The 55,245-nt window shown below is 63.5% G+C and carries 58 protein-coding genes and 1 tRNA gene (2 of these 59 running past the window's edge); 19 read left to right on the top strand and 40 right to left on the bottom strand.

The annotated features are described in order from the left end of the window. The 5 genes from C8N43_RS19490 to ftsW all read right to left on the bottom strand — a co-directional run. Positions 1-716: the beginning of a hypothetical protein gene (locus C8N43_RS19490; RefSeq protein WP_146174226.1), read on the bottom strand. The gene continues 991 nt to the left of window position 1, outside the view; the window shows 716 of its 1,707 coding nt (coding positions 1-716); the start codon lies at positions 714-716; its stop codon lies off the left edge, out of view. Between the two features lie 48 nt (positions 717-764). After that, positions 765-1,034 (bottom strand): DUF2484 family protein, encoded by a 270-nt coding sequence (locus tag C8N43_RS14135; RefSeq protein ID WP_107847259.1) that lies wholly within the window; start codon positions 1,032-1,034, stop codon positions 765-767. A 79-nt stretch (positions 1,035-1,113) separates the two neighbouring features. Beyond that, the gene (gene murC / locus C8N43_RS14140) at positions 1,114-2,538 is read right to left on the bottom strand and encodes a UDP-N-acetylmuramate--L-alanine ligase (RefSeq protein ID WP_107846423.1); all 1,425 of its coding nucleotides are present in this window, start codon (positions 2,536-2,538) and stop codon (positions 1,114-1,116) included. Beyond that, positions 2,535-3,581 carry a UDP-N-acetylglucosamine--N-acetylmuramyl-(pentapeptide) pyrophosphoryl-undecaprenol N-acetylglucosamine transferase gene (locus tag C8N43_RS14145; protein ID WP_245913086.1) on the bottom strand — a complete coding sequence of 349 codons (1,047 nt, stop codon included), beginning with the start codon at positions 3,579-3,581 and terminating at the stop codon, positions 2,535-2,537. Before C8N43_RS14145 ends, murC begins: the two co-directional genes overlap by 4 nt. A gap of 52 nt (positions 3,582-3,633) precedes the next feature. Beyond that, positions 3,634-4,800 carry a putative lipid II flippase FtsW gene (gene ftsW / locus C8N43_RS14150; protein ID WP_107846425.1) on the bottom strand — a complete coding sequence of 389 codons (1,167 nt, stop codon included), beginning with the start codon at positions 4,798-4,800 and terminating at the stop codon, positions 3,634-3,636. A gap of 134 nt (positions 4,801-4,934) precedes the next feature. On the opposite strand from ftsW, the gene C8N43_RS14155 reads away from it, so the two are divergent. Continuing rightward, complete coding sequence (locus tag C8N43_RS14155; protein WP_146174227.1) at positions 4,935-5,525, top strand: DUF6151 family protein; 591 nt, start codon at positions 4,935-4,937, stop codon at positions 5,523-5,525. A 30-nt stretch (positions 5,526-5,555) separates the two neighbouring features. Here C8N43_RS14155 and C8N43_RS14160 read toward each other — a convergent pair whose 3' ends face one another. The 15 genes from C8N43_RS14160 to C8N43_RS14230 form a co-directional block, all read right to left on the bottom strand. Further along, positions 5,556-6,131 carry a hypothetical protein gene (locus tag C8N43_RS14160; protein WP_107846427.1) on the bottom strand — a complete coding sequence of 192 codons (576 nt, stop codon included), beginning with the start codon at positions 6,129-6,131 and terminating at the stop codon, positions 5,556-5,558. A 5-nt stretch (positions 6,132-6,136) separates the two neighbouring features. Beyond that, a complete protein-coding gene (gene murD / locus C8N43_RS14165; RefSeq protein ID WP_107846428.1) occupies positions 6,137-7,531 on the bottom strand; it encodes a UDP-N-acetylmuramoyl-L-alanine--D-glutamate ligase in 1,395 nt (464 codons plus the stop codon). After that, complete coding sequence (locus C8N43_RS14170) at positions 7,528-7,863, bottom strand: hypothetical protein (protein ID WP_107846429.1); 336 nt, start codon at positions 7,861-7,863, stop codon at positions 7,528-7,530. The genes murD and C8N43_RS14170 overlap by 4 nt, the downstream gene beginning before the upstream one ends. Before the next feature lie 148 nt (positions 7,864-8,011). After that, positions 8,012-9,385, bottom strand: coding sequence for a tetratricopeptide repeat protein (locus tag C8N43_RS14175; RefSeq protein ID WP_158269989.1), 1,374 nt, complete (start codon positions 9,383-9,385; stop codon positions 8,012-8,014). A gap of 80 nt (positions 9,386-9,465) precedes the next feature. Continuing rightward, a complete protein-coding gene (locus C8N43_RS14180) occupies positions 9,466-10,122 on the bottom strand; it encodes an SDR family NAD(P)-dependent oxidoreductase (protein WP_107846431.1) in 657 nt (218 codons plus the stop codon). After that, positions 10,119-11,309 carry an aminotransferase-like domain-containing protein gene (locus C8N43_RS14185; protein ID WP_107846432.1) on the bottom strand — a complete coding sequence of 397 codons (1,191 nt, stop codon included), beginning with the start codon at positions 11,307-11,309 and terminating at the stop codon, positions 10,119-10,121. The genes C8N43_RS14180 and C8N43_RS14185 overlap by 4 nt, the downstream gene beginning before the upstream one ends. A gap of 1 nt (position 11,310) precedes the next feature. Then, on the bottom strand, positions 11,311-12,396 hold the full coding sequence (mraY, locus tag C8N43_RS14190) for a phospho-N-acetylmuramoyl-pentapeptide-transferase (RefSeq protein ID WP_107846433.1): 1,086 nt from the start codon (positions 12,394-12,396) through the stop codon (positions 11,311-11,313). Between the two features lie 21 nt (positions 12,397-12,417). Beyond that, complete coding sequence (locus tag C8N43_RS14195) at positions 12,418-13,821, bottom strand: UDP-N-acetylmuramoyl-tripeptide--D-alanyl-D-alanine ligase (RefSeq protein ID WP_107846434.1); 1,404 nt, start codon at positions 13,819-13,821, stop codon at positions 12,418-12,420. Continuing rightward, a complete protein-coding gene (locus tag C8N43_RS14200; RefSeq protein ID WP_107846435.1) occupies positions 13,818-15,299 on the bottom strand; it encodes a UDP-N-acetylmuramoyl-L-alanyl-D-glutamate--2,6-diaminopimelate ligase in 1,482 nt (493 codons plus the stop codon). Before C8N43_RS14200 ends, C8N43_RS14195 begins: the two co-directional genes overlap by 4 nt. A 30-nt stretch (positions 15,300-15,329) precedes the next feature. Next, complete coding sequence (locus C8N43_RS14205; protein WP_107846436.1) at positions 15,330-17,117, bottom strand: peptidoglycan D,D-transpeptidase FtsI family protein; 1,788 nt, start codon at positions 17,115-17,117, stop codon at positions 15,330-15,332. Beyond that, on the bottom strand, positions 17,114-17,488 hold the full coding sequence (gene ftsL / locus C8N43_RS14210) for a cell division protein FtsL (RefSeq protein WP_107846437.1): 375 nt from the start codon (positions 17,486-17,488) through the stop codon (positions 17,114-17,116). The genes C8N43_RS14205 and ftsL overlap by 4 nt, the downstream gene beginning before the upstream one ends. Beyond that, entirely contained in the window at positions 17,488-18,474 is a 987-nt protein-coding gene (rsmH, locus tag C8N43_RS14215) for a 16S rRNA (cytosine(1402)-N(4))-methyltransferase RsmH (protein ID WP_107846438.1), read from the bottom strand. Before rsmH ends, ftsL begins: the two co-directional genes overlap by 1 nt. Before the next feature lie 3 nt (positions 18,475-18,477). After that, positions 18,478-18,990 carry a division/cell wall cluster transcriptional repressor MraZ gene (mraZ, locus tag C8N43_RS14220; RefSeq protein WP_107846439.1) on the bottom strand — a complete coding sequence of 171 codons (513 nt, stop codon included), beginning with the start codon at positions 18,988-18,990 and terminating at the stop codon, positions 18,478-18,480. Between the two features lie 598 nt (positions 18,991-19,588). After that, on the bottom strand, positions 19,589-20,029 hold the full coding sequence (locus C8N43_RS14225) for a glyoxalase superfamily protein (protein WP_107846440.1): 441 nt from the start codon (positions 20,027-20,029) through the stop codon (positions 19,589-19,591). A gap of 194 nt (positions 20,030-20,223) precedes the next feature. Next, positions 20,224-21,300: an Mrp/NBP35 family ATP-binding protein gene (locus C8N43_RS14230; RefSeq protein ID WP_107846441.1), complete on the bottom strand. Its 1,077-nt coding sequence runs from the start codon at positions 21,298-21,300 to the stop codon at positions 20,224-20,226. A 338-nt stretch (positions 21,301-21,638) separates the two neighbouring features. On the opposite strand from C8N43_RS14230, the gene C8N43_RS14235 reads away from it, so the two are divergent. Continuing rightward, positions 21,639-21,851, top strand: a complete 213-nt coding sequence (locus C8N43_RS14235; RefSeq protein ID WP_107846442.1) for a DUF1127 domain-containing protein — start codon at positions 21,639-21,641, stop codon at positions 21,849-21,851. Positions 21,852-22,074: 223 nt separating this feature from the next. Here C8N43_RS14235 and C8N43_RS14240 read toward each other — a convergent pair whose 3' ends face one another. Next, complete coding sequence (locus tag C8N43_RS14240) at positions 22,075-22,527, bottom strand: Lrp/AsnC family transcriptional regulator (protein WP_107846443.1); 453 nt, start codon at positions 22,525-22,527, stop codon at positions 22,075-22,077. A 72-nt stretch (positions 22,528-22,599) separates the two neighbouring features. Here C8N43_RS14240 and C8N43_RS14245 point away from each other — a divergent pair, with 72 nt between their 5' ends. The 3 genes from C8N43_RS14245 to C8N43_RS14255 all read left to right on the top strand — a co-directional run bounded on the left by C8N43_RS14245 (position 22,600) and on the right by C8N43_RS14255 (position 24,671). Continuing rightward, a complete protein-coding gene (locus tag C8N43_RS14245) occupies positions 22,600-23,193 on the top strand; it encodes a LysE family translocator (RefSeq protein ID WP_107846444.1) in 594 nt (197 codons plus the stop codon). After that, positions 23,193-23,981 carry a HalD/BesD family halogenase gene (locus C8N43_RS14250; protein WP_107846445.1) on the top strand — a complete coding sequence of 263 codons (789 nt, stop codon included), beginning with the start codon at positions 23,193-23,195 and terminating at the stop codon, positions 23,979-23,981. The genes C8N43_RS14245 and C8N43_RS14250 overlap by 1 nt, the downstream gene beginning before the upstream one ends. A 114-nt stretch (positions 23,982-24,095) precedes the next feature. Then, a complete protein-coding gene (locus C8N43_RS14255; protein WP_146174228.1) occupies positions 24,096-24,671 on the top strand; it encodes a hypothetical protein in 576 nt (191 codons plus the stop codon). A 47-nt stretch (positions 24,672-24,718) separates the two neighbouring features. Here C8N43_RS14255 and C8N43_RS14260 read toward each other — a convergent pair whose 3' ends face one another. The 9 genes from C8N43_RS14260 to C8N43_RS14300 all read right to left on the bottom strand — a co-directional run bounded on the left by C8N43_RS14260 (position 24,719) and on the right by C8N43_RS14300 (position 35,499). Beyond that, entirely contained in the window at positions 24,719-27,124 is a 2,406-nt protein-coding gene (locus tag C8N43_RS14260; RefSeq protein WP_107846447.1) for an ATP-dependent helicase, read from the bottom strand. Between the two features lie 74 nt (positions 27,125-27,198). After that, entirely contained in the window at positions 27,199-27,885 is a 687-nt protein-coding gene (locus C8N43_RS14265) for an HAD family hydrolase (protein WP_107846448.1), read from the bottom strand. Between the two features lie 58 nt (positions 27,886-27,943). Next, the gene (gene betA, locus C8N43_RS14270) at positions 27,944-29,602 is read right to left on the bottom strand and encodes a choline dehydrogenase (RefSeq protein WP_107846449.1); all 1,659 of its coding nucleotides are present in this window, start codon (positions 29,600-29,602) and stop codon (positions 27,944-27,946) included. Positions 29,603-29,667: 65 nt separating this feature from the next. Then, positions 29,668-31,128: a betaine-aldehyde dehydrogenase gene (betB, locus tag C8N43_RS14275; protein ID WP_107846450.1), complete on the bottom strand. Its 1,461-nt coding sequence runs from the start codon at positions 31,126-31,128 to the stop codon at positions 29,668-29,670. An 11-nt stretch (positions 31,129-31,139) separates the two neighbouring features. Then, positions 31,140-31,775: a glutathione S-transferase family protein gene (locus C8N43_RS14280; protein WP_245913034.1), complete on the bottom strand. Its 636-nt coding sequence runs from the start codon at positions 31,773-31,775 to the stop codon at positions 31,140-31,142. Positions 31,776-31,782: 7 nt separating this feature from the next. Continuing rightward, positions 31,783-33,288, bottom strand: coding sequence for a choline-sulfatase (gene betC / locus C8N43_RS14285; protein WP_107846452.1), 1,506 nt, complete (start codon positions 33,286-33,288; stop codon positions 31,783-31,785). 3 nt (positions 33,289-33,291) lie between these two features. Beyond that, complete coding sequence (betI, locus tag C8N43_RS14290) at positions 33,292-33,858, bottom strand: choline-binding transcriptional repressor BetI (RefSeq protein WP_107846453.1); 567 nt, start codon at positions 33,856-33,858, stop codon at positions 33,292-33,294. Positions 33,859-33,970: 112 nt separating this feature from the next. Further along, positions 33,971-34,858, bottom strand: coding sequence for a DMT family transporter (locus tag C8N43_RS14295; protein WP_107846454.1), 888 nt, complete (start codon positions 34,856-34,858; stop codon positions 33,971-33,973). Between the two features lie 38 nt (positions 34,859-34,896). Further along, on the bottom strand, positions 34,897-35,499 hold the full coding sequence (locus tag C8N43_RS14300) for a LysE/ArgO family amino acid transporter (protein WP_107846455.1): 603 nt from the start codon (positions 35,497-35,499) through the stop codon (positions 34,897-34,899). Positions 35,500-35,590: 91 nt separating this feature from the next. Between C8N43_RS14300 and C8N43_RS14305 the strand changes: the two genes are divergently transcribed. Then, complete coding sequence (locus tag C8N43_RS14305) at positions 35,591-36,460, top strand: LysR family transcriptional regulator ArgP (protein WP_107846456.1); 870 nt, start codon at positions 35,591-35,593, stop codon at positions 36,458-36,460. Positions 36,461-36,520: 60 nt separating this feature from the next. Here the strand turns inward: C8N43_RS14305 and C8N43_RS14310 are convergent, their stop codons facing one another. Then, positions 36,521-37,261, bottom strand: a complete 741-nt coding sequence (locus C8N43_RS14310) for a YebC/PmpR family DNA-binding transcriptional regulator (RefSeq protein ID WP_107846457.1) — start codon at positions 37,259-37,261, stop codon at positions 36,521-36,523. Between the two features lie 185 nt (positions 37,262-37,446). Between C8N43_RS14310 and C8N43_RS14315 the strand changes: the two genes are divergently transcribed. Next, complete coding sequence (locus tag C8N43_RS14315; RefSeq protein WP_146174229.1) at positions 37,447-38,244, top strand: lysozyme family protein; 798 nt, start codon at positions 37,447-37,449, stop codon at positions 38,242-38,244. Between the two features lie 39 nt (positions 38,245-38,283). Then, positions 38,284-40,065 carry an SLC13 family permease gene (locus tag C8N43_RS14320; protein WP_107846459.1) on the top strand — a complete coding sequence of 594 codons (1,782 nt, stop codon included), beginning with the start codon at positions 38,284-38,286 and terminating at the stop codon, positions 40,063-40,065. On the opposite strand, the gene C8N43_RS14325 is transcribed toward C8N43_RS14320, so the two are convergent. The 5 genes from C8N43_RS14325 to C8N43_RS14345 all read right to left on the bottom strand — a co-directional run bounded on the left by C8N43_RS14325 (position 40,062) and on the right by C8N43_RS14345 (position 44,688). Then, the gene (locus tag C8N43_RS14325) at positions 40,062-40,511 is read right to left on the bottom strand and encodes a hypothetical protein (protein WP_146174230.1); all 450 of its coding nucleotides are present in this window, start codon (positions 40,509-40,511) and stop codon (positions 40,062-40,064) included. The two genes, C8N43_RS14320 and C8N43_RS14325, sit on opposite strands and share 4 nt — an antisense overlap. 84 nt (positions 40,512-40,595) lie before the next feature. After that, positions 40,596-42,383: an SLC13 family permease gene (locus C8N43_RS14330; RefSeq protein ID WP_107846461.1), complete on the bottom strand. Its 1,788-nt coding sequence runs from the start codon at positions 42,381-42,383 to the stop codon at positions 40,596-40,598. After that, on the bottom strand, positions 42,383-43,291 hold the full coding sequence (locus C8N43_RS14335; protein ID WP_245913036.1) for a DMT family transporter: 909 nt from the start codon (positions 43,289-43,291) through the stop codon (positions 42,383-42,385). The genes C8N43_RS14330 and C8N43_RS14335 overlap by 1 nt, the downstream gene beginning before the upstream one ends. After that, complete coding sequence (locus tag C8N43_RS14340) at positions 43,288-44,103, bottom strand: TIGR00282 family metallophosphoesterase (protein ID WP_107846462.1); 816 nt, start codon at positions 44,101-44,103, stop codon at positions 43,288-43,290. Before C8N43_RS14340 ends, C8N43_RS14335 begins: the two co-directional genes overlap by 4 nt. Before the next feature lie 27 nt (positions 44,104-44,130). After that, positions 44,131-44,688: a 5-formyltetrahydrofolate cyclo-ligase gene (locus C8N43_RS14345; RefSeq protein ID WP_107846463.1), complete on the bottom strand. Its 558-nt coding sequence runs from the start codon at positions 44,686-44,688 to the stop codon at positions 44,131-44,133. Between the two features lie 64 nt (positions 44,689-44,752). On the opposite strand from C8N43_RS14345, the gene C8N43_RS14350 reads away from it, so the two are divergent. The 6 genes from C8N43_RS14350 to C8N43_RS14375 all read left to right on the top strand — a co-directional run bounded on the left by C8N43_RS14350 (position 44,753) and on the right by C8N43_RS14375 (position 48,099). Next, a complete protein-coding gene (locus C8N43_RS14350) occupies positions 44,753-45,376 on the top strand; it encodes a VOC family protein (RefSeq protein WP_342748728.1) in 624 nt (207 codons plus the stop codon). Next, positions 45,373-45,858 (top strand): GNAT family N-acetyltransferase, encoded by a 486-nt coding sequence (locus C8N43_RS14355; RefSeq protein WP_107846464.1) that lies wholly within the window; start codon positions 45,373-45,375, stop codon positions 45,856-45,858. The genes C8N43_RS14350 and C8N43_RS14355 overlap by 4 nt, the downstream gene beginning before the upstream one ends. Before the next feature lie 32 nt (positions 45,859-45,890). Next, positions 45,891-46,577, top strand: a complete 687-nt coding sequence (locus tag C8N43_RS14360; RefSeq protein ID WP_107846465.1) for a molecular chaperone DjiA — start codon at positions 45,891-45,893, stop codon at positions 46,575-46,577. Between the two features lie 8 nt (positions 46,578-46,585). Further along, positions 46,586-47,602 (top strand): endonuclease/exonuclease/phosphatase family protein, encoded by a 1,017-nt coding sequence (locus tag C8N43_RS14365; protein WP_107846466.1) that lies wholly within the window; start codon positions 46,586-46,588, stop codon positions 47,600-47,602. Between the two features lie 32 nt (positions 47,603-47,634). Then, complete coding sequence (locus C8N43_RS14370; RefSeq protein WP_107846467.1) at positions 47,635-47,946, top strand: hypothetical protein; 312 nt, start codon at positions 47,635-47,637, stop codon at positions 47,944-47,946. A 78-nt stretch (positions 47,947-48,024) separates the two neighbouring features. Beyond that, positions 48,025-48,099 (top strand) — tRNA-Gly (locus C8N43_RS14375). Positions 48,100-48,162: 63 nt separating this feature from the next. Here the strand turns inward: C8N43_RS14375 and C8N43_RS19905 are convergent. Next, positions 48,163-50,409: a Hint domain-containing protein gene (locus C8N43_RS19905; protein ID WP_107846468.1), complete on the bottom strand. Its 2,247-nt coding sequence runs from the start codon at positions 50,407-50,409 to the stop codon at positions 48,163-48,165. 271 nt (positions 50,410-50,680) lie between these two features. Between C8N43_RS19905 and hisB the strand changes: the two genes are divergently transcribed. Continuing rightward, a complete protein-coding gene (hisB, locus tag C8N43_RS14385) occupies positions 50,681-51,268 on the top strand; it encodes an imidazoleglycerol-phosphate dehydratase HisB (protein WP_107846469.1) in 588 nt (195 codons plus the stop codon). Between the two features lie 2 nt (positions 51,269-51,270). Then, the gene (gene hisH, locus C8N43_RS14390; RefSeq protein ID WP_107846470.1) at positions 51,271-51,921 is read left to right on the top strand and encodes an imidazole glycerol phosphate synthase subunit HisH; all 651 of its coding nucleotides are present in this window, start codon (positions 51,271-51,273) and stop codon (positions 51,919-51,921) included. A 3-nt stretch (positions 51,922-51,924) separates the two neighbouring features. On the opposite strand, the gene C8N43_RS19640 is transcribed toward hisH, so the two are convergent. Then, positions 51,925-52,080 carry a hypothetical protein gene (locus C8N43_RS19640; protein WP_158269990.1) on the bottom strand — a complete coding sequence of 52 codons (156 nt, stop codon included), beginning with the start codon at positions 52,078-52,080 and terminating at the stop codon, positions 51,925-51,927. A 136-nt stretch (positions 52,081-52,216) separates the two neighbouring features. Next, positions 52,217-52,603: a DUF2147 domain-containing protein gene (locus C8N43_RS14400; protein WP_107846472.1), complete on the bottom strand. Its 387-nt coding sequence runs from the start codon at positions 52,601-52,603 to the stop codon at positions 52,217-52,219. 120 nt (positions 52,604-52,723) lie between these two features. Here C8N43_RS14400 and hisA point away from each other — a divergent pair, with 120 nt between their 5' ends. Both hisA and C8N43_RS14410 read left to right on the top strand, forming a co-directional pair. Next, positions 52,724-53,446, top strand: a complete 723-nt coding sequence (gene hisA / locus C8N43_RS14405) for a 1-(5-phosphoribosyl)-5-[(5-phosphoribosylamino)methylideneamino]imidazole-4-carboxamide isomerase (protein ID WP_107846473.1) — start codon at positions 52,724-52,726, stop codon at positions 53,444-53,446. A gap of 70 nt (positions 53,447-53,516) precedes the next feature. Continuing rightward, positions 53,517-53,993 carry a DUF2867 domain-containing protein gene (locus C8N43_RS14410; protein WP_107846474.1) on the top strand — a complete coding sequence of 159 codons (477 nt, stop codon included), beginning with the start codon at positions 53,517-53,519 and terminating at the stop codon, positions 53,991-53,993. On the opposite strand, the gene C8N43_RS14415 is transcribed toward C8N43_RS14410, so the two are convergent. Then, positions 53,990-54,430: a DUF302 domain-containing protein gene (locus tag C8N43_RS14415; protein ID WP_107846475.1), complete on the bottom strand. Its 441-nt coding sequence runs from the start codon at positions 54,428-54,430 to the stop codon at positions 53,990-53,992. The genes C8N43_RS14410 and C8N43_RS14415 overlap by 4 nt on opposite strands. 125 nt (positions 54,431-54,555) lie before the next feature. Here C8N43_RS14415 and hisF point away from each other — a divergent pair, with 125 nt between their 5' ends. Further along, positions 54,556-55,245, top strand: the 5' portion of a protein-coding gene (gene hisF, locus C8N43_RS14420) for an imidazole glycerol phosphate synthase subunit HisF (protein WP_107846476.1). The gene runs 75 nt beyond the window's last position; 690 of the gene's 765 nt are visible here — the first part of the coding sequence; it begins with the start codon at positions 54,556-54,558; its stop codon lies off the right edge, out of view.

The following is a 55,245-nucleotide window of genomic DNA, read 5'->3' on the forward strand; positions in this document are numbered from 1 at the left end:
TACCAGTCAATCCAGAAAGACCAGTCAATTTTTTTTTCTTGAGAACTGTTAGTTCTAATCTTGCCATCACGCAAAAGTTTGTCCTTGAACTCAGTCCAGATCGTCTTCAGTGGATTGGACCCCGCTGGCCAGAGTGGAACTTTGGAGATTCTAGTGTCTTCTTGCAGCGCGCTACATTCGATGCGAACTGCCTCATAAAAATGTTGAACGGCGGCAATATCCTGCGCGTGTTCTCTTAACTTACCAGCATCAGAGTTCGGCTGGTCTTCTTTCGAAGAAAATACGGTACTGTGGAAAAAAAGAGCATCAGTGGCACTTTTGACTGCGTCAGCAGCTGCACGGACAGCCTCGGGAGGATCCTTGGCCGAAAGTACATCTGCGTTCGAGCGGGCTGTGAAGGCGGCATAGGCCGCCGCTTGAAATTCGAAAGATGCATAAATCCTATTAGTAGCTGAGCGAATTGCGCTCAAGTTGACCCGCCGACCAGTATGCCTCTTCAGACTGGAGCTCAAAGCAATCCGTAGCAGGTGCAGTTGGATGGCGTCGTTTTGCCGAGGGTTGGATTCGGAAAGAGCAAAAAAGTGTTCCCAAGCTATCGGTAAAACTCGCATCGCTGCTCGATGAGAAAGCAGATGCGATGCGTCAATTTGGTCAGATTGTTCGAGCAACCAAGCCTTCACGCTACGGCGACTAACGATATCAGAGATTTCCACCATCCGCGCCACCATGGCGTGATGGGGGCGGTGCGGCAAGGGGCGATGGCGCTACTCCGCGGGGGGTGCGGATTTGCGGCTCATCAGGCGGGCGAGGTAGCGGCCGGTGTAGCGGATGGGCCAGCGGAGCATGGAGGCGCCTGCGGCCAGACAGATCAGACCGACCCAAGGGCCGTTCTCATAGGTCACCCAGCCCAAGAGCGGCACGCCCAGCGCGATCAGCACGTAGGCGCGGCGCCAGTGGTTGTCGCGCGACGGGATCATCGCCAGCAGATTGGCGACAATCAGCCACAGAAACGCGGCGATCAGCGAAAAACTCATCCCAACACCGCCAAAACTCTCGAAAAAGACAAACTCCATAAAAGATAAGATAGCCCGCCTGCGGCTGGGAGAAAGTCAGTCATTCCACACCTTCCGCAGCGGGCGCAGGGGCCAGACGCTCGGGCAGCGCGTTGGCCCATGCGCTGATCGTGCCCGCGCCGAGGCAGACGACCATGTCGCCCTCGGCGGCCTGCTCGCGCACGAGGCGCAGCAGATCGTCCTCGCCCGTGACCGCGCGGGCGTGGCGGTGGCCGTGGCGCACGAGGCCTGCGACGAGATCATCGCGCGAAGCGCCCTCGATCGGGTCCTCACCCGCGGCGAAAATGTCAGTGATGCCCACCACGTCGGCGTCGTTGAAGCAGGAACAGAAATCATCAAACAGCGAGTGCAGCCGCGAGTAGCGGTGGGGCTGGTGGATCGCGATCACCCGGCCCTCGGTCGCCTGACGGGCGGCCTTGAGCACGGCGGCAATCTCCACCGGGTGATGGCCGTAATCGTCGATGATCGTGACACCGCCGACCTCGCCCACCTTGGTGAAGCGGCGGTTGACGCCACCGAACGCCGCCAGCGCCTCGCGGATCTGGTCGGGGCTCATGCCGAGATGGCGTGCGACCGCCACGGCAGACAGCGCGTTGGAGACGTTGTGATCGCCGGGCATGGGAAGCGTGCAGCCCTCGACCACGATGCCATCGTTTTGCAGCGCGATGTCAAAATGCGCGACGCCCGCCTTGTAGTGCAGATTAACCGCGCGCACGTCGGCCTGCGCGTTGAAGCCGAAGGTCACGACGCGGCGGTCGGTGATCTTGCCCACGAGGCTTTGCACCTCGGGGTGATCGGTGCAGCACACGGCGAGGCCGTAGAAGGGGATGTTGGAGACGAAATCGAGGAAACCCTGCCGCAGCGTGTCGAAATCGCCCCAATGCTCCATATGCTCGGGGTCGATATTGGTGACGATGCCGATAGTGGCGGGCAGGCGGTTGAAGGTGCCGTCGCTCTCGTCGGCCTCGACCACCATCCACTCGCCCTGCCCCACGCGCGCGTTGGAGCCGTAGGCGTGGATGATGCCGCCATTGATCACCGTCGGGTCGATGCCGCCGTGATCCAGAAGTGCCGCGACCATCGTCGTGGTGGTGGTCTTGCCGTGGGTGCCCGCGACGGCGATGTTGGACTTGAGGCGCATCAACTCGGCCAACATCTCGGCGCGGCGCACGACCGGCAGTCCGGTGAGGCGGGCGTGGTCCAGCTCTGGGTTGCCGGGCTTAATCGCAGAGCTGATCACCACCACGTCGGCATCCTCGAGGTTCTCGGCCCGCTGGCCTTCAAAAATGGTCGCGCCCATCTTGGCCAGACGATCGGTGATCTTGGAGGCCTTCAGGTCGGAGCCCTGCACCGTGTAGCCGAGGTTGAGCAGCACCTCGGCGATGCCGGACATGCCGATGCCGCCGATACCGACGAAATGGATCGCGCCCAGCTCGATGGGCAGTTTTGTGTCTTTTGCGTTCATGGGCTCTTACTTGCGAGAGTTTCAACGATCTCCACCAGCCGTTCCGTCGCGTCAGGGCGCGAAACCGCAAGCGCGGCCTGCGTCATGTGCAACGCACCGGCGGGGTTTGTGAGAATGGTCTCGATGCTGTCGGCCATCGTCTGGGGTGTGAGCTGGCTTTCGGGCATCATGATCGCCGCGCCTGCATCGACCAGCCCGCGCGCATTGGCGGTCTGGTGATCGCCGGTGGCCGCCGCGTAGGGCACAAGGATCGCGGGGCGTCCGATCACGGAGATATCGGCCACGGAGGACGCCCCGGAGCGCGAGATGACCAGCTGCGCCTCGGCAAAGCGGGCGGGCACGTCCTGGAAGAATGGCGCAACTTCGGCGTCGATCCCGGCCTGCGCATAGGTTGCCGCGGCGGTCTGGGCATCTTCGTCGCGCGCCTGATGGGAGACACGCAGGTTCTGCTTGATCGGCTCTGGCAGCATGGCGATGGCGCTTGGCACGACCTCGCTGAGGATACGCGCGCCCTGACTACCGCCGATCACCACGATCGACATCGGATAGTCACCGGGCACGATATAGGGCGCAGCCTCACGCTCAAGCACGGCATTGCGCACCGGGTTGCCGGTGAACGTGCCCTCGACGCCGTCGGGCAGGTCCGTGGGCCACGTGCCGCAGGCGACAGTATTCACGCGGGAGGCAAAGACCTTGTTGACCTTGCCGAGCACCCCGTTTTGCTCGTGGATCGCGCGAGGGAGCCGCATCAGCCAAGCGGCGGTGATCGCGGGGAAACTGGGATAGCCACCAAAGCCCACCACGACCGCGGGTCGGTCCCGCCGGAACCCAAGCATCGCAGAGGCCACGCCCGCGGCCAGTTTGAACGGGGCCTTGAGCTTGCCCGCCAGACCACCGCGCGCGAAGGTCGCGGACTTGATCTGCTCGATCTCGACCGAGTGGGGGAAGCCGCCCGTGTAGCGCGCGCCGCGCGCATCGGTCGAGAGCTTCACGCGCCAGCCCATCGCCAGCATCGCCTCGGCCAGAGCCTGAGCCGGGAACATATGCCCGCCCGTGCCGCCCGCGGCGATCACAAGGAGAGGCACGCCCGACACGCTAGCCCCGCCGCCGCACGAGGATGTCGCGCATCTCGCCCTGCGGCCGCTCGCGGGTGAAGGCCAGAAGCATGCCAAGCGCGATGCCTCCCGCGATCAGCGATGAGCCGCCGTTGGACACAAAGGGCAGCGTCATGCCCTTGGCAGGCAGCAGACGTACGGCCACGCCCATGTTGATGATGGCCTGCATGGCAAACATCGCCACGAGCCCGGTGCCAGCTAGACGGATGAACGGGTCGCGCTCCTTCATCAGGCGGTAGAGGCAGCGCACGGAGAAGATTGCGTAAAGCGCAATGATGGCCAGCACCATCACTAGCCCGTATTCCTCCGCCGCGACGGCGATGATGAAATCGGTATGCGCATCGGGCAGCGACCACTTCACCGACCCCTCGCCCACGCCCACACCGAAGAAGCCGCCCTCGCGGATGGCGTTGGTGGCGTAGCCCAGCTGTGTCGTGGGATCGACCTCCGTCGAGAGGAACCCGTCGATGCGGCGGGCGAAATGCTCGGACAGGGAATAGGCAGTGACGCCCGCAAAGGTCACCGCCCCCGCCATGACGATCAGCAGGATCATCGGCGCGCCGGCGACGAAATAGACCACGCCCCAGCCGAACAGGACCAGACAGGCCTGCCCAAAATCGGGCTGCATGGCGAGAAAGCCCACGACCACAAGCGTGATGATCAGCGAGTAAAGCTTGCCCGGCGGGCCGTTGATTTCCTGGCTCGCGGCGATCAGCCACGCGGCGGTGACGATGAAGACAGGCTTGAGGAATTCCGAGGGCTGCAGCGAAGCGAAGCCCAGCGAATACCAGCGCGTCGCGCCCTTGCCGAAATCGGTCCCGAAGACCGGCAGCAGCATCAGCGCGATGAGCGTGGCGATGAAAAACAGCGTGGCAAGGCGGCGCACCAGATGGGTCGACATCATCGACACGATGATCATCGTGCCCAAGGCGACGGTGCCGAAGAAGGCCTGCCGGGAGACATAGTGGAACGGGTCCAGACCGTTCTTCTCGGCCAAGGGCGGCGATGCGGCGAGGCCCAAGAGCAGCCCGATGCCGAACAACGCAAACACGCACGTCATCGACCACCGGTCGAGCGTGCGCCACCACTTGGGAAGGATCGGCTCGCCCGGACGCGCCAGAGCGGTGCCGTACACCATCTCAGTCATGAGAATTACCGCCTATACTGCCTCTACGCCCGATTGTTCGGGTCTATACGCGAAGTGTAGCGGCAAAATGCGCTTCGATCCACCCTTGAGTTGACCTAACATGCGGCAGAAATCAGCCGAAATGGAACGCGATGATGAGCGACGCGATATCTCTGACCTGTCAATGCGGCAGCTTCAAAGCACGGCTGCGCGGGGCGGATGCGAAGAACGGCAACCACGGGGTGTGCTACTGCGTGGACTGCCAGGCCTTCGCGCGGCATCTGGTCCAGCTGGACCGGGTCGCGGACGCGGCGGGTGGGACGGAGATTTACCAGACCCAGCCGCACCGGTTCGAGATCACCGAAGGGGCCGCGCATCTGGCAGTCCTGCGGCTCAGCCCGAAGGGTTTGAACCGGTGGTACGCCGCCTGCTGCAACACGCCGATTTGCAACACGCCCCGCTCGCCGAAGGTGGCCTTTGCCGGAGTTGTGGCCGCCAATATCACCGCGCCTGACGGGGCTTTGGGACCGATCCGCTTCCGCTACAAACGCGAGAGCGCGTTGCACCCGGTGAGCGAACCGGCAGGCAACATGGTGGGGTTCGTGGTGAAGACCTTGAGCGCCATACTTGGGGAGCGGCTGAGCGGAAGGTGGCGGGACACGCCGTTCTTCGATGACGGCGGCAACCCGGTGGTCGAGCCGCGGGTGATCAGCCGTGAGGAGAAGGCCGCCGCGTATACACGGTGAGCTTGCCGATCACACGGCGATCATCTCAACCTAGACGCCCGGCCCCATCGCAATGATCCGGGCCGTCAGGCTTTCCAGGCCGTCCGCGCATGACGCAAGATCCAAGGATTGCGCAAACGTGTCAGACATCACGTGCGCCAGTAGATCGTTCACATCAGCGATGACGCTTCCCGCATCAGGGCTCCACGCGAACAGCCCAAGGGGCGGGCTCGGGCCTTTCAGGATCGTCAGCCACTCGCCGTCGAAGCCCACATGCAGCGTCTTTGTATCGGCCGCCTGCGCCAAAGCGTCGATCAGCGCGGACAGCGTCGTGGCGAACACAGTCGGCAACTCTGTCACCACACCACGGGATCGATTTTCGCCGCTATGACCGATGATTTCGAGCGCAGCGAGGCAGAATACCGATCGCTTTTGATCCTCCAACAGCTGCAAGATCCGGCGCGTCGTTCTGGCCTCGTGGATCAGTTGAAAGACCGGCGCGTCTGCGCGGGCTGCGCCATTGGGCTCCAGCACATCCCAATGAGCGCGGAAATCAAGGTAGTTGCCGGGGTCGTCGTCCAATGCGAAGCGGTCGGGTTGCGGGCGGGGCTTCTGGCGGTGGGCCATAGGGTCTAGAGCCGCTCCACGCAGGCGATGAAATCCTCGCCGCGCCGCTCGAAGCTGTCATATTGATCGAAGCTCGCGGCTGCCGGGGCCAAAAGCACCGTGTCGCCCGGCTCCGCATCTTCTGCGGCGCGGGCAACGGCGGTGACCATGTCGCTGCAGACCTCGTGGGGCAGATCGCCAAGCTTCATCGCGAAGGATGGTGCTTCCCGCCCGATCACATAGGCCTTCGTCACCCCGCCCAGATGCGGCAGCAGCGCTTCGAGCCCGCCATCCTTCTCCAGTCCGCCGCAGATCCAGCGGATATTGCGGAAGGCCTGCAGCGCCTTCGCGGCGCTGTCGACATTGGTGGCCTTGCTGTCATTGACGTATTTAACACCGTCCTTCTCGGCCACCAGTTGCGAGCGGTGGGGCAGACCCGCGAAGCTATGAAACGCGGCCTCGATCACGCGCGGGGCCAGACCGATGGTGCGGCAGGCAGCATAGGCGGCACAGGCGTTTTGGTGGTTATGCGCACCGGGCAGGCCCGCGACGCCCCGCAGGTCGATGGAGGCAACCTGCTTGCCCTTGCGCATCTCGGCCAGAAAGCCCTTCTTGGCGAAGACCGACCAGCCGGGTCCGGACAGCTTGCGCCCCGACGAGACCTGGATCACCCGGTCATCGCCGTTCCCGCCGGACAGCTGGTTGGCGAGGTAGCGCCCCTCGTCCTCGTCCACACCGATCACGCAGCGGTCGGGGCCGCCTTCTGCAAAAAGCCTGCGCTTGGCGGCAAAATAGCCGCCCATTCCGTCATGGCGGTCGAGATGGTCGGGCGTCAGGTTGGTGAACACGGCGACATCCGGGGTCAGGGCGCGGGCGAGATCGGTCTGGTAGCTCGACAGCTCCAGCACGACGACCTCGCCGTCGATGGCGGGGTCGAGATCCAGCACGCCGCGGCCGATATTGCCCGCAAGCTGCGTCGGGCGTTCGGCATGGGTCAGGATGTGGTGGATCAGAGCGGAGGTCGTGGATTTCCCGTTCGAGCCGGTCACCGCGATGACCTTTGGCATCCGCTCGAAATTGTCCCAAGCGGGGGTCGCGAAGGAGCGGAAGAATAGCGAGATGTCGTTGTCCACCGGCACGCCCGCGTCCCAAGCCGCGCGGACGACCTTGTTGGGCGCGGGGTAGAGATGCGGAATACCGGGGGAGACGATCAGGCAGGCGGCGCCATCCAGCGCGCCGGGCTTGGCAAGCTCTTTGAGCGCGAAGCCCTCCAACGTCGCCGCATCGCGGGCGGCCTCGTTATCGTCCCAGGCAATGACCTCTGCCCCGCCTTCGCGCAGCGCCCGGGCGGCGGACAGGCCGGAGCGGCCAAGACCCAAGACAGCGACGGTCGCGCCCGCGTAGCCGCGCACGGGGATCATGGGGCGGCCCCCTCGTGCATTCCGGTGGAATAGTGCGAACTGGAAAAGCTCAACTCGACCGCCAACGCGCAGGGCTGGCTGACGTGGGATTTGACCTCTGCCTCAATGGCCCGCAGCAAGTCGCCCATGAAGGCGTCGTCGCGGTGCGGCTTGTCGAGCATGGCGACCCGCAGGGTGACATGGCTGTGGTGAAACTCGCGGCTTGGATAGGCGCGGCCTTTGCAGGCCCCCGCCCCGCTGTCGCGCGCGGCGATCACCTGTTCGACGGCGGACAGGATATCGGGCGCATCAATCGTCAAGTCGGCGGAATAGAGCAGATCGGCCTGCGGCATCAGAAAACCGCCCGCGTGTCATACGGCAATTGCACCCAACCCATCGTCTCGTCCCCCGGCACTTTCTTTCTGCCTTGGTTAAAGGGTTTTGGCGCAGGCCTGAACCGAAAAATGCGGCCGTCCGGCGCGGGTGCTTGCGGGGTCGGGGCTACTCGCCTTCCTCTTCCATGAACTCGTCGTGGTCCTCGCGTATCAGGACGGTCGTTGAGTGGTCCGGGCCAAGGGTTTGGGTGGCGAGGGCCAGGGCGCGCTTGTGCAGATCGCGGGCCTTGTCGATCTCGCCGCGTTCCCACAGGACGTAGGCCATGGTGCCCATGCTTTCGGCCATATCCGGGTGGCCGTCCTCTAGGGCCACGCTGCGCACTGCGTAGGCTTCCTCGTAGAGTTGCTTGGCCTCGTCGAACCTTTCCAATTCGTAGAGTAAATCGGCGAGGCTTTGCACAGTGACGGCGTAGTTGGCGCTCTCATCGCCGATGGTTGCCCGATCAATCTCAAGCACCTTGCGGTAGAGCTCTTCGGCTTTCTCCAGATCGCCAAGATCATGCCACGCCTCCGCAAGGTTGCTGATTGTCGTGGCATATTCCGGATTCATTTCGCCGAACGTGTTGGCCGTGAGATCGGCGGCCTTCTGGAACATGTCGCGGGACGCCGCGAACTGGTCCGCATTATTCAGGCTGAGCCCGTATTCATTATAGGCCTTCGAGAGGTCGGCGGGGCCTGCGGACGCTTCGGCCACTTCAACCAATTGAGCACCGAAGCGAAGCGACGCGTCAAGATCGTCGATGCGCCAGGCCATTTCGCGGGCTTTTACGAGGTTTTCATAGGTCGGGTCCAGCTCTGCGGCGCGTGCATAGAGCGCCGCGGCGTCCGCCCAGCGGAACTCCTGCTCTGCGATCTTCGCCCGGGCGAAGGAGGCCCGCGCCGCGGTCCTGGCGTCACCTGCATCCGCCGCCTGCGAGAGCACCTGATCGGCCACGCCGCGGTCGCCTTCGGTGACGGCGCTTTGGGCCGCTGCCAGCTCCGTCTCGCCAACCTGGCCCTTGAAAGTCTCCAGCGTCGCCCGCAAGGCCGCAAGCTCCGCCAGCGTTTCCTTGTAAGCTGTGTCGATGTCGTCCTTCTGCGCGGAGACCGCCTGAAGCTGGCTTTCCAACAGGGTGCGCTCTGCCTCGCTGGCTTGGGTCAGATCCGCGCGCAGTTGCGCCTCGCGCTTGTCGAGCTGATCAAAGAACGCCTGCTCCGAAAAGCCGATCGTGACGGTGGAGTTTGCGCCGGTCAGCACTTGCGTGCCGGAGCCGGTCTGCACCGCACTGCCATTGTCGGCCGTGATGTTCATGCTTGGTGCGGGCGCGGACACGGCGGCGGGTGGCGGGGCTGAGGGGGTCTGTTGCTTTTGCCAGCCGAACCATCCGGCCACGGTCGCCCCGGACACCACGAGCAAGGGCACCACCACTTTCAAAAACCCAACGAGCGCATTGGCGCCTTTGACGTTGGACTCGTCTTTCCACCAAGCCAATTTGAACACTGAAATGTCTCCAATAATGGAGAAAGCATGCCACAGTTCAGAGATTCGGTCTAATGCATCCCGCCGCGCGTGCGGTAAGATCACCATTCGATCGGTTGCTTGTCGCGAAAGAAACCACCCGTCGGGCCGTCCTGCGGCAGGGTTGCGAGCCAGATTGCCGTTTTGGCGGCCTGTTCGGGCTCTCGGGTCGCGAAGGGGCCGCCCATGCGGGTGCGCACCCAGCCGGGGCACATGGCGTTGATCTTGATCGTATCGGGCAGCTCCTGGCTTGCGCGCAGGGTCAGCGCGTTCAGGGCCGCCTTCGCCACCGCGTAGCCCCCGCCCCCGCCGAGCCCTTCGGAAAAGCTGCCCCACTCGGACGAGACATTGACGATGCGACCGTAGCCATTGGCGCGCATGCCCTCCAGCGTGTTTCGGATCAGCTCGTAGGGGCCGTTCACCATCACCTGCATCGAGCGCGCGAAATTGGGGCCGTCATCGAAGAGCGCCACATCTTCGAGGATGCCCGCGTTGTTCACCAGCACATCAAGCTGGCCGACCCAAGCCTTCGCCTCATTGATCGAGGTGTGGTCGTCGAGATCGAGCCGCTTGAAATGAACCCCCAACTCGGCGGCCGCCGCGCGGCCCTGATCGGGGTCGCGCGCGCCGATGATCACATGCATGCCGGCATCGCGCAGTCCCGCTGCGATGGCCTTGCCGATACCGCGATTGCCGCCGGTGACGAGTGCTTGTTTCATCTCAGATCTACCTCCTGACAGGCCACGGCGAGACGCCGGATGCCCTCGGCCAGCTGCGGCTCGGAATTGAGCGTGAAGTTGATGCGGATCGCGCGGCGATCTTCGCCCAGCGGATCGAACACCGAGCTGGGCGAGACGCAGGTCTTGGCCCTGAGCGCCGCCTGCAGCAGATCATCGGTGTTGAAGTCGGGGTTGCGGGCGACCGCCCAGACGAACATGCCGCCCACGGGCTTTTCCCAATCGAACCACGGGGTCAGATGCGTCTCCATCGCGGCGCAAAGCGCGTCGCGACGGGCGGCGTAGAGCGTCAGAATGTCGGGCAGCACCCGTGCGTCGAGCCCTGTCTCAAAGGTGCGCAACGTCAGCACTTGCGACAGGCCCGACGTGCTCATGTCGGAGCCTTGCTTCGCGAGCGTCAGCTTCGCTATCATCTCGGGCGCGGCGATCACCCAGCCGATCCGCAGGCCCGGGGCAAGCTCTTTCGACAAAGACCCAAGGTAGATCACCGGGCCGTCGTAGGGCGCGCCATCGCCAGCCAGCTCGATCATCCGCGGCAGCGGTGTCTCGTCATAGTAGAGAGCGCCATAGGGGTCGTCCTCCACCAACCATGTGCCGGTGCTCTGCGCCGCCTCGACCAATGCGGCGCGCACGTTTGTCGGGACGAGCTTGCCGGTCGGGTTGGAGAAATTCGGCACCGTGTAGCCGAACTGGCAGCCCCGCAGGGCGACAGCCGGGTCGAAGTCATTGGCGTCGGGGCGCATGGGCCGGTAGGTCGGACGGCGCGGCCGCCATGCGTCTAGCGCGCCCAGATAGGTCGGCGTCTGCGTCGCAATCGCGCCGCCCTCGTTGAGCAGCACCTTGCCGATCAGTTCCAGCCCCTGAATGCCGCCCGAGGTGATCAGCACGTTCTCGCGTGTGAGCTTGAGTTTGTCGGTCTCGTAGCGCGTCGCCAGCGCGTCGCGCAGCGCCCCGTACCCCTCGATCGGCGCGTAGTTCAGCGCGTCCTGCGGCGTCTCGGTCAGTGCCGCGTGGGCAAGATCGGCGAGCGCCCTGGCGGGGTATAGCTGCGGGTCGGGCAACCCGCCCGCCAGATTGATCAGGCCCGGGATCTGCCCCGCCGCGAGAAACATGCGCGTGACATCGTTGGTGTCATCGAGCCAGTCTGCGAACGCGGGGCGCTTGGCCATCCTACCGGATCTTCAGCGTGGCGAGGCCAATCATCGCGAGGATCAGAGAGATGATCCAGAAGCGGATCACGATCTGCGGCTCGGCCCAGCCCTTCTTCTCGAAATGATGGTGGATCGGGGCCATCAGGAAGACCCGCTTGCCGGTGCGTTTGAAGTAGAGCACCTGAATGATGACGCTCAGCGTCTCGACCACGAAGAGCCCGCCGATAATGCCCAGAACCAGCTCGTGCTTGGAGACGACGGCGATGGCACCAAGTGCACCGCCCAAGGCCAGCGAGCCGGTGTCCCCCATGAACACGGCCGCAGGCGGCGCGTTGTACCACAGAAAGCCCAAACCGCCGCCGATGATGCCGGCTACGAAGATCAACAGCTCGCCCGTGCCGGGCACGTAGTGCACACCCAGATATTCGGTAAAGTCGACGCGGCCCACGGCGTAGGCGATGACGCCAAGGCTGCCCGCCGCGATCATCACCGGCATGATCGCCAGCCCGTCCAAGCCATCGGTCAGGTTGACCGAGTTGGCCGCGCCCACGATCACGAACATTGCAAACGGGATGAACATGAAGCCGAGGTTGATCAAAGTGTCCTTGAAGACCGGCAGCGCCAGCTGGTTTACCAGCTCCGGCGGGTGCATCAGCGTGGTGGCGTAGCCCGCGACACCCGCAAGGATGAAGCCCATGATCAGCCGGGATTTGGCGGAGATGCCGCCATGGGAATTCGACGTCACCTTGGCATAATCATCCACGAAGCCGATGGCCCCATAAGCCATGGTGACCAGCAACACGATCCACACGAACCCGTTGTCCAGCCGCGCCCAGAGGAGCGTCGACAGGATCAACGCGCCCAGGATCAGCACGCCGCCCATGGTGGGGGTGCCCTGTTTGGTCAGCAGATGGCTCTCGGGGCCGTCATCGCGGATCGGCTGGCCGTTGCGCTGCTTGCGCTTGAGCAGGTTGATCAGCGGGCGGCCAAACATGAAGCCGAAGATCAGCGCCGTGAAGAAGGCCCCGCCCGCGCGAAAAGTGATGTAGCGAAACAGATTGAAGAAATCGCCGCCATCTGAAAACGCGGTGAGCCAATACAACATGTAGCGGTGCCCTTCCTGTGATTACTCTACCGATTGGCCCAATTTTGTGATCGCGTCAACGATGAGCGCCATTTTCATCGACAATGAGCCCTTGGCCATCACCACATCGCCCGCGCGCACCAGCGCGAGCGGACTTTCCGCCAGCTCGGCGCTTGTTTCGGCCCACAGGCCGTGCTTGCTCTCGGGCAAGGCGTCGTAGAGGTGCTTCATCAGCGGCCCGACGCAATGGACCTGGTCGATTGCCTCCATCGCCCGGTGCTTGGCGAAGCCTGCATGCAAAGCGGCGCCGGTCTCTCCAAGCTCTTTCATATCCCCAAGGATCGCCACCCTGCGGCCTGCCGCAGCGGGCGGCGATGAGGCGGCAAGCACGTCCAGCGCCGCCCCGACAGAGGCCGGGTTGGCATTGTAGGCATCATCGAACAGATCAATCCCCGCGTCGGGCATCTGCCGGTCCAACGCGATGAACCGCCGCTGGCCACGCCCCGCGGGCGGTCTCCATTGGCCAAGCGCCAGCACACATTCCGCCAGATCGGCCTCGACCCGATCGCACACGGCCAAGGCCCCCAGGGCATTCATCGCAAAATGCCTGCCCGGCGCGTTGACCTTGAACAAAAAGGTCGACCCTTGATGTTCGGCACGACAAATGGTGCCGCCTTCGGTTTCGGTGACTTCGACGAAGCGCCATTGCGCCTTGTCGGAATGTCCATACATTACGCACCCGAAGGGCGCGCGCTCCAGAAGCCTGTCGGAGACGTCGAGATCGGCATTCACGACCGCGGCGCCCCCGCTTTCCATCAGCCCGTAGAAGATATCTGCCTTCTCTTCGGCGATGTCGGCCACGCTGTTGAACGCCTCCAGATGGGCGGCGGCCACGATCGTGATCATGGCAACGTCCAGATCGGCCATCTGCGCCAAAGGCTTGATCTCGCCGGGGTGGTTCATGCCGATCTCGATCACGGCGTAGTCGCTGTCTGCGGGCATCCGCGCGAGCGTCAGCGGGACGCCCCAGTGGTTGTTGTAGCTTTTCTCGGCCGCGTGGACGCGGCCTTGGCTGGCCAGCATATGTCGCAACATCTCTTTCGTAGAGGTCTTGCCGACCGAGCCGGTGATCCCGATGACTTGCGCCTTCGTGCGCGCTCGCGCGGCGCGGCCAAGGGCCTCGAGCCCTGTCAGCACATCCGGAACGACCAGCAGCGGCGCATCAGCTGCGATGCCGTCGGGGATGCGGGAGACCAGTGCGCAGGCCGCGCCTTTCTCCAGCGCCTGCGCCACGAAATCGTGCCCGTCGCGCACGTCTTTTAGGGCCACAAACATGTCACCCGGCGCGAGGGTTCGCGTGTCGATGGACACTCCGTTGGCGGTCCAATCGACAGCGCTGGTGCCGCCGGTGGCCGCAATCGCGTCGGCAGAAGTCCAAAGGCTCATAGTATCCCCTCCAACGCGGCGACGGCCACGCTGGCCTGTTCCACGTCGTCAAAGGGCAGCACGTCGTCGCCGACGATCTGCCCGGTCTCATGCCCCTTGCCCGCGATCAGCAGCGTGTCGCCGGGGCCAAGGGCGTCGACGCCGCGCAGGATCGCCTCGGCCCGGTCGCCCACCTCCGTTGCGTCCGGCACCGCCGCCATGATCGCGGCGCGGATCGCGGCGGGCTCTTCAGAGCGGGGGTTGTCGTCGGTCACGAAAACTACATCCGCATGGTCGCGCGCGGCGGCGCCCATCAGGGGGCGTTTACCTGTATCCCGGTCACCGCCTGCGCCGAAGACGACGATCAGGCGGCCCATCACATGGGGGCGCATCGCCTTCAAAGCCGTCGCCAAGGCGTCCGGCGTGTGGGCGTAATCGACGAACACGGCCGCGCCGTTGCTGCGCGTTGCGGCCTTTTGCATCCGGCCCCGCACGGTGGAGAGCATCGGCAGGGTCTGAAACACCTCCGCAGGCTTCGCGCCCGCGCCGATCACCAGACCCGCTGCCACCAGCATGTTGGAGGCCTGGAAACCCCCAATCAAATCAAGCCGCGCCTGATGCACATCGCCGCCGAAAGCGAAGCGCAAGTCCTGACCCGTGGCGTCAAAGCGCTGGCCCAGAAGTTGCAGATCGCAATTGTCGGAGCTGCCCACCCGCATCAACCGGTGCCCGCGCTCATTGGCAATTGCGGCCATATCAGCGCCGCGTGGGTCGTCCATGTTGATCACGGCGACGCCATCTTGGGCTAGAACGCGGCGGAACAGCCCGGCCTTGGCATTGAAATATTCAGTGAAGCTTGCGTGGTAGTCGAGGTGGTCTTGCGTGAAGTTCGTAAACCCCGCGGCCACCAGATGCACCCCGTCGAGGCGGCGCTGTTCGAGCCCATGGCTCGACGCTTCCATCGCCGCGTGGGTGACGCCCTTGCCCGCCATATCCGCCAGCAGCTTGTGCAGCGTGATCGGCTCCGGCGTGGTGTGGCTCATGGCGGCGGTGTAGACGCCTTCGACCCCAGCGGTGCCGAAATTGACGGCCTCCAGCCCCAGTTCCAGCCAGATCTGGCGCACGAAGCTCGCCACGGAGGTCTTGCCGTTCGTGCCCGTCACCGCGACCATGGTCGAGGGCTGCGCGCCAAACCACAGGGCGGAGGCATAGGCCAGCGCCTGCCGCGGGTCCTCGGTGATTACAAGGGCGGCATTCGAGGCGGCGAGTTCCTCTTCGGCGATCCGCGCGCCGTCGAGATCGGTCAGGATCGCGCCCGCCTCCATCCGCAAGGCGTATTTAATGAACTCCGCGCCGTGAAATTTCGAGCCCGGCAAAGCCGCGAACAAATGGCCCGGTTTCACATCGCGGCTATCGACCGAAAGGCCGGTCACCGTGGCCTCCGCCCCGCCCTGGGCCGTGAGCCCCAGATCGTTCAAGCTTGCGCTTTGCCGTGCCATGACTGCTCCCGGGGTCCCGCCCCAGATGGCTTACCGGGACGCCGTGTTGACGACTTCGCTTAATTCACCCGGATCAAGCTTTGGCCGCAAGCCCAAAAGGGGCGCTGTGCGGCGGATCATCTCTGCCGCCACCGGCACTGCGGTCCAGCCTGCTGTGCGGCGCGGCTTGTCGCCGGAATTTTCCGATGGCTCGTCCAGCGTGACGATCAGCACATATTTCGGATCCGACATCGGGAAGGCCGAGGCAAAAGTCGCGATCACCTTGTCCTTGTAGTAGCCCCCGCCCCGGCGCTTGGGCTTGTCGGCGGTGCCGGTCTTGCCGCCCACCTCGTAGCCTTTGACGCGGGCAAACGACGCGGTGCCGCGCTCGACCACTTCGCGCAGCATCACCCGCGCCTGATCGGAGGTCCGCTTGGAGATCACCCGCGGGCCGGACTCCGTGCGGTGCTGCTTGACGAGGGTCGGCGTGACCTTGGTGCCGCCATTCACCATCGTGGCATAGGCTGCGGCGAGATGCAGAGGAGAGGCCGCCATGCCGTGGCCGTAGCTGACCGTCATGGTGTGAATATCGCGCCACTTTTTTGGCAGAAGCGGCTTGGCGCCCGGGGCCTCGACCAGCTCGACAGGCGTCGGATGGAAGAAGCCAAGCTGTTCGAGGAACTGTTTCTGCCTCTTCGCGCCGATATCCAGCGCCATGCGCGCGGTGCCGATGTTGGAGGATTTGACGATGATATCGGTGACGCTGAGCTGCGGGCCGTAATTGTGGAAGTCGCGGATGCGGTGCCGGCCCTTTTGCATCGGGCCCTTGGTGTTGATCATGGTGGACGGGTTCACCAGTCCGATTTCGAGCGCCTGTGCGGCGGCGAAGATCTTGAAGGTCGAGCCCAGCTCGTAGACGCCTTGGACCGCGCGGTTAAACAGCGGGCTGTCACTCGGGTCGCCTTCCAGCAATCCGGGCGGGCGCGTGTTCGGGTCGAAATCCGGTAGGGAAATCATCGAGATGATCTCGCCCGTGTGCACATCCATCAGCACCGAGGTAGCGCCCTTGGCGTTCATCAGCTTCATGCCGCCATAGAGCACTTCGCGCGAGGCCGCCTGGATCGTCATGTCAATCGACAGGCGCAGCGGTGCGCCTTCCATCGCCGGGTCGCGCAGGTAGTCGTCGAAGGCCTTCTCGACACCCGCGGTGCCGATCACTTCTGCGGAATGCACGCCTTCGCGGCCAAAGCTGGCCCCGCCCAGAATGTGCGCGGCAAGCTTGCCGTTGGGATAAAGCCGCATCTCGCGCGGGCCGAAGAGCAAACCGGGCTCGCCGATGTCATGGACGGCCTGCATCTGCTCGGGGCTGAGCTTTTTCTTCACCCAGAGGAATTTGCGCTTTCCGGTGAAATCCTTCTCCAGCTTTTCGAGCTTGAGGTCGGGAAAAATCTTGACCAGCTCTGCCGCGGCCTTTTTCGGCTCGATCATCAGATGCGGTTGGGCATAGAGCGAATTAGTGATCAGGTTTGTGGCGAGCACTCGATCATTGCGATCCACGATATCGGCGCGCTGCGCGACGATGGAGTTGCCGGAGACCGACGCACGCGGCTCCACCGCCTCCGACGAGGCCAGCACGGTCATACGCGCGCCGACCAGCGAGAAGCCGATGACGAACATCACGCCCACGAACAGCAGGCGGCTTTCGGCGCGCACACGGGCCTTGTCGCGCATCTCTTCGTGGCGCAGGCGGATGTTCTCTCGCTCGATGCGGTCGGGGTTTTCGCCCTTCTGGCGGGCCTGCAGGATGCGCGCCAGTGGGCGCAGCGGGGTGCGAATCATGGGTAGTCTTCTCCGTCAGCAGCAAGGTAGTTGCCGCGCACGTCGGTGGCGCCTTGGATCTCGTTGAGGTCCAACTCCGCCTCGGGGGACGGGAAGGCCACCTGTTCGACCTCGCCGAACTGGTCGGGTGTGATCGGCAGAAGCTCGAGATCGGGGAAGTTCAGATCGGCCAGATCGCGCAGCCGCTCGGGGCGATTCAGGTAGGCCCATTCAGCGGCCAGCACCGAGAGCGTCTCCCGCGAGGAGCCGATTTCGCGCTGCAGCCCGGTGGCCTCGCGCAGGGCTTCCTGTGTTTCGTAATTCTCGTAATACGCCCAATAGCCAAGCCCCATCACCGCAAGGGCTGACACCGTATAAAGAAGTCCACGCATCAAAAAAGCTCCTGTCCTGTGAGTTTTGGCAGGCCGAGGCCTGACCGTCCTTGATCGCGTGCGGGCGCATCCGTGCGCCGCGCGACCCTGAGTTTTGCCGAGCGCGACCGCGGGTTGCGCGCCAGCTCGTCCTTGTCCGCCGTCACCGCCTTGCGGGTGATCAGCGTGAATGTCGCGGCATCCGTTTCCGTCTCGGGCGCATATCGCGAGCCGCCGCCGGTCTTGCCCGCGCGGCCTTGCAAAAACTTCTTCACGATCCGGTCTTCGAGCGAATGGAACGTCACCACGGCCAGTTCACCGCCGGGCTTCAATGCGCGCTCCGCGGCCTCCAAGCCGCTGATAAGCTGTCCAAATTCGTCGTTCACCGCGATGCGGATTGCCTGAAAGCTGCGGGTCGCGGGGTGCGATCCGCCGGGCTTGCCCTTGGGCAGCACCGTCTCGATCACTTCGACCAATTCTGCGGTGGTTTCGATTGGACGCGCGGCGATGATTGCCTTGGCGATGCGGCGCGATGCGCGCTCTTCGCCGTATTGGAACAGGATGTCGGCCAGCAGCGCCTCGGACGCCGAGTTCACCAAATCAGCCGCAGACGGGCCATCTTGGCCCATGCGCATGTCAAGTGGGCCGTCCTGCATGAAAGAAAAGCCGCGTCCTGCCTGATCAAGCTGCATGGACGAGACGCCCAGATCCAAAACGACGCCATCCACGGGCGCGCCGGCCAATGCGTCGAGCTCGGAAAACGTGCCGCGCTTCAGGGTCAGGCCGAGGAAGTCGCCCGCCCAACCGGCGGCCATCTCGAACACGGCCGGGTCGCGGTCAATCGCGATCACCTCTGCCCCGCGCTCGAGGAAAGCGCGCGTGTAGCCGCCCGCGCCAAAGGTGCCATCGACCCAAACACCGGTGGGAGATACATGATCAAGAATGGCGTCAATCAGGACCGGCAGGTGCGGCGCATCAGAAAGGCTATCCTGCGCGGCTGGGGGCATCGGCTACTCCGAGGCGGATGGCACGTCGGCCATCTCCAGCAATTCGAGCGGGTCGAAATCATCGCCCTGCGCGTCCAGCCAGTCTTCGATATCGGCGTTGCGCGCCTCGAACGCGTCGGGCGCCCAGATCTGGAACGTGTCACCCATGGCGACAAATAGCGCCTCGCCGGTGATGCCGACCTTCTCGCGCAGCTTTGCGGGAAGCACCAGGCGGCCGGTGTCATCGGTCTGCGTGGGCAAGGACTGCGCATTGAACAGATGTTCCAGCGCGCGGCGCGGCTTTGATCCGCGCGGCAGGCGCGCGATGCGCTCGTCGACCTCGTTGATGGCCTGTTGCGTGTACGCTTCGAGGTAATTTTGGGATTTGCCACCGTATACGATGACGACGTTGGGGCTCAGGCCCTCGGCCCAGGCAGGGTCAGAGGCTTCCAGAACACGGCGAAACAGGGCCGGGATAGACACCCTGCCCTTGCTGTCCACCTTGTGGACGCTTTCGCCTCTGAACCGTTGTGCCACGTGACGCGCCACCCTTTACCAATTTCCGACCCCTGGAATGGGAAACGGCGGGTTGATCTGCTGCCACTGATCAACCCGCCGCCCTCGTCCCACTTCGGGGATAGTGTCGGACCCGCGCCACCTGGGGGGATGTCTGCTCGCGCAGGGTCCAACGTCGTTCGATAAAGTGAGTGCCTGTATGAAACCTTTTCGGTCGCCTGTGGGGTTCTTGTGTGCCCCTTGTTTTTAGTTGCTCGCTTTATCGTGAGAACTTTGTGCCATGGGACATTATGGTAATCAATGGGTTTTTATGGGAACTGACGGTATCACAAGGGTGAAGCCTCGTGAGCAGATGTAGATTTTAGCCAAATTTTAGCCGACCTAGCGGAAACTCGCCGACTACACACAACATATAGTGGCTGAACTTTTTTCGATTTTTTCCCATATTTTCCCATAAATCTTGGCAAATGGGGTGAAACCCCATGGTCGTCCCATGAATTCCCACCCAAATCACCGCCTTTTGAGCCGGTTTTGATTCGTTGCGCAAGTTATCCACAGGGCTACGAGTCAAAAGGCCGCGCTGGTGAAAACGCGGCCTTCGTCTGGAAGATGGGAGGGTCTACGCCTCAAGCACCAGATGGGGCACCCCGTCAGAGCGCCGCCCGACGCTGAGCCCGACCGCGCTCATCGTGGCATTGATGCGCTGACGCCAGTTCGACATGCCCTCGAACGGGATCACATCGACGGCCTCGTCCAGATGCAGGCTGATCTGGTAGCGGCCATCGCCGCGCACGGACATCGCCACGATCCGCCCGGCACAGGGCTGGTCCAGATAGCGGCCGCGCACGAAGTCCCCGACCGCCCAGGGCGGGCGGTGGTTCGACAGGGCCGAGGCTTTGGCCCGCAGCGTATTCCAGTCCCGCAGCCCGTATTGCTGGGCCATAAGCTCTAGCGACTGGGAATGGGACATGGGTGTGTTCAGAACGGCCAATTGGCTGCGCAGCCGTTTGGCCTGCGCTTTCAGCTCTTCGACCGAAGGCAAAGGGTTCGTAAGTGTCATCAGGGATCACCTCTATATATACAGGGTGACGCAAACAGGTTTGACGGGGCCCGCGTTACCATCCCCTTACGCGTCATCATGGACATAAAGGTCTGATCGGTCTGAGAGCAGATGTTCACCAAAGGCGCGCGGCCTTGCGGACGGCAGGCCATCTGCAGCCTTGGGCGGGGCTTACGCCCCTGCCCGGCCTGTCGTCAAGCCATTCCGCCGTCGACCAGCCGCTTGGCAAGCACGCCGTAAGCCTCCGCCACCGGCCCGTCGCCCGCCGCAATCGGCGTGCCGTTGTCGCCTGCGAGCCGCACATCGATGTCGAGCGGGATCTCACCCAGAAACGGCAGGCCAAGGCGCTGCGCCTCATCCCGCACGCCGCCATGGCCGAAGATATGCGCCTCTTTCCCGCAATCGGGGCAGATATACATGGACATATTCTCGACCAGCCCCAGTACCGGGGTCTTGAGCGTATTGAACATGTCCAACGCCTTCTTGGCGTCCAGGAGGGCGACGTCCTGCGGGGTGGAGACGACGATGGCGCCGGTCAGCTCTGACTTGGTGCAGAGAGTCAGCTGCACATCCCCTGTGCCCGGGGGCAGATCCACGATCAGCACATCCAGCTCGCCCCATTCCACCTGCCCCAGCATCTGCTGCAATGCACCCATCAACATCGGACCACGCCAGACGACGGCCTTTTCGGGGTCCATCATCAGGCCGATGGACATCATCGTCACGCCATGGGCATGCAGCGGTATGATCGTCTTGCCATCGGGGCTGGCGGGCCGCTTGTTGACCCCCATCATGCGCGGCTGCGACGGGCCATAGATATCGGCGTCCAGCAGGCCCACCTTGCGCCCCTGCTTGGCCAGCGCCACGGCCAGATTTGACGACAGGGTCGATTTGCCCACGCCCCCCTTGCCAGACGCCACAGCAAGGATGCGCGCCACCCCCGACGGTTTGGTCGGGCCTGCTTGCGGTTCCGGGTGGCGGCCAACTTTCATGCCGCCCCCCTTGCCTAGGCTCGGCGGCGCCTTGTCGGAATGGGCGGTCAGCAGGACGGAGGCGCTGTCGACCCCTTCCATCCGCTCGACGATCTGTTGTGCGGCGGCGCGGAGCGGCTCGAGATGCTTGGCGATCTCGGGCGCGGCCTCGATCACGAAGCGGACCGTGCCGCCGTCGATCGCGAGCGCGCGGATCATGTCCTTTGCGACCACATCCTCGCCATCGGGCAGTGTCAGGACACGCAGGGCGTCGAGGATGGCGTCACGGGTCACGGTCATTCTTGGATGTCCTATATTATAGAGAGGCGTGCTCTGCCTAAGTGGCGTGGCCGCGCGCCGAGGGCAACCCCGCCCCCACAAATGACGCAGACGTTCATAAACCGCACAAGGCTTGGGCAGGCCGCCACTCGCTTCAGCAGAGCCGAAGAGCCTCACAAAACCGTTACAATTCAGGTTAACGTTAAGTAAGGAAATCAACAACTTAAGCCATGCAATTGCTGCATGGCAGCATTGACGAGACTGAGTCTTGTTGCAGCGCAGCAAACACTTAATTCTTGGGTCAAGCAACGGGGCACGGTGGATCGCCACCCCGCCCCATAACCGGAAAGGCATGTAATATGGCTTACAACTCGAATGTCCGCACCGCCCCCTCCATCCTGGAGCGGCTGGTGTCCTACAAAGACGACCTCGCAACCCGCTACGCCCAGTACCGCGTCTACAAGACCACCCTGGACGAGCTGCGCACCCTGTCCAACCGCGAGCTGGCCGACCTCGGTCTGTCCCGCGCCAACCTGAAATCGATCGCCTACGAGGCGGCCTACAAGAACTAAGTTCGCGCCTCCGGCTTTCCTCCTCCCTTAAGCCGGAACGTGCTTTGGTGGCGGCTCCTTCCTCCTCCCTTAGGGGCCGCCACTGACCAGATCGGAGTTACTTCACCTCCTCCCGAGGTAGCTCCGTACATGCGGGCCCACCGTCCTCCCCGGTTCGGGTTCGCCACATTAAGAGCGGTGATGCCACCTCCTCCCCGCATCACCGCTTTTTTTGTGCCTCGTCTCAGGCGCGCTCGTCCTTGGGAGATCCCATCACCACATAGGATGTGATCGCATTGACGCCGGTGAGCGCGCCGAGGACATCCGTGTGAAAGATTTTGTAGGTCGCGAGGTCCGCACATTCGACCCGCAGAAGGTACTCAATCGTGCCGGTGATGTTGTGACACTCGCGCACCTCCGGGCTGCGCGAGATCGACCGCTCGAACGCCTCCTGGCGCTGCTTGGAATGATCCGACAGCCCTACGGCCACATAAGCCACGAAGCCCGCGCCAAGTTGGCTGCGGTCAAGGACGGCGCGGTAGCCCTTGATGATCCCGCGGCGCTCCAGCTCCTGCACGCGCCGCAGGCAGGCCGAGGGCGACAGGCCGACCCGTTCGGCAAGCTCCAGATTCGAGATGCGCCCGTCGCTGGACAGCTCGCGCAATATCTTTTCGTTGATTTGATCAAGATCGCTCATAAGTTGCAAACTTACTCGCATTCGCCGCCAAAACGCAATCCCATGGCGCGGGATCGCGCCTAATTTCGCTCCATGACTTTTGAGATTTTCACCGCCCTCGCCGCCTTCGCCTTTGTCTCGTCCATCACGCCGGGGCCGAACAACCTGATGCTGATGGCCTCGGGCGCCAATTTCGGCTTCCGCCGCACTATTCCGCATATGCTGGGGATCGCGCTTGGCTTCGTGCTGATGGTGTTTCTTGTTGGCATCGGCCTGGTGCAGGTCTTCGACCGTTACCCCGTCAGCCACACAATCCTGAAACTGGCGTCCGCGGTTTACATGACGTGGCTTGCGTGGAAAATCGCCAACGCCGCGCCGCCCAAACAGGGTGAGGCGGGCGGCACGCCGATGACATTCCTGCAGGCCGCCGCGTTCCAATGGGTCAATCCCAAGGCATGGGCGATGGCGCTGACGGCCATAACGCTCTACGCGCCGGACCGCTCGCTGGCCGCCGTGGCCTTGGTTGCGATGATCTTCGGCGCGATCAACGGCCCGTCCGTGTCCACCTGGACGGTTCTCGGCCAGCAGATGCGGCGCGTCTTGACCAACCCGACCCGTCTGCGCATCTTCAACATCTCGATGGCGCTACTGTTGATGGCGTCGCTCTATCCGCTTCTGGAGATTTGATGGACACCTATCTCGACCTTGAAACGTTCCCGCTGGACCGCCCGGATAGCGCGGCCTATGCGGCACTTGTCGAGCGCTGCAAGGCCGAGATGGCACGCGACGGCATGTTCAATTTGGATGGTTTCCTGCGCCCTGAACACGCGGCGGCAGAGGCACGCGCGCACACGCCAAAGATGGACCGCGAAAGCTTCAACCACGCGCGCGAGCACAACGTCTACTTCAAGAAATCCGTGCCGGGTTTGCCGGATGACCACCCGGCATTGCGGCTGTTCCAGACCTCCAACAACACGCTGTGCAATGACCAGCTCACAGGATCGGTCGTCGAAAAGATTTATAACTGGGCGCCGCTGCAGCGATTCCTCGCAGAAGTGATGGGCAAGCCTGCGCTCTACCCGATGGACGACCCCCTCGCCGCCTTCAACGTGATGCGCTACGCCGATGGACAGGCCCTGAACTGGCATTTCGACCGCTCTGAGTTCACCGTGACCTTGTTGCTGCAGGCGCCCGAGCGCGGCGGCATGTTCGAATACCGCACTGACCTGCGCAGCGCGGAGGACCCGAATTACGATGGTGTTGCGCGATTGCTGGCGGGCGATGACCCAGAGATGCGGCAGATGTCGGTCGTCCCCGGCACACTCAATGTCTTTCGGGGCGTGAACACGCCCCATAGGGTTACCCCGGTCGAAGGCGACACGCCGCGCATGATCGCCGTGCTGACCTATTACGAGCAGCCGGGCGCGAAGTTCACTGAGTCGGAACAGTTGGGCTTCTACGGTCGGACAGCCTGAACCCCGGCGTCGAAAACTCGTTCAACCGCCGTGCATTAGGCCAAGAGCCCAATTCAATTGAAGTAGGCGCATTTTTGTGCTAATCAAACATGGTTAATGTGTGGGGATTTAAGAGTGCGTACGACTTACAAGGGCTTCCTGGCAGCCTTAATGGCCATGTGCTTCTCATCGATCGCGGGTGCAACGACCGTTGGCATCGATGAGTGTTCAACAACCAAACCGAACGGTGACCCTTCTGCGACGTTCACGTTGACGACGTCGACGAAAGCCGAGTGTTTCACTGGGTTGAACGATGCGAATGGCCTCGATGCCAATTCCTTCGTCTTGGGCATGAAGGGTTGGGGACTGCACCAAAAATATGATGCCGGGTCCAGTGGCGACGACTTCAATTTCAACACTGGACTTGCCGCCATCGGCAGCTCGACCGGAGGAAAGATCTTCGCCGATCTGAGCGCGTTTGAGCACGCCTTCATCGCCCTGAAAACCGCCAAAGGATTTGGTGCGTTTCTAGTGTCCACCAAAGACACGTCCTGGGATTGGACGGTCGATAAGGGTATCTCCCATGTCAGCTTGTGGACCAAGGGCACGTCCGGCGACGACAATGAGCCAGAGCCCGTTCCCCTGCCGGCGGGTGGCCTTCTATTGCTCTCGGGGCTCGCGCTGATCCACCTGCGCAGACGGACCTCCTGACCTGAAAGTGGCGATTGCGGGGAAGCCTTCGCAATCCCCTTCCCCTGTTAGAACGGCGTGTCGCCTGCGGCTTCTGCCGCGACAAGAAACTTGCCAACGACCTTCTTCGTGCCTGCCTTGTCGAAGGCCACGTCCAGCTTGTCGCCCTCTGCCGCCTCGATCGAGCCGTAGCCGAATTTCTGGTGAAACACCCGGTCACCGACCGTGAAGGCCGAAACGGCCTGCGCGTCGATCACCATATTCTTGCTTTCCGATGGCTGAGACAGCCCCCGCGCGCCCTGGCGTTCCTGCAGCCGACGCCAGCCGGGGGAGTTGTAGACATTGGCCTTGGCCGCCGCTTCGTGCAGATCGCTTTCCGCCGCCTGCATCACCGGGGAGGCCTGCCCCATCATCCCGCCCTGATGGCCATAAAGCCCCGGCGGCGTCAGGACCTCGACATGATCTTCGGGCAGCTCATCAATGAACCGCGACGGCAGGGCGTTTTGCCATTGGCCATACACGCGCCTATTGCCCGCGAATGAGATCGTGCACAGCTTTTCGGCCCGGGTGATGCCGACATAGGCGAGCCTGCGCTCCTCTTCGAGCCCCTTCAGGCCGCTCTCATCCATCGAGCGTTGCGAGGGGAACAAGCCATCCTCCCAGCCCGGCAGGAACACCGCCGGAAACTCCAGACCCTTGGCCGCGTGCAAGGTCATGATCGAGACCTTCTCGGTCGCGTCCTCGCTATCATTGTCCATCACCAGCGCGATATGCTCCAAAAACCCTTGCAGATTCTCGAATTCTTCCAGCGCCTTGACCAGTTCCTTGAGGTTGTCGAGCCGCCCGGGGGCCTCGGGCGTTTTGTCATTTTGCCACATTTCGGTGTAGCCGCTCTCCTCCAGAGCCATCTCGGCCACTTCAATATGCGACATTTCACCCACGCGGGCGGCCGCACCCCAGCGGTCAAGCCCGTCAAGCAGCTTGCCCAGTTCGACAGCCCCCTTTCCGCCCAGACCTTTCGTCTCGAGCAGCAGTCGCGCGCCGTCCACGAGCGACACGCCGTTCGTGCGCGCCATCATCTGGATTTTCTGCACCGCCTTGTCGCCCAAACCGCGCTTCGGCGTATTCACGATCCGCTCGAACGCCAGATCATCGCTTGGGCTGACGATCAGCCGGAAATAGGCCATCGCATCGCGGATCTCCAACCGCTCGTAGAAGCGCGGCCCGCCGATCACGCGGTAGGGCAGCCCGATCGTCAGGAACCGATCCTCGAAACTGCGCATCTGGTGGGATGCGCGCACCAGGATCGCCATGGAATTGAGCCCGATCGGGTCCATGCCGCGGGTGCCGCCCCGCATCGCCTCGATCTCGTCGCCGATCCAACGCGCCTCTTCCTCGCCGTCCCAATGGCCGATCAGACGGACCTTCTCGCCACCTTTCGCCTCGGTAAACAGCGTCTTGCCGAGCCGCCCTTTGTTGCCCGCGATCACGCCAGAGGCTGCGGCAAGGATATGCTCGGTCGAGCGGTAGTTTTGTTCCAATCGGACAATTTTCGCGCCTTCAAAGTCTTTCTCGAAGCGCAAAATGTTGCCCACCTCGGCGCCGCGCCAGCCGTAGATCGACTGGTCATCATCGCCCACACAGCAAATATTCTTGTGCCCCGCCGCCAGAAGCCGCAGCCACATGTACTGAGCGACGTTGGTGTCCTGATACTCGTCGACCAGAATGTAGCGGAACCAGCGCTGATACTGCGCCAGCACGTCCTCGTGGGTCTGGAAGATTGTCACCATGTGCAACAACAGGTCGCCGAAATCGCAGGCGTTCAGCGTCTTCAGTCGCTCCTGATACTGGGCGTAAAGCACGCCCCCCATGTGGTTGTATGCGCCCGCCTCGGACGCGGGCAGCGCATCAGGCGTCCAGGCGCGGTTTTTCCATTGATCAATCAGCCCCGCCAGCATCCGGGCAGGCCAGCGTTTGTCGTCGATGCCTTCAGCCACGATGAGCTGCTTGAGCAGCCGGATCTGGTCGTCGGTATCGAGGATTGTGAAGTTCGACTTCAGCCCCACAAGTTCCGCATGGCGGCGCAGCAGCTTCACGCAGATCGAATGGAATGTGCCCATCCATCTCATTGGTGTCGGAATTCCGAATGGCTCTTTCTCTAGCCGAACTCTCATTTCCTTGGCTGCTTTGTTTGTAAATGTAACGGCAAGTATTTCATCCGTTCGTGCGCGACCAGAAAGGACTAGATGCGCAACACGTGACATCAGCGCCTTGGTCTTGCCGGTCCCCGCGCCCGCCAGCATCAGGACCGGGCCGTCGAGCGTCTCGACCGCTTCGCGCTGTGCCGGGTTCAACCCGTCGAGATAGGGGGCCGTGCGGGCCTCCATCGCCGCGCCCATCGCGCGGGCGGCCAATCCGCCGCCACGGGGCGCGGCTGCCGCCTCGAACGCGTCATCTTCGTTGTAACTGCTCATAGCGGGCAAGATAGCGCGAACGGGCCCGCTAGGAAAGGCCCGTTCTCATTTCGTTCCTGCGCAGCGGAGATCGCTCAAGAGGCCAGTTTCAATCCCGGCTCAAGCCCAAAGGCTTCGGGCGTCAGGTGGTCGGTCGTGTCATACACACCGCCAAATGGTGCATCGACATAGGCCCCGGGGAAGGCCAGTGTCTCGATCCCCGCGCGGATGGCTGCTTCGGCGGCGGGCGGCGTGTCCTCGATCGCGATGGCGTCGGAGGCATCGAGGTTCAGCACCTCCAGGGCGTGGCGATAGATATCCGGGGCGGGCTTGCCGACGCCGACCATCACGGCCGCGCCCACGAAGTCGAACATGTCACGGGTCACGGTGCTGCCGAGCCCGTCGAAGATGGCGCGGATATTGGCCTGCGAGGTCGTCGTGACAAAGCCGAGCTTCACATCCGCTTCCTGCGCCGCGTAGATCACGGCGGCGACGCCGGGTCGCAGCTCCAGCCCAAGGGCGATCTTTTCCTGAAAGATTTCAGATTTGCGCCGATGCAGGGCGTCCACATCCACCTTCACCCCATGCTCATCCGCATAGCGCTGGATGCGGCCCTTGCCCCCGGGCACGCCCAGCATGGCGCGGTATTCGTCCTCTTCCCATTCCCAGTTCAGATCGGCCTCCTTGAAGGCCGCATTAAAGGCGTCGCGCTGGATATGGGACGTCTCGACAATGGTGCCGATTGAGCCGAACAGGATTGCTTTGGGCGGGACAGGGATCATGGGGAGGGCTCCTCAGTTAAGCATGGCACCCAACGCCGCATTGCCCCGAACGGTTCCCCTATCGCTGCGCCGTGCGCCAGTTCGGGTGCACCCATGGCTCTGCATTGTCGCGCGCCAGTGGATCGCGGCCCAGAATGTGATCTGCGGCCTTCTCGCCCACCATGATCGACGGCGCATTGAGATTGCCGTTGGTGATGCGCGGGAAGATAGAGCTGTCGGCCAGCCGCAAGCCCTCCACGCCGATCACCCGGCACTCTGGATCGACAACTGCCATCGCATCGTTGGCGCGCCCCATGCGGGCGGTGCCGCAAGGATGGTATGCGCTTTCGGCGTGCTCGGCGATAAAAGCGTCCAGCTCTGCGTCGGTCTGCACATCGGCGCCCGGCTGGATTTCGTGCTTGGCATAGGGCGCAAAGGCCTCCTGGCCGAAGATCTCGCGGGTCAGGCGGATACAGGTGCGGAACTCCTCCCAATCATCGGGATGGGACATGTAGTTGAACTCGATCTTCGGGGCCTCGCCCGGGTTGGCCGAACGCAGCGTGACCTGCCCACGCGACTTCGAGCGCATCGGGCCGACATGGGCCTGATAGCCGTGCCCATCCGCTGCCGCCTGTCCGTCGTAGCGCACGGCAATGGGCAGAAAGTGGAACTGGATGTCCGGGTACCGGATCCCCGCCGCCGAGCGGATAAAGCCGCCGCTTTCAAACTGGTTCGACGCCCCCAACCCCAGCTTGGCCAGCAGCCACTGGGTGCCGACGAACCCCTTGCCCGGGATGTTCCAGTAGCGATAGAGGCTCACCGGTTTCGAGGCCGCCATCTGAATGTAGAGCTCCAGATGATCCTGCAGGTTCTGCCCAACGCCGGGCCGATCCGCCACGACCTCGATCCCGTGTTCGGCCAAATGCGCCGCGGGGCCAATGCCTGACAGCATCAGCAGCTTGGGAGAGTTGATGGAGGAAGCCGCCAGGATCACCTCGGCGCGGGCCTCGATCACTTCGACCCGCCCCCGGCGAGACACCTCGACCCCGGTCGCACGACCATCACGCATTACCACCTTGCGCGCGAGCGCATTGACCAAGGTACAGTTGTCGCGCTTCAACGCGGGTCGCAGATAGGCGTTCGCCGCCGACCAGCGCACGCCGTCCTTGATGGTCGCATCAAAGGGGCCCACGCCCTCCTGCTGCTGGCCATTGTAATCCTCGGTCATCGGGTAGCCCGCCTGCACGCCCGCATCGATAAAGGCCTGGGTCAGCGGGTTCTTCCCCGGGCCGCGCGTCACATGCAGTGGGCCGTCGGTGCCGCGCCACGCAGGGTCCCCCCCGCGCCCGCCAGAGGTCCAGTTCTCCATCCGCTTGTAGTAGGGCAGCACATCCGCATAGGACCAGCCATCCGCGCCCTGCTCGGCCCAGTAGTCGAAATCGCCCGCATGGCCGCGCACATAGACCATCCCATTGATCGAGCTGGAGCCGCCGATCACCTTGCCGCGCGGCGTCGCAAGCTGGCGGTTGTTCAGATGCGGCTCCGGCTCCGAGCGGTAGCCCCAATCGTAGCGTGCCATGTTCATCGGGAAGGACAGCGCGCCGGGCATCTGGATGAACGGCCCCCAATCGGTGCCGCCATGCTCGATGACGATAACCGAGCACCCGGCCTCCGACAGCCGATATGCCATGGCGCAGCCGGCAGAGCCCGCGCCAACAATCACAAAATCCGCTTCCATCTGATCCTTGCTCCAAAGGCTCTTCCAAGAGCCTTCAAGGCCCGTCGACGGGCCTTCCCCCGCGCCTAGAACGGCGCTTCCACAGGCCCCATACCGACGTAGACGGATTTCACCTCCGAGTAGTGGTTGATCGCCTCTTTCGAATTCTCACGCCCCACCCCGCTGGCCTTGGAGCCGCCAAAAGGTGCCTCCACCGGGGCCAGATTGTAGGTGTTGATGTAGCAGGTGCCCGCCTCGAACCCGGCCACGACCCGGTGCGCTCGGGTCAGATCGCGGGTGAACACCCCCGCTGCCAGTCCGAACTCCGTCGCATTGGCCCGCGCCATCACCTCGTCCTCGGTCTCGAAATCCAGCACCGACATGACGGGGCCAAAGATTTCCTCGCGCGCGATGGTCATGTCGTCGGTCACATCGGCAAAGACGGTGGGCTCGATAAAGTAGCCGTCGCGCTGCGCCATCTTGCCGCCCGCCACCAGCCGGGCGCCCTCATCGACGCCCTTGTTGATATAGCCCAGCACGATATTCATTTGGTTGCTGCTCACCATCGGCCCAAAATTCACCGCCTCGTCCAGCGGGTCGCCCATGACGACGTCCTTTAGCCGCTCGGCCAGGCGCTTGAGAAACGCCTCCTTGATGCCCTTCTGGACGAAAACCCGCGTCCCGTTGGAACAGACCTGGCCGGACGAATAGAAATTCCCCAGGATCGCGCCAGAGACCGCATCTTCCACATCGGCGTCGTCAAATACGATCATCGGGGATTTGCCGCCCAGCTCCATCGTCACATGCTTCATGCCTTCGGCTGCAGCGGCATAGACCTTTCGGCCCGTGGGCACCGATCCGGTGAGCGACACCTTCGCCACGCGCGGATCGGTCACCAGCGCCGCCCCCACCGCGCCGCGGCCCTGGATCACGTTGTAGACGCCCGCAGGCAGGCCCGCCTCGTGCAGGATCTCTGCCACTTTCAACGCGCACAGCGGCGTCGTCTCGGACGGCTTGAAGATCATCGAGTTGCCACAGGCCAGCGCAGGCGCGCCTTTCCAGCAGGCGATCTGCGTGGGGTAGTTCCACGCGCCAATGCCCACACAGACGCCCAACGGCTCGCGAACCGTGTAGACGAAATCGCCACCGCCCAGCTGGATATGCTCGCCGGTCAACGCGCCTGCGAGGCCGCCGAAATATTCCAGCGCCTCGCGCCCCGACGTCGCATCGACATACAACGTCTCCGACATCGGTTTGCCGGTGTCGAGCGTCTCCAACTCGGACAGCTCGCGATTTCGGTCTTCAATGATCAAGGCGGCCCGGCGCAGCACACGGCCCCGCTCCGTCCCGGTCATCGCGGCCCAGATTTTCTGTCCCTCGCGGGCAGAATTCAGCGCGCGTTCAATAATATCCGGCGTCGCCTCATACAGCGTCGCGATCACCTTGCCGGTGGCGGGATAGATGCATTCGATCGGCGCGCCGGCCGTATCCTCGACATAGGCACCGCCTATGAAGTGGCTGGCCGTGGGTTGAGCGTCTTGGGTCATGGACCTCTCCTTCAAATGGTATCGCGCAAGGTCTCGTAAGAGACCATCACGCAGTGTCTGTAGGCGGGCCGTTCGGCCAGCCGGTCCGCGTAGCGCCGCAGATGGGGCAGCGGCGCGCGGTCAATCTCGATGTCGAAATAGCGGTACAGGACATGGCCAAAGACGATATCGGCCAGCGTCAGACTGTCGCCGCACAGGTAGTCCTGATGGGCCAGCCGCGCTTCGGCCTTGGCCAGATGCATCTCCAACGTCGCGACGGCCTGCGCAATCGCCGCGTGGTCCCAGCGCGCCTTGGGCGTGCGCACCACCTGCCAGAACACCGGCCCGGTAAAACCTTCGGCCACGTCGCGCTTGGCCCATTCCGCCCACATATCCACCTGCGCACGCGCCAGCGGATCGGCGGGCCAGAACGCGTCTCCGCCATGGCGGGCGGCCAGATAGCGCAGGATCGCACAGCTTTCCCAGATCGCGACATCGCCCTCGCGCAGCACAGGGATCAGCCCATGGGGGTTCAGTGCCAGATAATCGGGCGTGTCCAGCGGCGCGAAGCCTTCGCCATAGTCGAGACGTGTATAGTCGAGGCCCATCTCCTCGAGCGCCCACAACACCGCCTGCACATTCGACGAGGTCGCGCGTCCGTAAAGCATCAACATCTCACTCGCCCCGCGGGAAACGCTGGCTCTCTTCGAGCACGTTGAGGTCCATGTGGTTGCGCATGTAGCGCTCGGACGCCTTTTGCAGCGGCTGGTAATCCCACGGGTAGTAACCGCCTTGCCGCAGCGCCTCGTAGACCACCCAGCGCCCCGCCTGGCTATGGCGCACATCGGCGTCAAAACTGTCGAGATCCCAACGCGCCTCCGCCTTGGCTTGCAGCGCCGCCAGCGTGCCCGCATGGGCCGGATCGCTCGCCAGGTCGCTCAGCTCATGGGGATCAGCCTCGAGGTCGAACAGCTGGTCTGGATCCAGCGCACAGCGGTTGAACTTCCACTTGCCGTAGCGCAGCGAGACCAGCGGCGCGTAGCTCGCCTCCGCCGCGTATTCCATGGCCACCGGCGCGTCGCGCGCCTCACCCCGGCCCAAGGGCGCCAGCGACACCCCGTCCGTCCACGGCATCACTTCCGACATATCCACGCCCGCCAGATCGCACAGGGTCGGGCACACGTCGATGTTGGAGACCGGCGCCTCCACCAGCCCCGCCTCCATGTCGGGTGAAGCCACCATCAGAGGCACCCGGCTCGAGCCCTCGTAGAAGCTCATCTTGAACCACAGCCCCCGCTCGCCCAGCATATCGCCATGGTCCGAGACGAACAGGATCGTGGCCTCCTGCCGGGTCGCCTCCAGCGCGGCCATAACCTCGCCCACCTTGTCATCCAGGTAGGAGATATTGGCGAAGTAGGCCCGCCGCGCGGTGCGGATGTGGTCTTCGGTGATGTTGTAATTGTCGCGGTCATTGGCATCGAGGATGCGTTTGGAATGGGCGTCCTGCGCCTCATACGCAATCGGCCCCACCTCCGGCAGCAGATGCGCGCAATCCTCATACAGGTCCCAGTATTTCTTCCGCGCCACATACGGATCATGGGGGTGGGTGAAGCTCGCAACCACGCACCACGGCCGCGCATCGGCCCCGCGCGACAGGTCGTAGATCTTGCGCGTCGCGTGGTAGGCGACCTCGTCGTCATATTCCATCTGGTTGGTAATCTCGGCCACGCCCGCGCCGGTCACCGACCCCATGTTGTGATACCACCACTCGATTCGCTCGTCGGGCTTGCGGTAATCCGGGGTCCAGCCAAAGTCGGCGGGGTAGATATCGGTGGTCAGCCGCTCTTCGAACCCGTGCAGCTGGTCGGGGCCGACAAAGTGCATCTTGCCCGACAGGCAGGTCTGATAGCCCGCGCGCCGCAGATGGTGCGCAAAGGTCGGGATCGCGCTCGAGAATTCCGCCGCATTGTCATAGACCCCCGTGCGCGACGGCAACTGGCCCGACATGAACGACGCCCGCGCCGGCGCGCACAGCGGCGAGGCGGTGTAGGCGTTCTTGAACCGCGTGGACCGCGCTGCGAGCTTCTTCAAGTTCGGCGCGTGCAGCCAGTCGGCAGGCCCGTCCGGAAACAGCGTGCCATTCAGCTGGTCGACCATGAAGATCAGGAAGTTCGGGGCCATATCTCAGCTCTCCAGATGCGGCGCGGCCTGCGCCATGATCAGTTCGACCGGGTCGCGGTCGCGCGGCGCACCAAGGGCCGCGCGGATATAAAGCCCGTCAATCATCGCGGCGATCGCTTCGGCCTGCGCTTCGGGCGCGCGCGTGAGGGGACGCAACGCGAATAGCAGGTTGGAGCGCAAGCGGCGTTGATACACGGTCAACAGCCGCATGGCCTCGTCACTTTGCTGGGCCTGCACGTAGAAATTTAGCCAGGCCGAGATCACGCCGGGGTCAAAGCAGCTTTCCGCGAAGCTTGCGGCGATGATCGCCTCCAGCCGCGCCCTTGGCGTGGCGGCATGGTCGAGTCGGCTGCGCACCTCTGCCCCGAACCCGCGCAGGATGTGGCGCATCGCGGCGAGGAATATCTCGCTCTTGCCGCCGAAGTAGTGATGCGCCAACGCCGACGATACCCCGGCGCGTTTCGAGATCGACGCCACGGTGACGTCCAGGGATCCTGCCGCCCCCACCTCCGCAATAGTGGCGGCCACAAGCGCTTCACGTCGGATCGGTTCCATTCCCAGCTTCGGCATGGCTCAGCCGTAGCGGGATTTTGATTGACTCGTCAATCAATAAAAGAGTTGCGTTTTCAACTCTGCAGCGCCGCTACGACCGGCAACTAGAGTGTGCAGCAAGGTCGCTCTGCTACACCTCCGCCGCCCCCAACGCTTTCTTCAACACATGCTCGCGCCACGTGATGAAGCTGACCGAGCCAAGGATTACGACACCGCCCAGAATGACCCACGCATCAATCCCTTCTCCAAATACCAACGCACCGAGCGCGACCGCCCAGACCAGCTGCAGAAACGTCACCGGCTGGGTCACGGTGACAGGGGCCGCCGCGAAGGCCAACGTCATCGAGTAGTGGCCCGCCGTTGCGAAGATCGCCAACAGGAACATCCAACCAAGCTGCGCCAAGGTGGGTGTGACCCAGACCATCGCCGCCAAGGGGGCCAGCCCGATGGTGACCGTGATCGAGAGCATCCCCACCACGACCGCGGGCGACACCTTGTCCGCCATCACCTTGGCCGACAGGTAGCTACCGGCGAACATCACGGCTGTGAACAGCATGGCGAAATGGCCGGAACTGAGCTCCCGAAAGCCGGGCCGCAGGATGATCATTGCCCCGACAAGGGCCATGGCCACCGCCATGATCCGACGCAATGCAAGCTTTTCGCCAAGGAATAGCGCGGCTCCGAGGGTCACATAAACCGGTGAGAGGTAGTTCATCGCCGTGACCTCCGCGATGGAGATCTTGGTCATCGCGTAGAACCACAAGGTCACCCCAACCGTATGAACCGCGCCGCGAAAGCCAAACATCTTCAGCTCCCACGAAGTCAGGCGCGCCGCACGGATCGGCTTGATCATCGGGATCAGGAAGACCAGCCCCAGCAGATAGCGCAGAAACGCCGCCTGCGCGGCGGGCAGGCTGTCGCCCACATATTTCACCACCGCGGTCACGCAGACGAACATAACGCCCGTCACCAGCATCCAAAGGACGCCCGCAACGGGCCGGTTTTGCTGAGAAGCCATTGCGCCACCTGACCCGCTCGCGCAGCGGGGCGCAAGCCCTATCCTTTCAGCAGCAGACCCGCCGCGATGGCCCACATCGTCAGCCCGACGACGACGTCCAGAATGCGCCACGCGACCGGCTTGGCAAAGAACGGCGCAAGCAGCCGGGCGCCATAGCCCAGCATGATGAAGAATGTGGCCGAGGCCAGGACTCCACCCGCCCCGAACACGAAACGCTGCTCGCCATATTGCGCCGCGATGGAGCCGATCAGGATCACCGTGTCAAGGTAGACATGCGGGTTCAGCCAAGTGAGCGCCAACAGCGTCGCCACGATCTTCCACGGGTTCGAGCGGGCTTCGCCCGAGGTCTCAAGTGCCTCGCCCCCGCGCCACGCATTGCGAAAGGACAGCGCGCCGTAGGCCAAAAGGAAGGCCGCGCCGCCGTAGCGCAGCACCGGGCCGAGCATCGGCATCACCTCTGACAACCAGCCAAAGGCGATAACCCCGGTCGCGATCAGCACAGCGTCCGAGAACGCGCACACTGCGACGCAAAGACCGACATGCTCCCGCCGCAGCCCTTGGCGCAGCACAAAAGCGTTCTGCGCCCCGATGGCGAGGATCAGCGAAAAGCTCAGTGCAAAGCCTGCGAGGAAGGTGGCCATTCTCGGGCCTCCGATTGAACACTTGGCCCGAATTAAGATACCTGCCATGGTAACTCAAACTTATACCTCTAATTCCTGATAAGACTTTCTTATGCTTGATTACACCCAGCTCGATGCGCTTTCCGCGGTTCTGAAAACCGGCAGCTTCGACGGTGCGGCGGGGGCTCTCAATATCACCCAATCCGCAGTCTCCCAGCGCATCAAGGCATTGGAGAACCGGGTCGGAGCCGTCTTGATCCTTCGCGGTCAGCCCTGCACAGCAACGCCTGCCGGTGCGCGACTGGCGGCACATGCGGACGCCGTGCGCTTGATGGAGGCGGGCCTGCTCGACAGTGCGCCCGCGGAAAACACGCCACTCCGGCTCGCGGCCAATGCCGATAGCCTGGCCACATGGATGCTGCCTGCGCTGGCTGAGACCGATGGCTTTCTCTTCGACCTCGTCATTGACGATCAGGATCATTCCGCGAACTGGCTGCGTTCGGGCGAGGTGGCGGCCGCGGTCACCGGGCACCCCGGTCCGGTGCAGGGCTGTGACAGCCACGCGCTCGGCGCCCTGCGGTACTACGCCACCGCCTCCCCGGAATTTGTCGAGAGGCACTTTTCCAAAGGGGTCACGGCCGAAGCCCTTTCGCGCGCACCAGCGCTGACCTTCAACCGCAAAGACCGACTGCAACGCGATTGGGCCACGGGAATGGCCGGCACGCCAGTGACGCTTCCCACGCATCACTTCGCGTCCTCCCAAGGCTTCATCGAGGCCGCGTCGTTGGGCATGGGCTGGGGCATGAATCCCGAGCCGCTTCTGCGGGACGCGCTCGCGCGCGGCGCACTATGCAAGCTGACTGAGACACCGCTCGATACGCCGCTGTATTGGCAGGTGGCCCGCTATGCCGCAGGCCCGCTTGCGCCGCTCACGCGCGCTATCAAGGCCGCGGCGCGCGCCAGCCTGATCCAGGAATTGTGACGAAAAGGGCGCGGCCAGCGCCACGCCCTTGATCCCGTTGTCCAGATGCGACCCGCTGATCTAAAGCTGGGCCATCACCTCGTCGGACGCCTCGAAATTGGCCGTTACGTTCTGGATGTCGTCGTCGTCCTCAAGGGCGTCGATCAACTTCATAAGCTTGGTCATGCCTTCCAGATCCAGCTCGGTCGTGGTTGTCGGCTGCCAGATCAGCTTGGTCGACTCGGATTCGCCCAGCTCCGCCTCGAGCGCCGTGGAGACCGCGTTCAGATCGGTGTCGGCGCAGGTGATGATGTGGCCGTCTTCTGAGCTTTCGCAATCCTCCGCGCCGGCCTCGATTGCGGCCATCATGACGGTGTCCGCGTCGCCGACCTCCGCTGGATAGGTCACCTGGCCCTTGCGCTCGAACATGAAGCCGACCGAGCCCGTCTCACCGAGGTTTCCGCCGTTCTTGGAAAAGGTCGAACGCACGGTGGAAGCAGTGCGGTTCTTGTTGTCTGTCATCGCCTCCACGATCACCGCGACGCCGCCGGGCCCGTAGCCCTCGTAGCGGATTTCGTCGTAATTCTCGGCGTCGCCGCCCTGGGATTTCTTGATCGCGCGCTCGATCACGTCCTTCGGGACGGACTGGCTTTTGGCTTCTTTCACCGCAAGGCGCAGGCGCGGGTTCTTGTCGGGATCGGGGTCGCCCATCTTGGCGGCGACGGTGATTTCCTTGGCGAGCTTGGAGAACAGCTTGGAGCGCAGCTTGTCCTGCCGTCCCTTGCGGTGTTGAATATTTGCCCATTTGGAGTGGCCGGCCATGGCGTCATCCCTTCGTCATTTTGCGCTTTGATATCAAGACGCACCTCTTAGCGCGCCCCTTCCCGCCCCGCAATCCGTTTCAAAAATGCGAACAATTTGAAGTTCTTTTGCGCGAGCGCGAAAGGGTTCGTCAACATCGCGGCGTCAGACCCTGTGTCAGTTGATTTCCTCAGAACGGGGCTTGCATGACACGACATCAAATTTCTTTCGGCTGGATGCTTTATCTTGGCATTGCACCCTTGTGTATCGCCGATCTCGCGCGCGCCAATGGCTCGCTGTTTTCCGGCACCCGCACCTTCGTGCGGGCAAGCTATTCGGAACCGGTCGCGCGGACACCATCGACTGCGATGCGCACGGCCAAGCGCGACATCATTGCGACGAAGGCGAGCGTCGGCAGTCTGTTTCTGGACAAGCCCGCGACAGGGCTGTTTGCGCCACACTCACCCTCCGTCTCGTCGCGGCACGCACATGCGCCGCGCGCGCAGCTTGTCCGCCTGCGTCGCCTGATCGAGATGGCAGAATCCCGGCGTGACGGCTACGACGCGGTGCAATTCGGGGCCAAGATCAAGCCCGCGAAGAAGCCCACGCGCATGACCTTGGGCGAAATTGACGTGTGGACCAGAGCGACACCGGGCCAGCCGCATGCCATCGGCCGCTACCAGTTCATCCCCCCCACCCTGCGGCGTTTGGTAAAGCACCTGGGGCTCACGCCCGGCACGCGCTTCTCGGAGGCGATCCAGGATCAACTGGCCGATGTTCTTCTGGCCGAGGCGGGGCTGGAGAGTTTCCAGAGCGGCGAGATGGAGCGCGAGACCTTCATGATCAACCTCGCCAAGATCTGGGCCGGACTGCCGACGCCGAACGGACGCTCATACTATCACGGTCACGCAGGCAACAAGGCGAGCGTGAGCTGGGAGCTGTTCGACAGTGAAATGGCCCGCATCTTCCCCGATACTGCGCCGACGCGGGTCGCGTCCAGATAGGGCTTTCACCCCCGCGCAAGACGGGGCAGTGTGCGCGCCATGACGACCGATCAGATCATCCTGTTCGCGCTGTTTGGCGCGGTGTTCATATTCCTTGTCTGGGGCCGCTGGCGCTACGATCTGGTGGCCTTCACCGCATTGATGGCGGGCGTGGTCCTGGGCGTTGTGCCCACCAAGGACGCGTTCTCGGGCTTCGGGCATCCGGCTACCCTTGTGGTGGCCCTTGTGCTGGTGGTGTCGGCGGGTCTTGTGCGCTCTGGTGCGGTGTTTTTGATCACGCGCACGCTGGTTGATAGCACCCGCTCGCTTGGCGCGCATATCACCCTGATGGGCGCCGTGGGCGGCGTCCTGTCGGCCTTTATGAACAACGTGGCTGCATTGGCGTTGCTGATGCCGGTTGACATCCAGACCGCACGCAAGGCGGGGCGCGACCCGGGTTTGAGCCTGATGCCGTTGAGCTTCGCGACGATCCTCGGCGGCATGGCGACGCTCATCGGCACGCCGCCGAATATCATCATCGCCTCGATCCGCGAGACTTCGCTGGGCGAGCCGTTCAAGATGTTCGATTTCGCCCCTGTGGGCGGTATCACCGCCCTTGTGGGGCTGATCTTCGTCGCAGTGCTGGGCTGGCGGCTGATCCCGCACCGCGAGGAGGACACGTCCAGCGGCAATCCGATGGAGGAATACGCGGAATACATCGCGGAGCTTACGGTGCCCGAAGCCTCGAAGCTGGAAGGCAAGCGCATCGCGGAGCTTCTGGACGACGCCGAGAAAGCCGATGTTGCCATCATCGGCCTGCTGCGCGATGGCAAACGGCGCTACGGCACCGGCCAGAACATCAGGCTGCGCGCAGGCGACGCGCTGATCCTAGAGGCGACGCCCGACGCGCTCGACGAGTTCCGCGCGGCCTTGTCGCTCGATTTCGCGGACCCGACGCGGCAAGAGCATCTGACCGCCGAGGGCGATGGCGTCACGATCGTGGAAGTCGTTGTCACCGACCAATCCCGCATCAACGGGAAAACCGCGCAGAGCATCGGTCTGGCATGGCGGCAGCGCACCGTTCTGATGGGCATCTCGCGCCAGGGCAAACGCATCAAGGAGCAGATCCGCAAGACCACTGTCGGCACGGGCGATATCCTGCTGCTGTTGGTCCCGGAGGGTCGCGAAAGCGACGTGACCGAATGGCTTGGCTGCCTGCCTTTGGCCGACCGCGGCCTGTCCGTGACAGCGGACGAGAAAATGTGGCTGGCAATCGCGCTTTTCGCGGGGGCGGTCACGGCCTCGGCCCTGGGCCTTTTGTACCTGCCCGTGGCGCTCGGGCTGGTGGTGGTGGCATTCGTGCTGACGCGCGTTATCCCCCTGTCAGAGCTCTACACCCATATCGAGTGGCCCGTGGTGGTTCTGCTCGGCTCGATGATCCCGCTGGGCGCGGCGCTAGAGACATCGGGCGGCACCCAGTTGATCGCGGGTGCGCTCGTCGATCTCACGGCCGGGCTGCCCGCATGGGCGGTGCTGACCGTACTGATGGTTGTGACCATGACGCTCTCGGACGTGCTTAACAACACGGCGACAGCCATTGTCGCGGCCCCGGTTGGCATCCAGATGGCGCAGACGCTGGGCGTCTCCCCCGACCCTTTCCTGATGGCCGTTGCCGTTGCCGCGTCCTGTGCGTTCCTCACGCCCATCGGACACAAGAACAACACGCTGATCCTGGGCCCCGGGGGCTACGGCTTCGGCGATTACTGGCGCATGGGCCTGCCGCTGGAGATACTGGTCGTCGCGGTCTCGATCCCGCTGATCCTGGTGTTCTGGCCGCTCTAGAACCCTTCGGCGCTTTCAAAGCGGTAGCTTTGGCCCGCTAGGTCCGTCACGGTCACCACCGCGATCGGGCGGAACGGCACCTCGCCCTCCGCCGGGGGAAGCTGGGGGCCGAAGACCTCGTTCAATTGGACGAAGTTAGGTGGCGTACCCGCGGCCAGCACCACCTCGTAGGTATAGGGATAGTCGCAGTCGCTCAGCGTGCCAGTCCAGCCATTGCCCGCCGCGGCGGAGGATCCGGCGTTACCGCGGCATTGCTGCAAATCATCCATGCCCACAAGCGCCGTGTCGCCATCGATGGCCACCGCGACGGGCCGCGTCGCGCGCGCAGGCGGCGGGACCGGCGGCTCGAACCGTGCGCCGCGGTCGAAGAGGACATCTGAAAGGAATTCGCACCCGGCCAGCCCCATCACGGCCACGGAAATCAAACAGCATGTTGTGGCGCGCATCGGGGCCTCCGCTAAATAGGTCGCGTTCATCTTAGCGGCAGCACACGAAGATGGGAAACCCCTTCGCCCACCGCCCAGCAGAAATCAGCCGGGGGTCATGGGCCAGATGAAGGGGATCACGAAGGACGCCAGCAGCCCGATCGACAGGTTCAGCGGGATGCCGGCCCGCATGAAATCGGTAAAGCGGTAGCCGCCCGGACCGTAGACCAGCATGTTCGTCTGATAGCCGATCGGGGTCGCAAAACTGGCCGAGGCGGCGACCATGACGGCCACAACAAGTGGCCGCGGGTCCATCCCCATTGCTGATGCGAGGCCGATCGCGATGGGCGTAACCACCACGGCCACCGCGTTGTTCGACACCAGCTCCGTCAGCACCGAGGTCAGCAAATAAATCCCCCAGATCACGAAGAAGGGCGGCAAGCCCATCATGTAAGGCGCGAGCGCCTCGACAATGAGAGAGACCGCGCCGGATGCCTCCAGCGCGGCCCCGATGGCCAGCATCGAGAAAATCAGCGTCAAAAGCCGTCCATCGACATGGGAAAATGCCTCTTCCGCGTCGATGCACCGCGTCAGCAGCACCGCCGCCACGGCAAGGATCGACAACAGGAAAATCGGTGCCACCCCGAAGCCTGCGAGCGCGACGAGCGCCAGCAACGCCACGATGGCGATGGGCGCGTGGGAGCGGCGGAAAGCCCGCGCCGAGGGGCGCGAGACGTCAACCAGCTCCATATCCGCGGCGAGCCGCGCGATGTCCTCTTGCGCGCCTTCCAACAGCAGGGTGTCCCCCACCCGCACGATCAGGTCATCCAGCTGCCGCCCGATATTCTGGTTCCGGCGGTGCACCGCCAGCGGGTAGACGCCGTAACGTCTGCGCAGCCGCAGTGAGCCCAGCGAGCGGCCAACCATCTTCGCGCCCGGGGTGATCAGCACTTCGACCGTGCTGGTTTCCACCGCCGATAGCTGATCCACGCGCTTCAGTTCCTTGTTGCGCTGAAGCGACAAAAGCTCGGTCATCTCGGTGCGCAATACGACGCGGTCGCCGACCTGCAGGGTCACGGCGGCCAGATTGCGGCGCAGGGAGGTGTCGCCGCGGATCACATCGACCAGCCGCACGCCCTCTCGCTTGAAGAGTTGCACGTCAAGCACCTCGCGCCCGATCAGGTTACTGTCGGGGGGGATCGCAGCCTCGGTGAAGAACTTCTTTTTCGAGCGGTCGGTCAGCATCATCGCCATGCTGTCACGGTCAGGCAGCAGACGCGGCGCGATGTAGCGCAGGTAGATCATGCCCCAGACGATCAGCACGATGCCAAGGGGTGTCACTTCAAAAATGGTAAAAGCCGGCAGCCCATTCGCGCGCGCGACACCGTCGACCAGAAGATTGGTTGAGGTGCCGATCAGGGTCAGGGTCCCGCCCAGGATCGCGGCGTAGGACAGCGGGATCAGCAGCTTGGACGCGCTGACGCCCAAGGTGCGCGACAGTTGCACGAACACTGGAATCATCACGACTACCACGGGCGTATTCGACACGATCGCGGAGGCCAGTACGACAAAGGCAAACATGCCCGCCAGCGCCAGCGCGGGCCGCGTCGCCGCATTGCGGTCGGCCACCGTCGTAAACCAGTCAAGCGCGCCGGTGCGCACCAAAGCCCCCATGATGATGAACATGGCCGCAATGGTCCAAGGCGCCGGGTTCGACAGAACCGACAGTGCCGCCTCGTATGGCAGCACCCCGGTCAACAGCAGCACCGATGCGCCGCCGATAGCCACGACCTCTGTCGGGTAGGTCTCCCGCACGAACAGGGCGAACATCCCCAGCACGACCACCAGCGCCACCGTGGCCTGGACGTTTTGCGACAGCTCTATCAGCTCCATCAGGCGGGGGTGTCCTTGATCGTGTCCAAGCGCGGGCGCGGCTGCACCAGCGTCAGCCCGAAGAGAAGTATAGCAAAGGCCGCCCAAACCCATAGCGAATATCGCTCGCCCAGCAGCCACATGGCCCAGACCACCCCGAAAGCGGTGACGAGGTAGCTGACCTGAACCGCGAAGACCGGCCCGGCACGGCCCACCAGCCACACATAGGCCGTGTAGACGCCCGCGTGGATCAGGGCGGAGCCCACGAGCGCCGCATCCGCCACCCCCCACGGCCCGCGCGGATCAATGAACTGCCCCTGCATCACGGCCAGCGGACCCGAGATCAGCGCGGCGATCACACTTGCTCCGAAAAGCAATCTCAGCGGACCAAGGCCGCCGGTGCCCCAGCGGGCCACGTAATTGCCTTCCATCGCGTAGAAGAGCGGCGCGATCAGAGCCAGCGGGATGTACCAGACCATCGCACGGTCCGGCAGGGACGCGTCAGGCAGCACGATCAGAAGGACGCCCGCGAGGCCGAAGGCCAGCCCCGCGAGGCGTTTCATCTCGAAGTTCTCATTGCCCAAAAGCAGCGCCACGGGAAAGGCCAGCATCGGCACCAGCGACAGCAGGATCGACACAAGGCCGGACGGCAAATAGACCAGTGCCTTATAGCTTGCAGCGCCGGGCAGAACCGTGCCGATCAGCGCGATCACCGTGCAGGCCCAAAGCTGCGCCCGGCCCAGCGGGATCGGATTGCCACGCATCCAGCAGATTACGCCCAGCACAATCGCAGAGATCACGACCTGCCAGAAGACCAGCCCGAATTGCCGGTAGCCGCCCTCGACCGCGATCTTGCCCAAAGGCTGGGTCAGCCCCCAGCCCGCTCCCATTACGATCAACGCGCCAAACAGGCCCGCGCGGTCGCTCAAACCGGGCCCGCCTGTGTCAGTCGACCGCCCTGGCGTACCAGCTCGATGCGGGTCGCGGCGCCGGTCTTGTCATCGGTTTCGACATAGAGGCCCGATAGCGTGGCCTCTTCCATCGCCGGGGCGAAGCGTCCCTTGACCATACCGGTCACGAAGCGGCGCATGGGCTCAGCCTTGTCCATCCCGATAACCGAGTGGTAATCGCCGCACATGCCCGCGTCGCTGAGATATGCGCAGCCGCCGGGCAGGATCATCGCATCCGCCGTCGGGACATGGGTGTGGGTGCCCACGCAGACGCTCGCGCGGCCGTCGCACCAATGGCCCATCGCCATCTTCTCGGACGTGGCTTCGCAATGGATATCGACGAGGGAGGCCTGCACCGCGCCGCCACGCGGATGGGTTTTCAGCACCTGCTCGAGCTTGCCGAACGGGTCCTCGAACGGGCGCTTCATGAAGACCTGCCCCAGCACCTGTGTCACGAGGATCTTGCGACCGCGGCCAGCCTCGAACACGCCGTGGCCGCGGCCCGGCGCGCCTTTGGCGAAATTGATGGGGCGAATGACGCGCGGCTCGGTCTCGATGTATTGCATCATGTCTTTTTGATCGAACGCGTGGTCGCCAAGGGTGATGCAATCCGCCCCGGCCTCCAGCAGCGCCTTCGCATGGGCCCCGCTCAGGCCCACGCCGGAGGTCGCGTTCTCGCCATTAACCACCACGAAGTCCAGTTTCCACGTCGCGCGCAGCTCCGCCAGCCGCGTCGCGATGGCCGTGCGCCCGGCGCGGCCCATAACATCTCCGAGGAAAAGGATTTTCATGTGCGAAGACCTAGGCCGATTACCTGCCTAGAGCAAGCGGCCGCGCTCTGTCACGATCATGTCCAGCGGCTGATCGGTGGGCTCGAGCGGCAAATCGCTGGCCTCTTGATCGGCGAAGGCGAAGCCAATCGCGGTGACCGGCCCGCGCGCGCGAAGCCGTTCCAGCGTGCGGTCGTAGAACCCGCCGCCGTAGCCCAGTCGCCCGCCCTTGCGATCAAAGGCCACCAGCGGGACGATCACGACCTCGGGTACGATTGGCTTGGCCTCCACCGGAATCTGCGCGCCGAACGCACCCTCGACCATGGTGCAGCCGGGCTGCCATTGATGGAACTCCAATGGCGCGCCTTGCGCGATGATCACCGGCACACCGATCGGTCCCCAAGCGGCCATCGCGGCCATGGCTGGCAACGGATCAACTTCCGTGCGAATGTGCATGTAGCCCGCCAGCGCGCGGCCTTTGTGAGGCAACAGCTCTGTCAGCAAGGCCTGCGTCGCCTCCGCATCGCGGGCGGGGCTTTTGGCGGCCTTGCGCCGGGCGAAGGCGGCTTGGCGCGCGGCGGTTTTCAGGGCGGTCAAATCGGTCATGGCCTCATATCCCGTGGCCCGCGCCCCTTGGCAAGCCCCGCGACCCGGGCGTAGGCTCACGACCATGAATATGCTGCGCCTCGATCACCCCGCCCTGTCCGCCGAAACCCTTGAGGCCGGTCGCGCCCATGTGGAGCAGGCCCTTGGCGTTAAGCTGGCCACGCGCGGCGAGCATCCGCAGATGGGCACGCATAACCACCTGCTGTCACTCGGACCCGACCAGTATTTCGAGGTGATCGCGATCAACCCCGACGCGCCGCCGCCGGGCCGACCACGCTGGTTCAACATCGACAACTTCTCCGGGCCGCCCCGCCTGACCAACTGGATTTTGGCGACCGAGGACATGGAGGCCACGCTCGCGGCCCTGCCGCCCGGGTTCGGGACGCCGCTTGCCCTGCAGCGCGGGGATTTTCGCTGGCGCATGGCGGTGCCCGACGACGGCATTCTGCCATGGGATGGATGGGCTCCCGCGATCATCGAATGGTCGGGCGATCTGCATCCGGCGCCCGGTCTGCCGGACCAGGGCATCCGGCTGGCAAGCCTCGTCTTGAGGCACCCAGAGGCGCAAGCCATGGCAGAGCTTTTCGCCCCGCTCCTGCCGCGCGACACCGCCGTTTTCGAGGTGTCGGACACCCCGTCCCTGACCGCGACGTTCGACACCCCCGATGGGCGACGCACTCTGTCATGATCCGCCCTGCGAAGTTGCGGGACGCGGATGCGATCGTCGCCATCCTCAATCCGATCATCCAAGAGACGACGATCACGTTCACATCGCAGCCCGCGACATACGAAGATGTCTTTGCCGGGATTGAGGCGCATGCGCGCCGCAGCGACCCTTATCTCGTCGTCGAAACAGACGGCGCAGTGGTCGGATTCGCCAAATATGGCCCCTTCCGCAACGGCGACGGCTATGCGCGGGCCGCCGAAATTACGGTCCACTTGGCAGAGACCGCCCGCGGCCTTGGCCTGGGCCGTGATCTGGTTGACGCGCTGGTGCGACATGGGCGCGCAGCGGGCATCCATACGCTGATCGCGGGGATCTCCGCAGAGAATGACAACGCTTTGAAATTTCATGCAAAACTTGGCTTCAGAGAGGCTGGTCGCGTGGCAGATGCCGGGTACAAGTTCGGACGCTACATTGATCTCATTTTGCTACAAAAAATCCTCTGACAATCTGAACCGCATCGTTTAGTCTCAATTTCATGTCTTTGTGGACCCGCATAACCGATGCCCTGACCGCCCTCGCTGCGGGCGAAAGCCTGTCGGCGGTCTTCGAGCGCCTGCGTACCCCGCCGGAGCGGCGGGTAGGCTTTACCATCGCCGTGATCGCGCTCGGCGCGAAGATGGCGAAGGCCGATGGCCGGGTGACGCGCGACGAGGTTTCCGCCTTCCGGGAGGTCTTCACGATCCCGCCCGAAGAAGAGGCGCATGCCGCGCAGCTTTTTAACCTCGCACGCCAGGATGTGGCCGGGTTTGACGCATACGCCCAGAAGATCGCGGCGATGTTCGACGATACCCATTCGACGCTCTACGATCTGATGGAGGGGCTTTTCCACATTGCCGTCGCCGACGGCAATTATCACCCTCTGGAGGACGACTTCCTGCTCGACGTGGCCCGTATCTTCCGGATCACCGACGCAGAGTTCCGCTGCCTGCGCGCCCGCTTTGTCCCCGATGCGGCACCCGACCCTTACGCTGTGCTCGATGCGACCCCTGACATGGCGCTCGAAGACATTCGCGCCCGCTGGCGCCAGCTTGTCCGCGACACCCATCCCGACGTGATGGCTGCGCGCGGCGTGCCGAAGGAAGCCGTGAAGATGGCGGAGAAACGTCTGGTGCGGATCAACGCCGCGTGGGAAGAAATCGTCTCGGCCCGGGCGCCAGCGTGAGCCGTTGAATGCGCCTCGCGACCTATAACGTCGAGTGGTTCACCAACCTTTTTGACGACGACAATGCGCTGATTTCGGACGCGACCTGGTCGGCACGTCACAATGTCACCAAATCTCAGCAGCTCGCCGCCGTGGGGCGCGTGTTTCAGGCGATCAACGCCGATGCGATCATGGTGATCGAGGCGCCGGACAGCTCCCGCAACCGCTCTGGCCAGGCGGCGCTCGAGACTTTCGCGGCGCATTTTGAGCTGCGTGCAAGCCGCGCGCTGATCGGGTTTGCCAACGACACCCAGCAGGAAATCGCGCTGCTCTACGATCCCGCGCAATTCTCCGCCCGGCACGCGCCGCGCGACACGAAACAGGCCCCGCGTTTCGACCACAGTCTGGAAATGGACCTCGACGTGGATGCCCGCTCCGATACGGTGGTCTTCTCAAAACCCCCACTGGAAGTCGAATTGACGACGACCTCCGGGCGGGTTCTGACACTCATCGGGGCGCATCTGAAATCCAAGGCCCCCCATGGTGCGCGCGACGCGGCCGATGCGATGCGTATTTCAATCGCCAACCGGCGCAAGCAGCTGGCCCAGTGCATCTGGTTGCGCAACCGCGTGGAAGAACACCTGAAGGATACTAACCATCTGATCGTGCTCGGGGATTTCAACGATGGCCCTGGCCTCGACACATATGAGAAGCTGTTTGGTCGCTCAGGGGTCGAGATCGTGATGGGACAGAACGGCGATCCGGGTCTGGCGCTGCACGATCCTCACGCCGAGGCGGTCATCTCCCAGCCCTTTGGCGCGCGCCCGACAACGGCACGCTTCTATGTTCGACACGAAAAGCGATATCTGAACGCTCTTCTCGACTACATCATGGTCTCGCCCGATCTGGCAGAAAGGCGGCCGAACTGGCACATCTGGCACCCGTTCGACGACCCTGCCTGTTGGAGCGATCCCGCACTCAGTGACGCGCTGCTGACCGCATCAGATCACTTTCCGGTCACGCTTGATCTGCCGTGGCCGGTTTGAAACCGCGTCTGAAAGCACCCATATTGCAACCTATGAAGCAGCTTTTGATCATTGCCGCGCTCGCCATGCCGGCGACCGCACTGGCCGAGGAAGCCGAGACGCCAGGCTTCGGTCTCGACAGTCTTACGCCCTTCGCCGAAGGCCTTCGCGGCCTCATGGAGGGTCTGGCAGAGGACATGATGCCCTTGATGGAGCAGCTCGCCGACAAGATGTCCGATCTCAATGCCTTTGAGCCGCCGGAGGTTTTGCCCAATGGCGACATTATCATCCGCCGCAAGCCCGATGCGCCAGAGACACCGGAGGATGCGCCGCAAGTGAACCCGGATGGCAGCATCGACCTGTAGCGATCTTTTTTGTGATTTCCCCGAATTTCCCCCTTGCAGCACTCGCGCGCCGGGGCTAAATCCTCTCCACCGAAGGACGCGGGCGTAGCTCAGGGGTAGAGCATAACCTTGCCAAGGTTAGGGTCGTGAGTTCGAATCTCATCGCCCGCTCCATTCGGTCAAAACGAAAAAGGCCCTGGCGCAAGCCGGGGCCTTTTCGCGTTTGATGGGGCGGTTTCAGGCCGACAGCAGCGACGCGACGTGGTTTTTGACCGAGACGCGGGCAGATTGCCCGTAGGCCACGGGGTTTGCGCGCAGCTCGGGGAAGACCGAAAGCAGCTCGGCACGGGCCTGATCTTCCAGCCCCGACAGGGAGTATGATCCGGGCTGGTAGCTTTCGCTGGCCGCACCGTTGGCGGTGACGATCTGGTGATCGTCAAACATGATGTGGTGGTAGGTCATTAGCCCCGGGGGGCGCCTCACGATGTCTGTTCCGTTGATCAGGCTTTGCGCGGCAACCAGCACCTCCCGCTCGCCGAAATGCAACTCTGCAAGATAGCCCTCCAGCACCATCCGGTGCTGCGGGGAGACCAGCAAGGTGTCGTCATTGCCGAAGGCCCCTGGCGCAAAGACAACCGGGGCCGTGGCCTCGGTCGTGGCGACGTGGCGGTTGCCCGCCCAGCGGATCGGCTGGGGTCCGGCGTCGCGGGTCAGAACGAGATCGCCGACTTGCAGCTCCTCCACCCGCCGCGCGCCGTGGGGCGTGTCGATCAACGTGCCGCGCCCGAAGCAGATGATATTTTCGATCTCCGAGAAGGTGACCGTTGTGCCATCAAGCAGCGTCGCCGTGCCGGACTCGCGTCCGGCTGCGGTCGTGGGATCGGTGTAGATGATCGAGCCCAGAACCAGCTGGCCGTTGAAGTCGAGCGTGTCACCAGCGCCCTCGCCGGTCTCTCCACCGACAATGTCGATCGTGCCGCCATCCAACTGGCCACCGTCGATCAGGAAAGTGTCATCGCCTCCGCCACCCGTCGCAGTATCGCTTTGGCCAAGCGTGATCTGGTCGCTTCCGCCGCCGCCAAGCAACGTGTCGTTGCCCGCGCCACCATCAAGGATGTCGGCACCGCTGCCGCCTTCCAGCCGGTCTTCGCCCTCGCCGCCAAACAGGGTGTCCTGCCCGGCCTCGCCTTGCAGCAGATCGTCGCCTGTTCCGCCGTCGATAATGTCATTGCCGATGTCACCACGCACCGTGTCTTCGCCCTCGCCCGCGAAAACGGTGTCATTACCCGCGCCGGCCTCGATCACGTCGTCATTGTTCGACACCGGGACCGCGTCGAAATGGATGTCCGTCAGGTAGATGGCCTGCTGGGTGTCGCCGCCATTGTCATAAATGATCTGGATCGAAGCGACCGGGCCTGCGATCTCGATCAGGGCGGACGCCTCGACAGAGCCGGGCGTGAAATTCGTCAGCGCGCCGGTGATTGTGTTGCCGGTCACCGTATGGTTCGAGCCACCTGTGATATTGACGAAAACCGCATTTCCGGCGGCGTCAAACGCGTTGACCGTTACAATATCCTGAAAGTTGTTCGCCCCGTCGCTGAGCCCATCGATATCACTGATGCGAAACTGGACATTCTGGACACTGTCCGAAAAACCAGAACCCGCGACGGCGGAAAAATCGAACGCGACGGTGGTATCATCGGCCGAACCATTGGCGAAAATGTAGCCTGCCGACGTGGTGGAAAACGGCTCACCGGGCGCGACGTAGACAGCGTCACTCGCCCCACCGGACAGCTCAGCCGAGAATTCTTCGTTGGTTTGCAGGTCGGAATAGGTGACTTCGACCTGGATGCCATTCGTGTTCTGGGACACACCGCCGCGCAAGTCCTGCTCGTCGGTGTAGTCTGTCCAGTTGAATTGCAGCGGCGTTGGGGGCGTGGGCGACGGGGCATCAAGCCCGTCCACCACATCATTGCTCGTGTCGCCTGTGTAGTTCGCATCAATGACATCATCGCCATCGGTCCCCGACACGATCCCGTCCGAGGCCGCGGCGTAATCGGCATAGGAAAAACTTGCCTCGCCCGCGCTGGCGTCGGGCGTGTTGTCGAAACTGACCGTCTCGTAAATCCGTCCCGGGACCAGCGGGATCTCCGACAGAGTGTACCAGCCTTGGTTCGTCCCGTCATTGACCCGGAACGTGACCAGTTGAAACTCTTTGCCGGTCACGGTGTCGATCAAGGTCCACGCCTCGTCGGCATAGACTTCGTTGCCGGTCGTGGTGTTGCCGCCGATCGTTGTCGTGGCGGTCGCGTTCTCGCTCGCCGCGTCGTCGAAGTTTTGGCCGTCGACGCCGGTCTGGTTGTCGGTAATCGCGGCAGAGCCATTCGCGGTGGACGGGCCGGAATATGTGATCGTGCCGCCGGGCGTGTTGGAAAAAACGCTGAGCGCGTCGAATTCGTAGATATCGACTGTATATGTCGGCATTTTGGGCGCCCCTTCCCAGATTACGCGCCCGTTGAAGTCCTGTTTTCCGGCGCATTTTTGTTTCTACTGCACGAAAAATAGGCAGTGATCTTGGCGCGGGTCTGATCAAATGCTGCGCAGGACGGGGCCATTTTGTGACAATTCTGGGTCCAATGGGCAGCTCTGCGGGTGCCGTTGTCATGTCACATCGCCACGGCGCGCGCGCCAGCCCCCTTGGCGCAGCCCCCGCCCCGGCCTATAAGCCCGCGACGCCACAAGACGGAGAGCCGCAATGCGGACCGCCAAGATCACCCGCACCACCGCCGAGACCGACATCACCGTCGAGATAAACCTCGACGGCACAGGAACTTACGACAACCAGACAGGCGTCGGGTTCTTCGACCATATGCTCGATCAACTGGCGCGCCACGCGTTGGTCGACATGACTGTGCGCGCGACCGGTGATCTGCATATCGACGACCACCATACGGTCGAGGATACCGGCATCGCGCTTGGTCAGGCGCTGTCGCAGGCGCTTGGCGACAAGCGCGGGATCCGCCGCTATGGCGCATGCCACCTGCCTATGGATGACGCGCAGGTGCGGTGCGCGCTCGACCTGTCCGGGCGGCCCTTCCTGGTCTGCGCACTCGACATACCGACCGCCAAGATCGGCGCATTCGACACCGAACTGGTGCGCGAATTCTTCCAGGCCTTCGCGACCCATGGCGGCATCACGCTGCATATCGACCAGCTGCACGGCTTCAACAGCCACCACATCGTCGAGGCCGCATTCAAGGCCGTCGCCCGCGCGCTGCGCGAGGCGGTGGAGGTTGACCCGCGCAAATCGGATGCAATCCCCTCGACCAAGGGTGCGCTCTGAGCATGCTCACGGTCCTGATCGACTATGACAGCGGTAATCTGCACTCGGCGGAGAAGGCGTTCCAGCGGATGTCGGCCGAGGTCGGAGGCGGCGAGGTGCTGGTTACCTCGCGCCCGGAGGATGTTGCGCGGGCGGATCGCATCGTGCTGCCGGGAGATGGTGCCTTTCCCGCCTGCCGCAATGCGCTGACCCGGGATCGCGCGGCGCTCTACGAGGCGATTGAAGAGGCCGCCATCACCAAGGCGCGGCCCTTCATGGGCATTTGCGTGGGGATGCAGATGCTCGCAAGCGTCGGACGCGAATATGTCGACACCCCCGGCTTCGACTGGATCGGCGGCGAGATCGTGAAGATCACGCCCTCTGACCGCAGCCTCAAGGTGCCCCATATGGGCTGGAACGATTTGGTCCTCTCACAGGCGCAAGTCGCGCACCCGGTGCTCGACGGGATCAAGACCGGCGATCATGCCTATTTCGTGCATTCTTATCATTTCATGGTGGCCGATTTGGCGCACCGCCTCGCCCATGTGGACTACGGCGGAGAGATCACCGCGATCGTCGGGCGTGACACAATGATCGGAACCCAGTTCCATCCGGAAAAGAGCCAGACCACCGGTCTGCGCATGATCGCGAACTTCCTGACATGGGCGCCCTAGCGGCTACCAGTTCAGGGCCAGCACCGGCAGGCCCTTGGCGTCGCTATCGGCAAGCACCTGCATCCAGCCATCAGCCCCGGCCAGCGGGATCGCCATATCAATGGGCGAACATCCCATAATCAGAAGACCCATCCCCACAAAAATCATGACAAGTTTCACCGCATTCTCCCGAGCCAATTGCAATCGTGCGTGCTTTGGAAACAATCTGCGGGACAACCCGATAAGAAATGGTGAATCCACATGAAAAAGGCCGGAATTACTCCCGGCCTTCCGTTAAATCTGCAATGTTTTGCGCTTACTTGATGCGGGTCCAGGTCTGCTTGGAGCAGAGCAAGCCCCCGGCGATGCACCCGGCCAGTTTCAGGCTGTTGCCAGCCAGATCGATTTTGCCGATGTAGATCTTGTTGTTCGACGGGCGCCAAACCTTGCCTTCGTACTTGCCGCCGCCCACGGGCTTCATCGAGCGCACGATCTGCTTGCCGATATTTTCGGATTTGTACTCGCCCGAGGCGTTGAAGGTGCGCGAGATCGTACCGCAGACATTCGCGCCGCATTTGCCCATCGTCACATGCGCGTAGGCGCCGTCATCAACCTGGGTCTTCCAGACGCCCAGGGCCGGGTCGGCCAGCGCGGGGGCCGTCAATCCAAACGCCAGCACAGCAGCGAGTTTCAAAGCTTTCATAGTGTCCTCCCAAAAAACATGAGAGATATCGTGCGAAATCGCATCCGCAAATCAAGCGTGACGTCGCGGCGCGGATGTGGAATAGGGACGCGCACCGATCCCAAAAGAAGGCCACCTGCCATGATCCTCTACCCCGCCATCGACCTCAAGGACGGCAATTGCGTGCGGCTCTACAAGGGCGAGATGGATCAGGCGACGGTGTTCAACGACAACCCGGCCGCGCAGGCGCGTGCGTTTCAGGACGCAGGCTGCGAATGGCTGCATCTCGTTGATCTCAATGGCGCTTTTGCGGGCGAGCCGGTCAATGGCGCGGCGGTCGAGGCAATCCTTTCGCAAACCTCGGTGCCTGCACAACTTGGCGGCGGCATCCGCGATATGAAGACAATCGAGACATGGCTCGACAAGGGCCTCGCGCGGGTCATCCTTGGGACCGTTGCGGTCGAAAACCCGGATCTCGTGCGCGAAGCCGCGCGCGCCTTCCCCGGCCATGTGGCCATCGGGCTGGACGCCCGCGACGGCATGGTCGCGACCCGCGGCTGGGCGGAGGAGACCGACATCGAGGTCACCGCGCTGGCCCGCCAATTCGAAGACGCGGGCGTCGCGGCCCTGATCTACACCGACATCAACCGCGATGGCGCCATGCAGGGCCCCAATGTCGAGGCGACGGCGAAGCTCGCCCGCGCAGTCTCGATCCCGATTATCGCATCAGGTGGCGTGTCCTCGCTGGACGATCTACGCGCGCTCAAGGACACCGGCGCGCCGCTGGACGGCGCAATCTCCGGCCGCGCGCTTTATGACGGGGCAATCGATCTGGCGGAAGCGCTCACAGTGCTCAAGTCCTGATCCCCTGCGCCGTCATGGCGCAGGGTGTTTTGCGGCGACAGGCGTAATCTCCACATGAAGGAGATGCTTCATGCTGTCACCCGATGTCCGCACAACCGCCCTGCCCGCCCATAGCAAGTTGCACGCATACAACCGCTCCGGCGATTTCCTAGATTGCTATGGGGTGCCAAGCCCGCTTGATGCCCGCACGGCGGCAGAGATCATCACCGAATTCCCATCCTGGGTCGGCAAGCTGCTGGTGGTCCGCGGGTTGCTGACCTCGCCCTTCGGGCTCGACAATGATGGACCCGATGCCGCCGACAAGCTGGGCCCGTTCCCGGTGGAGCACAGCGACGCGGGAGAGGTCATTGCGGGCTTCAACGACCGCCATCTCGATTTCCGCGTCTCGGTCATGGCCCATCAGGGCCAGATCACGCTGGCCACTTGGGTCCACACGCACAACATAGGCGGCAAGGCCTACCTTGCCGCCATCATGCCGTTTCACATTCTGATTGCGCGCAACGCGCTGACCCGCGTGGCCCAAGCGCAGACGCCGATGGCGGCCTAGCCCGCCGCGGCGCCCGTCAGCTTGCCCAGCGCGCCCTGCATCATCTTGATGAATTGCGCATCCGCAGGGATGTCCAGATCGCCAAGCATGTCGGCCGGGTCTTCATAGGTGATGACGGTCCCTTCCTCGCCCTCGTAGATCGCCACTTTCAACGGCAGGTAGAGCGACGCACGCAGGTCGGCCTGCATGGCGGGCGTGCCCAGCTTGGGATTGCCGAAGATCAGTGTTTGCGCCGCGGGCATCTCCAGATCGACCGAGGACGCGCCTTTTTGGTGGTCCACCCGCGCGAACACGGTCGCGCCTGCATTGCCAACAGCGGCCTCCAATGCATCCATCGCCTCGGCCACGGATTTCTCGGTTTTCACGGTCACAAGATCGGCGGCGGCGGGCATGGCAACTCCAAAGGTCAGCGCAGTGGCAAGCAGGAAACGTTTCATCGAAATTCTCCGTTTGTTCATGAATACGCGGCCATAACGCCGCGTCCGCCCCCGGAGGTCCAGTCACGTCTCTGGCATCGGCAGGCAATTGCCGCTAAACCCGCGGCCAACAAAGGACCGACACTATGCTGAAGACCCGCATCATTCCCTGTCTCGACGTCAAGGACGGCCGTGTGGTCAAGGGCGTCAACTTCGTAGGGCTGCGCGATGCGGGCGACCCGGTCGAGGCCGCGAAAGCCTATGACGCGGCGGGCGCGGACGAGCTGTGCTTTCTCGACATCAACGCGACCCATGAGAACCGCGGCACCATGTTCGACGTCGTCACCCGCACGGCGGAGGCTTGCTATATCCCGCTGACCGTCGGAGGCGGCGTCCGCACCCACGAGGACGTGCGCAAGCTGCTGCTCGCAGGCGCCGACAAGGTCAGCTTCAACTCAGCCGCCGTGGCGAACCCCGATGTGGTGCGCGAGGCTGCTGATAGGTTCGGATCACAATGCATCGTCGTGGCCTTGGACGCCAAGACCGTCTCCCCCGGCAAGTGGGAGCTGTTCACCGCAGGCGGGCGCAAACCTACGGGGATCGACGCCGTGGAGTTCGCCAAGCTCGTGGTGGACAAGGGCGCGGGCGAGATCCTGTTGACCTCCATGGACCGGGACGGCACCCGCGACGGCTACAACCTCCCGCTCACCCGTGCGATATCCGACGCGGTGTCAGTGCCGGTGATCGCCTCGGGCGGCGTCGGCAATCTCGACCACTTGGTCGAGGGCGTGACCAGGGGCGGCGCGGACGCCGTGCTGGCGGCGTCCATCTTCCAC

Origin of the sequence: Litoreibacter ponti (genome assembly GCF_003054285.1) — a bacterium.
Lineage (GTDB): Bacteria > Pseudomonadota > Alphaproteobacteria > Rhodobacterales > Rhodobacteraceae > Litoreibacter > Litoreibacter ponti.

Coding starts and splice junctions, on each gene's coding strand:
- C8N43_RS14135 (WP_107847259.1), bottom strand. CDS start 1,034: ATGAGTTTTTCGCTGATCGCCGCGTTTCTGTGGCTGATTGTCGCCAAT.
- murC (WP_107846423.1), bottom strand. CDS start 2,538: ATGAACGCAAAAGACACAAAACTGCCCATCGAGCTGGGCGCGATCCAT.
- C8N43_RS14145 (WP_245913086.1), bottom strand. CDS start 3,581: ATGTTCCCGGCTCAGGCTCTGGCCGAGGCGATGCTGGCGATGGGCTGG.
- ftsW (WP_107846425.1), bottom strand. CDS start 4,800: ATGACTGAGATGGTGTACGGCACCGCTCTGGCGCGTCCGGGCGAGCCG.
- C8N43_RS14155 (WP_146174227.1), top strand. CDS start 4,935: ATGAGCGACGCGATATCTCTGACCTGTCAATGCGGCAGCTTCAAAGCA.
- C8N43_RS14160 (WP_107846427.1), bottom strand. CDS start 6,131: ATGGCCCACCGCCAGAAGCCCCGCCCGCAACCCGACCGCTTCGCATTG.
- murD (WP_107846428.1), bottom strand. CDS start 7,531: ATGATCCCCGTGCGCGGCTACGCGGGCGCGACCGTCGCTGTCTTGGGT.
- C8N43_RS14170 (WP_107846429.1), bottom strand. CDS start 7,863: ATGCCGCAGGCCGATCTGCTCTATTCCGCCGACTTGACGATTGATGCG.
- C8N43_RS14180 (WP_107846431.1), bottom strand. CDS start 10,122: ATGAAACAAGCACTCGTCACCGGCGGCAATCGCGGTATCGGCAAGGCC.
- C8N43_RS14185 (WP_107846432.1), bottom strand. CDS start 11,309: ATGGCCAAGCGCCCCGCGTTCGCAGACTGGCTCGATGACACCAACGAT.
- mraY (WP_107846433.1), bottom strand. CDS start 12,396: ATGTTGTATTGGCTCACCGCGTTTTCAGATGGCGGCGATTTCTTCAAT.
- C8N43_RS14195 (WP_107846434.1), bottom strand. CDS start 13,821: ATGAGCCTTTGGACTTCTGCCGACGCGATTGCGGCCACCGGCGGCACC.
- C8N43_RS14200 (WP_107846435.1), bottom strand. CDS start 15,299: ATGGCACGGCAAAGCGCAAGCTTGAACGATCTGGGGCTCACGGCCCAG.
- C8N43_RS14205 (WP_107846436.1), bottom strand. CDS start 17,117: ATGATTCGCACCCCGCTGCGCCCACTGGCGCGCATCCTGCAGGCCCGC.
- ftsL (WP_107846437.1), bottom strand. CDS start 17,488: ATGCGTGGACTTCTTTATACGGTGTCAGCCCTTGCGGTGATGGGGCTT.
- rsmH (WP_107846438.1), bottom strand. CDS start 18,474: ATGCCCCCAGCCGCGCAGGATAGCCTTTCTGATGCGCCGCACCTGCCG.
- C8N43_RS14225 (WP_107846440.1), bottom strand. CDS start 20,029: ATGACACTTACGAACCCTTTGCCTTCGGTCGAAGAGCTGAAAGCGCAG.
- C8N43_RS14230 (WP_107846441.1), bottom strand. CDS start 21,300: ATGACCGTGACCCGTGACGCCATCCTCGACGCCCTGCGTGTCCTGACA.
- C8N43_RS14235 (WP_107846442.1), top strand. CDS start 21,639: ATGGCTTACAACTCGAATGTCCGCACCGCCCCCTCCATCCTGGAGCGG.
- C8N43_RS14240 (WP_107846443.1), bottom strand. CDS start 22,527: ATGAGCGATCTTGATCAAATCAACGAAAAGATATTGCGCGAGCTGTCC.
- C8N43_RS14245 (WP_107846444.1), top strand. CDS start 22,600: ATGACTTTTGAGATTTTCACCGCCCTCGCCGCCTTCGCCTTTGTCTCG.
- C8N43_RS14250 (WP_107846445.1), top strand. CDS start 23,193: ATGGACACCTATCTCGACCTTGAAACGTTCCCGCTGGACCGCCCGGAT.
- C8N43_RS14260 (WP_107846447.1), bottom strand. CDS start 27,124: ATGAGCAGTTACAACGAAGATGACGCGTTCGAGGCGGCAGCCGCGCCC.
- C8N43_RS14265 (WP_107846448.1), bottom strand. CDS start 27,885: ATGATCCCTGTCCCGCCCAAAGCAATCCTGTTCGGCTCAATCGGCACC.
- betA (WP_107846449.1), bottom strand. CDS start 29,602: ATGGAAGCGGATTTTGTGATTGTTGGCGCGGGCTCTGCCGGCTGCGCC.
- betB (WP_107846450.1), bottom strand. CDS start 31,128: ATGACCCAAGACGCTCAACCCACGGCCAGCCACTTCATAGGCGGTGCC.
- C8N43_RS14280 (WP_245913034.1), bottom strand. CDS start 31,775: ATGCTTTACGGACGCGCGACCTCGTCGAATGTGCAGGCGGTGTTGTGG.
- betC (WP_107846452.1), bottom strand. CDS start 33,288: ATGGCCCCGAACTTCCTGATCTTCATGGTCGACCAGCTGAATGGCACG.
- betI (WP_107846453.1), bottom strand. CDS start 33,858: ATGCCGAAGCTGGGAATGGAACCGATCCGACGTGAAGCGCTTGTGGCC.
- C8N43_RS14295 (WP_107846454.1), bottom strand. CDS start 34,858: ATGGCTTCTCAGCAAAACCGGCCCGTTGCGGGCGTCCTTTGGATGCTG.
- C8N43_RS14300 (WP_107846455.1), bottom strand. CDS start 35,499: ATGGCCACCTTCCTCGCAGGCTTTGCACTGAGCTTTTCGCTGATCCTC.
- C8N43_RS14305 (WP_107846456.1), top strand. CDS start 35,591: ATGCTTGATTACACCCAGCTCGATGCGCTTTCCGCGGTTCTGAAAACC.
- C8N43_RS14310 (WP_107846457.1), bottom strand. CDS start 37,261: ATGGCCGGCCACTCCAAATGGGCAAATATTCAACACCGCAAGGGACGG.
- C8N43_RS14315 (WP_146174229.1), top strand. CDS start 37,447: ATGACACGACATCAAATTTCTTTCGGCTGGATGCTTTATCTTGGCATT.
- C8N43_RS14320 (WP_107846459.1), top strand. CDS start 38,284: ATGACGACCGATCAGATCATCCTGTTCGCGCTGTTTGGCGCGGTGTTC.
- C8N43_RS14325 (WP_146174230.1), bottom strand. CDS start 40,511: ATGCGCGCCACAACATGCTGTTTGATTTCCGTGGCCGTGATGGGGCTG.
- C8N43_RS14330 (WP_107846461.1), bottom strand. CDS start 42,383: ATGGAGCTGATAGAGCTGTCGCAAAACGTCCAGGCCACGGTGGCGCTG.
- C8N43_RS14340 (WP_107846462.1), bottom strand. CDS start 44,103: ATGAAAATCCTTTTCCTCGGAGATGTTATGGGCCGCGCCGGGCGCACG.
- C8N43_RS14345 (WP_107846463.1), bottom strand. CDS start 44,688: ATGACCGATTTGACCGCCCTGAAAACCGCCGCGCGCCAAGCCGCCTTC.
- C8N43_RS14350 (WP_342748728.1), top strand. CDS start 44,753: ATGAATATGCTGCGCCTCGATCACCCCGCCCTGTCCGCCGAAACCCTT.
- C8N43_RS14355 (WP_107846464.1), top strand. CDS start 45,373: ATGATCCGCCCTGCGAAGTTGCGGGACGCGGATGCGATCGTCGCCATC.
- C8N43_RS14360 (WP_107846465.1), top strand. CDS start 45,891: ATGTCTTTGTGGACCCGCATAACCGATGCCCTGACCGCCCTCGCTGCG.
- C8N43_RS14365 (WP_107846466.1), top strand. CDS start 46,586: ATGCGCCTCGCGACCTATAACGTCGAGTGGTTCACCAACCTTTTTGAC.
- C8N43_RS14370 (WP_107846467.1), top strand. CDS start 47,635: ATGAAGCAGCTTTTGATCATTGCCGCGCTCGCCATGCCGGCGACCGCA.
- C8N43_RS19905 (WP_107846468.1), bottom strand. CDS start 50,409: ATGCCGACATATACAGTCGATATCTACGAATTCGACGCGCTCAGCGTT.
- hisB (WP_107846469.1), top strand. CDS start 50,681: ATGCGGACCGCCAAGATCACCCGCACCACCGCCGAGACCGACATCACC.
- hisH (WP_107846470.1), top strand. CDS start 51,271: ATGCTCACGGTCCTGATCGACTATGACAGCGGTAATCTGCACTCGGCG.
- C8N43_RS14400 (WP_107846472.1), bottom strand. CDS start 52,603: ATGAAAGCTTTGAAACTCGCTGCTGTGCTGGCGTTTGGATTGACGGCC.
- hisA (WP_107846473.1), top strand. CDS start 52,724: ATGATCCTCTACCCCGCCATCGACCTCAAGGACGGCAATTGCGTGCGG.
- C8N43_RS14410 (WP_107846474.1), top strand. CDS start 53,517: ATGCTGTCACCCGATGTCCGCACAACCGCCCTGCCCGCCCATAGCAAG.
- C8N43_RS14415 (WP_107846475.1), bottom strand. CDS start 54,430: ATGAAACGTTTCCTGCTTGCCACTGCGCTGACCTTTGGAGTTGCCATG.